Source organism: Sphingomonas sp. GV3 (assembly GCF_031082075.1).
Lineage (GTDB): Bacteria > Pseudomonadota > Alphaproteobacteria > Sphingomonadales > Sphingomonadaceae > Sphingomonas > Sphingomonas beigongshangi.
On the sequence record NZ_JARWLE010000001.1, the window covers coordinates 2,091,906 to 2,149,442 of the forward strand.

At 69.1% G+C, this 57,537-nt stretch carries 48 protein-coding genes and 1 tRNA gene (2 of these 49 running past the window's edge); 24 read left to right on the top strand and 25 right to left on the bottom strand.

Features of this window, described 5'->3' with window-relative positions:
- Both RF701_RS09905 and RF701_RS09910 read left to right on the top strand, forming a co-directional pair.
- On the top strand, window positions 1–189 hold the 3' end of the coding sequence (locus RF701_RS09905; RefSeq protein ID WP_308814845.1) for an ATP-binding cassette domain-containing protein. 564 nt of this gene lie to the left of the window's left edge; only the last 189 of its 753 coding nucleotides appear in the window; its start codon lies beyond the left edge, outside the window; its stop codon occupies window positions 187–189.
- Window positions 186–1,721, top strand: coding sequence for an ABC transporter permease/substrate-binding protein (locus tag RF701_RS09910; RefSeq protein WP_308814847.1), 1,536 nt, complete (start codon window positions 186–188; stop codon window positions 1,719–1,721). The genes RF701_RS09905 and RF701_RS09910 overlap by 4 nt, the downstream gene beginning before the upstream one ends.
- A gap of 25 nt (window positions 1,722–1,746) precedes the next feature.
- Here RF701_RS09910 and RF701_RS09915 read toward each other — a convergent pair whose 3' ends face one another.
- Window positions 1,747–4,497, bottom strand: a complete 2,751-nt coding sequence (locus RF701_RS09915; RefSeq protein WP_308814849.1) for a TonB-dependent receptor — start codon at window positions 4,495–4,497, stop codon at window positions 1,747–1,749.
- An 81-nt stretch (window positions 4,498–4,578) separates the two neighbouring features.
- Window positions 4,579–5,034 (bottom strand): MarR family winged helix-turn-helix transcriptional regulator, encoded by a 456-nt coding sequence (locus tag RF701_RS09920; RefSeq protein WP_210357900.1) that lies wholly within the window; start codon window positions 5,032–5,034, stop codon window positions 4,579–4,581.
- A 95-nt stretch (window positions 5,035–5,129) separates the two neighbouring features.
- Between RF701_RS09920 and hppD the strand changes: the two genes are divergently transcribed.
- The 5 genes from hppD (at window position 5,130) to RF701_RS09945 (ending at window position 9,673) form a co-directional block, all read left to right on the top strand.
- The gene (hppD, locus tag RF701_RS09925) at window positions 5,130–6,194 is read left to right on the top strand and encodes a 4-hydroxyphenylpyruvate dioxygenase (protein ID WP_203311425.1); all 1,065 of its coding nucleotides are present in this window, start codon (window positions 5,130–5,132) and stop codon (window positions 6,192–6,194) included.
- Window positions 6,195–6,355: 161 nt separating this feature from the next.
- The gene (gene hmgA, locus RF701_RS09930; RefSeq protein ID WP_308815648.1) at window positions 6,356–7,648 is read left to right on the top strand and encodes a homogentisate 1,2-dioxygenase; all 1,293 of its coding nucleotides are present in this window, start codon (window positions 6,356–6,358) and stop codon (window positions 7,646–7,648) included.
- Entirely contained in the window at window positions 7,645–8,283 is a 639-nt protein-coding gene (maiA, locus tag RF701_RS09935) for a maleylacetoacetate isomerase (protein ID WP_287979319.1), read from the top strand. Before hmgA ends, maiA begins: the two co-directional genes overlap by 4 nt.
- Window positions 8,280–8,642: a Rieske (2Fe-2S) protein gene (locus RF701_RS09940; protein ID WP_210357715.1), complete on the top strand. Its 363-nt coding sequence runs from the start codon at window positions 8,280–8,282 to the stop codon at window positions 8,640–8,642. The genes maiA and RF701_RS09940 overlap by 4 nt, the downstream gene beginning before the upstream one ends.
- Window positions 8,643–8,704: 62 nt before the next feature.
- Complete coding sequence (locus RF701_RS09945) at window positions 8,705–9,673, top strand: alpha/beta hydrolase (RefSeq protein ID WP_308814851.1); 969 nt, start codon at window positions 8,705–8,707, stop codon at window positions 9,671–9,673.
- Here the strand turns inward: RF701_RS09945 and RF701_RS09950 are convergent.
- Complete coding sequence (locus RF701_RS09950) at window positions 9,670–10,200, bottom strand: gamma carbonic anhydrase family protein (RefSeq protein ID WP_308814853.1); 531 nt, start codon at window positions 10,198–10,200, stop codon at window positions 9,670–9,672. The genes RF701_RS09945 and RF701_RS09950 overlap by 4 nt on opposite strands.
- A 199-nt stretch (window positions 10,201–10,399) precedes the next feature.
- Between RF701_RS09950 and RF701_RS09955 the strand changes: the two genes are divergently transcribed.
- The 11 genes from RF701_RS09955 to RF701_RS10005 all read left to right on the top strand — a co-directional run bounded on the left by RF701_RS09955 (window position 10,400) and on the right by RF701_RS10005 (window position 19,885).
- Window positions 10,400–11,824 (top strand): methyl-accepting chemotaxis protein, encoded by a 1,425-nt coding sequence (locus tag RF701_RS09955; RefSeq protein ID WP_308814855.1) that lies wholly within the window; start codon window positions 10,400–10,402, stop codon window positions 11,822–11,824.
- A gap of 323 nt (window positions 11,825–12,147) precedes the next feature.
- Window positions 12,148–12,420, top strand: coding sequence for an STAS domain-containing protein (locus RF701_RS09960; RefSeq protein WP_203309327.1), 273 nt, complete (start codon window positions 12,148–12,150; stop codon window positions 12,418–12,420).
- Between the two features lie 16 nt (window positions 12,421–12,436).
- A complete protein-coding gene (locus RF701_RS09965) occupies window positions 12,437–14,644 on the top strand; it encodes a chemotaxis protein CheA (protein WP_210357710.1) in 2,208 nt (735 codons plus the stop codon).
- The gene (locus RF701_RS09970; protein WP_308814858.1) at window positions 14,641–15,531 is read left to right on the top strand and encodes a protein-glutamate O-methyltransferase; all 891 of its coding nucleotides are present in this window, start codon (window positions 14,641–14,643) and stop codon (window positions 15,529–15,531) included. The genes RF701_RS09965 and RF701_RS09970 overlap by 4 nt, the downstream gene beginning before the upstream one ends.
- Entirely contained in the window at window positions 15,528–16,556 is a 1,029-nt protein-coding gene (locus tag RF701_RS09975) for a chemotaxis response regulator protein-glutamate methylesterase (RefSeq protein WP_203309324.1), read from the top strand. Before RF701_RS09970 ends, RF701_RS09975 begins: the two co-directional genes overlap by 4 nt.
- Window positions 16,553–17,116, top strand: coding sequence for a chemotaxis protein CheD (locus RF701_RS09980; protein WP_203309323.1), 564 nt, complete (start codon window positions 16,553–16,555; stop codon window positions 17,114–17,116). Before RF701_RS09975 ends, RF701_RS09980 begins: the two co-directional genes overlap by 4 nt.
- A 32-nt stretch (window positions 17,117–17,148) precedes the next feature.
- Window positions 17,149–17,514: a response regulator gene (locus tag RF701_RS09985; RefSeq protein WP_210357706.1), complete on the top strand. Its 366-nt coding sequence runs from the start codon at window positions 17,149–17,151 to the stop codon at window positions 17,512–17,514.
- A 27-nt stretch (window positions 17,515–17,541) separates the two neighbouring features.
- A complete protein-coding gene (locus RF701_RS09990) occupies window positions 17,542–17,985 on the top strand; it encodes a chemotaxis protein CheW (RefSeq protein ID WP_203309321.1) in 444 nt (147 codons plus the stop codon).
- A gap of 39 nt (window positions 17,986–18,024) precedes the next feature.
- Window positions 18,025–19,035: a chemotaxis protein CheB gene (locus RF701_RS09995; protein ID WP_308814861.1), complete on the top strand. Its 1,011-nt coding sequence runs from the start codon at window positions 18,025–18,027 to the stop codon at window positions 19,033–19,035.
- An 8-nt stretch (window positions 19,036–19,043) separates the two neighbouring features.
- Window positions 19,044–19,382 carry a hypothetical protein gene (locus RF701_RS10000; RefSeq protein ID WP_203309320.1) on the top strand — a complete coding sequence of 113 codons (339 nt, stop codon included), beginning with the start codon at window positions 19,044–19,046 and terminating at the stop codon, window positions 19,380–19,382.
- 71 nt (window positions 19,383–19,453) lie between these two features.
- Window positions 19,454–19,885: a hypothetical protein gene (locus RF701_RS10005; RefSeq protein ID WP_203309319.1), complete on the top strand. Its 432-nt coding sequence runs from the start codon at window positions 19,454–19,456 to the stop codon at window positions 19,883–19,885.
- Window positions 19,886–19,974: 89 nt separating this feature from the next.
- Here RF701_RS10005 and RF701_RS10010 read toward each other — a convergent pair whose 3' ends face one another.
- Entirely contained in the window at window positions 19,975–20,202 is a 228-nt protein-coding gene (locus RF701_RS10010; protein WP_308814863.1) for a hypothetical protein, read from the bottom strand.
- Window positions 20,203–20,319: 117 nt separating this feature from the next.
- Here RF701_RS10010 and rarD point away from each other — a divergent pair, with 117 nt between their 5' ends.
- Window positions 20,320–21,225, top strand: coding sequence for an EamA family transporter RarD (gene rarD, locus RF701_RS10015; RefSeq protein ID WP_308814865.1), 906 nt, complete (start codon window positions 20,320–20,322; stop codon window positions 21,223–21,225).
- A 103-nt stretch (window positions 21,226–21,328) separates the two neighbouring features.
- Here rarD and RF701_RS10020 read toward each other — a convergent pair whose 3' ends face one another.
- The 8 genes from RF701_RS10020 to RF701_RS10055 form a co-directional block, all read right to left on the bottom strand.
- Window positions 21,329–22,012 carry a response regulator transcription factor gene (locus RF701_RS10020; protein ID WP_203309316.1) on the bottom strand — a complete coding sequence of 228 codons (684 nt, stop codon included), beginning with the start codon at window positions 22,010–22,012 and terminating at the stop codon, window positions 21,329–21,331.
- A 2-nt stretch (window positions 22,013–22,014) separates the two neighbouring features.
- Window positions 22,015–24,696, bottom strand: coding sequence for a sensor histidine kinase KdpD (locus RF701_RS10025; RefSeq protein ID WP_308814867.1), 2,682 nt, complete (start codon window positions 24,694–24,696; stop codon window positions 22,015–22,017).
- Window positions 24,697–24,712: 16 nt separating this feature from the next.
- Entirely contained in the window at window positions 24,713–25,285 is a 573-nt protein-coding gene (kdpC, locus tag RF701_RS10030; RefSeq protein WP_210357699.1) for a potassium-transporting ATPase subunit KdpC, read from the bottom strand.
- 126 nt (window positions 25,286–25,411) lie between these two features.
- Window positions 25,412–27,448 carry a potassium-transporting ATPase subunit KdpB gene (kdpB, locus tag RF701_RS10035; protein ID WP_210357698.1) on the bottom strand — a complete coding sequence of 679 codons (2,037 nt, stop codon included), beginning with the start codon at window positions 27,446–27,448 and terminating at the stop codon, window positions 25,412–25,414.
- A 16-nt stretch (window positions 27,449–27,464) separates the two neighbouring features.
- The gene (gene kdpA / locus RF701_RS10040; protein ID WP_308814868.1) at window positions 27,465–29,168 is read right to left on the bottom strand and encodes a potassium-transporting ATPase subunit KdpA; all 1,704 of its coding nucleotides are present in this window, start codon (window positions 29,166–29,168) and stop codon (window positions 27,465–27,467) included.
- 13 nt (window positions 29,169–29,181) lie between these two features.
- Window positions 29,182–29,271: a K(+)-transporting ATPase subunit F gene (gene kdpF / locus RF701_RS10045; protein WP_203309311.1), complete on the bottom strand. Its 90-nt coding sequence runs from the start codon at window positions 29,269–29,271 to the stop codon at window positions 29,182–29,184.
- 112 nt (window positions 29,272–29,383) lie between these two features.
- The gene (locus RF701_RS10050; protein WP_210357696.1) at window positions 29,384–30,232 is read right to left on the bottom strand and encodes a TorF family putative porin; all 849 of its coding nucleotides are present in this window, start codon (window positions 30,230–30,232) and stop codon (window positions 29,384–29,386) included.
- Window positions 30,233–30,364: 132 nt separating this feature from the next.
- Window positions 30,365–30,850, bottom strand: coding sequence for an Lrp/AsnC ligand binding domain-containing protein (locus RF701_RS10055; protein WP_308814871.1), 486 nt, complete (start codon window positions 30,848–30,850; stop codon window positions 30,365–30,367).
- 105 nt (window positions 30,851–30,955) lie between these two features.
- Here RF701_RS10055 and putA point away from each other — a divergent pair, with 105 nt between their 5' ends.
- The gene (gene putA / locus RF701_RS10060; protein WP_308814872.1) at window positions 30,956–34,573 is read left to right on the top strand and encodes a trifunctional transcriptional regulator/proline dehydrogenase/L-glutamate gamma-semialdehyde dehydrogenase; all 3,618 of its coding nucleotides are present in this window, start codon (window positions 30,956–30,958) and stop codon (window positions 34,571–34,573) included.
- A gap of 4 nt (window positions 34,574–34,577) precedes the next feature.
- Here the strand turns inward: putA and RF701_RS10065 are convergent, their stop codons facing one another.
- On the bottom strand, window positions 34,578–35,210 hold the full coding sequence (locus RF701_RS10065; RefSeq protein ID WP_308814874.1) for a hypothetical protein: 633 nt from the start codon (window positions 35,208–35,210) through the stop codon (window positions 34,578–34,580).
- Window positions 35,207–39,238 (bottom strand): Pls/PosA family non-ribosomal peptide synthetase, encoded by a 4,032-nt coding sequence (locus RF701_RS10070; RefSeq protein WP_308814876.1) that lies wholly within the window; start codon window positions 39,236–39,238, stop codon window positions 35,207–35,209. The genes RF701_RS10065 and RF701_RS10070 overlap by 4 nt, the downstream gene beginning before the upstream one ends.
- Window positions 39,239–39,496: 258 nt before the next feature.
- Between RF701_RS10070 and RF701_RS10075 the strand changes: the two genes are divergently transcribed.
- Window positions 39,497–41,113, top strand: coding sequence for a carboxylesterase family protein (locus RF701_RS10075; protein WP_308814878.1), 1,617 nt, complete (start codon window positions 39,497–39,499; stop codon window positions 41,111–41,113).
- A 4-nt stretch (window positions 41,114–41,117) separates the two neighbouring features.
- Here the strand turns inward: RF701_RS10075 and RF701_RS10080 are convergent, their stop codons facing one another.
- The 3 genes from RF701_RS10080 to RF701_RS10090 all read right to left on the bottom strand — a co-directional run bounded on the left by RF701_RS10080 (window position 41,118) and on the right by RF701_RS10090 (window position 43,996).
- Window positions 41,118–42,890 carry an aspartyl protease family protein gene (locus RF701_RS10080; RefSeq protein WP_308814880.1) on the bottom strand — a complete coding sequence of 591 codons (1,773 nt, stop codon included), beginning with the start codon at window positions 42,888–42,890 and terminating at the stop codon, window positions 41,118–41,120.
- Window positions 42,891–42,973: 83 nt separating this feature from the next.
- Window positions 42,974–43,540: a GNAT family N-acetyltransferase gene (locus RF701_RS10085; RefSeq protein WP_308814881.1), complete on the bottom strand. Its 567-nt coding sequence runs from the start codon at window positions 43,538–43,540 to the stop codon at window positions 42,974–42,976.
- 183 nt (window positions 43,541–43,723) lie between these two features.
- A complete protein-coding gene (locus tag RF701_RS10090) occupies window positions 43,724–43,996 on the bottom strand; it encodes a CsbD family protein (protein WP_203309304.1) in 273 nt (90 codons plus the stop codon).
- 494 nt (window positions 43,997–44,490) lie between these two features.
- Here RF701_RS10090 and RF701_RS10095 point away from each other — a divergent pair, with 494 nt between their 5' ends.
- On the top strand, window positions 44,491–45,717 hold the full coding sequence (locus tag RF701_RS10095) for a cation:dicarboxylate symporter family transporter (RefSeq protein ID WP_308814882.1): 1,227 nt from the start codon (window positions 44,491–44,493) through the stop codon (window positions 45,715–45,717).
- Window positions 45,718–45,921: 204 nt separating this feature from the next.
- On the opposite strand, the gene RF701_RS10100 is transcribed toward RF701_RS10095, so the two are convergent.
- A tRNA-Ser gene (locus tag RF701_RS10100) sits at window positions 45,922–46,011 on the bottom strand.
- Between the two features lie 166 nt (window positions 46,012–46,177).
- On the opposite strand from RF701_RS10100, the gene RF701_RS10105 reads away from it, so the two are divergent.
- Window positions 46,178–46,951, top strand: coding sequence for a DUF1134 domain-containing protein (locus RF701_RS10105; RefSeq protein ID WP_210357689.1), 774 nt, complete (start codon window positions 46,178–46,180; stop codon window positions 46,949–46,951).
- 140 nt (window positions 46,952–47,091) lie between these two features.
- On the opposite strand, the gene pyrC is transcribed toward RF701_RS10105, so the two are convergent.
- Entirely contained in the window at window positions 47,092–48,129 is a 1,038-nt protein-coding gene (gene pyrC / locus RF701_RS10110) for a dihydroorotase (protein WP_308814884.1), read from the bottom strand.
- A gap of 144 nt (window positions 48,130–48,273) precedes the next feature.
- On the opposite strand from pyrC, the gene RF701_RS10115 reads away from it, so the two are divergent.
- Window positions 48,274–48,993, top strand: coding sequence for a folate-binding protein (locus RF701_RS10115; RefSeq protein WP_308814885.1), 720 nt, complete (start codon window positions 48,274–48,276; stop codon window positions 48,991–48,993).
- A gap of 198 nt (window positions 48,994–49,191) precedes the next feature.
- Here RF701_RS10115 and RF701_RS10120 read toward each other — a convergent pair whose 3' ends face one another.
- The 6 genes from RF701_RS10120 to RF701_RS10145 form a co-directional block, all read right to left on the bottom strand.
- Window positions 49,192–50,505: a UDP-glucose/GDP-mannose dehydrogenase family protein gene (locus RF701_RS10120; protein ID WP_288937621.1), complete on the bottom strand. Its 1,314-nt coding sequence runs from the start codon at window positions 50,503–50,505 to the stop codon at window positions 49,192–49,194.
- Between the two features lie 216 nt (window positions 50,506–50,721).
- A complete protein-coding gene (locus tag RF701_RS10125; RefSeq protein ID WP_203309298.1) occupies window positions 50,722–51,843 on the bottom strand; it encodes an OmpA family protein in 1,122 nt (373 codons plus the stop codon).
- Between the two features lie 110 nt (window positions 51,844–51,953).
- A complete protein-coding gene (locus RF701_RS10130; protein ID WP_308814887.1) occupies window positions 51,954–52,457 on the bottom strand; it encodes a DUF2793 domain-containing protein in 504 nt (167 codons plus the stop codon).
- Complete coding sequence (locus RF701_RS10135) at window positions 52,454–54,610, bottom strand: phage tail protein (RefSeq protein WP_308814889.1); 2,157 nt, start codon at window positions 54,608–54,610, stop codon at window positions 52,454–52,456. The genes RF701_RS10130 and RF701_RS10135 overlap by 4 nt, the downstream gene beginning before the upstream one ends.
- 398 nt (window positions 54,611–55,008) lie before the next feature.
- Window positions 55,009–55,809: a DUF2163 domain-containing protein gene (locus RF701_RS10140; RefSeq protein WP_308814890.1), complete on the bottom strand. Its 801-nt coding sequence runs from the start codon at window positions 55,807–55,809 to the stop codon at window positions 55,009–55,011.
- Window positions 55,806–57,537, bottom strand: partial view of a DUF2460 domain-containing protein gene (locus tag RF701_RS10145; RefSeq protein ID WP_308814892.1) — the 3' portion only. It continues 548 nt past the right edge of the window; only the last 1,732 of its 2,280 coding nucleotides appear in the window; the start codon falls outside the window, past its right edge; it ends in the stop codon at window positions 55,806–55,808. The genes RF701_RS10140 and RF701_RS10145 overlap by 4 nt, the downstream gene beginning before the upstream one ends.

Genomic DNA, 57,537 nt, shown 5'->3' on the forward strand with positions numbered 1-57,537 from the left:
ATCCTGGTCACGCACGACATGGCGGAGGCGCTGCTGCTCGCGACGCGGGTGCTGGTGATGCGGGCCGGGCGCATCGTCGCGGACGAGACGCCTGCCGCGCTGCTCGCCGGCGAGGGTGGCGAAGCGGCGCAGGCGCTGGTCGCCGTGCCGCGCGATCAGGCGCGCCGCCTCGCAGAGATGCGCGCATGAGCGCATTCGCAGACGCGCTGGCCGAAGTGCCGCCGCTGCTCGCCAGCCATGTCCGGCTCGCCGCCGCTGCGCTCTTCGCGGGGCTCGCCATCAGCCTGCCGCTCGCGGTACTGGCGCACCGCCGACCATCGGTCGGGCGGATCGTACTCGGCTTCGCCAGCCTGGTGCAGACGATCCCGGGCCTTGCCCTGCTCGCACTCTTCTACCCGCTATTGCTGTGGCTATCCGCTGCCGCGGGTGGCGGGATACCCGCTTTGGGCTTCCTCCCCTCGCTGCTCGCGCTGACGCTCTATGCGCTGCTGCCGATCATCCGCAACGGCGTCGCCGGCCTTGCTGGCATCGATCCCGCGGTGATCCAGGCGGCGGACGCCGTCGGCATGACGCCGATGCAGAAACTGCGTCTGGTCGAGGCGCCGCTCGCGTTGCCGGTGCTGGTCGCGGGCATCCGCACCGCCGCGGTATGGACGATCGGCGCGGCGACGCTGTCGACGACGGTCGGCTGCCCGAGCCTGGGCGACATGATCTTCGCCGGCCTCCAGACCCAGAACTGGGCGCTGGTGCTCGCGGGCTGCATCGCCGCCGCAGCGCTGGCGATGGTCGTCGACGCGCTGATCGGTCTGGTCGAGCGCGGCATCATACGGCGCCGGCGCGGAACCTGGATCGCCGCTCTCGCCGTCCTCGCGGCGGGCGTGGTTGCCGCTGCGGCGCCGCTGGTGCAGCGGGGCGGCGAGCGGGTGGTCACGATCGGTGCCAAGAACTTTTCGGAGCAATATATCCTCGCGCGGCTGATCGGCGACCGGCTGCGCGATGCCGGCTACACCGTGCGCTATCGCGACGGACTGGGGTCGGCGGTGATCTATCGCGCGCTAGCGGGCGGCGATGTCGATGTCTACGTGGACTATGCGGGCACGCTGTGGAACGGCGCGATGCATCGCAGCGACGTGCCGCCGCGCGCCGCCATGGTCGGCGCGATCGGCGCGTGGACCCGCCGCACCGACGGCGTGCGCCTGCTCGGCCCGCTTGGGTTCGAGAATGCCTATGCCTTCGCGATGCGGGGGCAGGAGGCGCGGCGGAAGGATATCGCCGACCTCGACGCGCTTGCCCGCGCGGCGCCCTCCCTTCGGCTCGGCAGCGACCTGGAATTCCTGTCGCGGCCCGAATGGGCGGCGGTACGCCGTGCCTATGGCTTTCAATTCGCCACGGCGACGCCGTACAGCCCGACCTTCATGTATCGCGCGCTGTCCAGCGGTCAGGTCGACGTCATCTCCGCCTTTTCCTCCGACGGTCGGATCGCGGCGGACGGGCTGACGGTGCTGGCCGATCCGCGCCATGCCATCCCGAGCTATGACGCGCTGCTGCTGATCGCGCCGCGCCATGCGGACGATCCACGCCTCCTCGGCGCGCTTCGGCCGCTGGTGGGGCGTATCCCGGTCACCGCGATGCGCGAGGCGAACTATCGCGTCGACCGGGATGCCGACAAGCAGAGCCCGGACGCTGCGGCCAGGTGGCTGGCGCAGCGCCTGGGCCTTTGACGCCGGGCATCCCGGCGGTGCCCGCTCAGGATGACTGACGCGACTGGAAGTTCGGCAGGGGACTGAACAGCTTGCGGATGCTCAGGCGGATTGTCCGGCCGAGCGGATTGAGATAGTCCGGCTGGTAGCTGATCGGCGTTAAGCCATTGGCGTCGCGCACGCGCTGGCGGCTGTCGAACAGATTGTCGACGCCCAGCGTCATGCGGAGCCCGCGCACCCAGGGATGCGCCTTCAGCAGCGGCAGTTGCTGGCCGAGATCGGCGAAGACGCGCAGGTTGGCAGTGGCGAGGCCGGAAAAGGTCAGCGGCTGCGGTTGCGCGGCGGTTCCGCCGTTGACGCGCGTTCCGGTCTGATAGTCGCCCGACAGACGCACGCCGATGCCGTTGTTCGAATAGCCCGTCTGCAGTTCGAACTCGTGCCGGGGCTGGCCGCCGTTCTGACCAATCGCATCGCCGTTCAGCAGGTCGAGGCTCGGCCCGCCCGGCGCGACCAGTACGCGATCGGTCAGGTGCCAGGTGTGGTAGAAGGCGAACTGGATACGGCCGCCGCCCTGCCCGCCCCGGCCGCCACCGAACCCGCCGCCGCCGAAGCCGCTGCGTCCGCCATAGCCGCCGGGTCCCCGGCCGCCGCCGCCCGCCGCAGCCTGATCGCCGCCCGGAGGAGGTGGTGGCGCATCGCCCGCCGGCGGCGGGGGTGGCGCTCCGTCGGCCGCCTCACCGCGCCCGCCGCGTGCACCGCCGCCGGGGAAACCGGGCAGGCGCATGCCGGCGAACGGATTGGGTCCGGTGCCGGCGCGGAACGCCTCGATCTCCTTCTGGATGCGCGACTTGATCGGCTTGCTGAAATTGATCCCCCAGCGCAGCGACGAATTCTCCGTCCGCGCATAGTTGATCGGGCGCGTATCGAGCCGGATCAGCTCGCCGTCGGCATCGCGCGTGAAGCGATCGGGAAAGGCCGCCTCGATCGCCGCGGTCGGCGTCGGAAAGCTCGCGATCGGATTGTTGACGCGGGTGTTGGTATAGCCCGCGATCAGCGTCAGGTCCTTGTCGTCCCAGGGCTTCAGGTTGAGGCCGAGGCGGGTGACGCGGCGATTGTCCTCGGTCAGCGCGGGATTGCCGCCGCTCACCGTCGTCACCGTCGTCGTCGCGCCGCGCACATAATCGAACACGCGCACGTTGGGCGTGACGATCAGCGGGTTGCCCAGCTGCGCCGCGCTCGGCGCCTCGTCCTGGTGGCTGACGGAGCCGATCAGGCGGACGCCGTTCAGCGGCGACCAGTTGACGCCATAGCCATAGGTATAGAGCGTACCGAAATCCGACAGATGGTCGACGGCGGCATTGGCGTTGAGCGACAGGCTGCCGATCGCGCTGAGCACGTCCTTGACGCGGCTGGCGATCGGCACGTCGATGTTGAGTCGTCCGTTGACGATATCCCGGGAAACCTGGCCCGCACTGGTAATGCCGACCCCGTTCAGCCCCTGCCGATAGGAACTGCTGTCGAGGCTGCTCGCCTGCGCACCGACGCGCAGGGTCGTGGAGATCGGACCGGCCGGAAGATCGACGAGGGGGCCGTTGACGAGCGCCTGCAACTGGCCGCTGTTCGACAGCGACCGGCCGCGGTTGGCGATGCCCGCGCCGATGTCCGCCGCCGTCAGCGCCGCATTGGGATTGGCGGTGGGATCGCCGGCATTGAGGCGCGCCTGAAACGCGCTGGTGTCGACCCCCGTCTCGGTGAAGGTACGCGTATCGGCGCGGTCGTAGGTCCCCGTGACCGTCCACAGCCACTTGGCGCTCAGCCGCCCGTTGAGCGACGTGCCGAGATGCGCGGTGATCCCCTGGCTGCGCTGTGCCAAGGGCAGGAAATCCCCGCCCGACAGCACGTTGGTGACCGTCGTCGCGCCGCCCGACGCGAACGGGTTGCCCGCCGGCACGGCAAAGGTCGCGGTCGGCAGCCCATATTGACCGATGCTGTCGCTGGTCGCGATCTCGCCGTTGATCGATGCCGAAACCCCGCCGATCGGACGGGCGTAGACCATGTTGGTCGACACGTTGCGGGTGAACGGCTGCAGCGTGCGGTACGGCCGCTGGTCGAAGCTGGTCGTCGCGCCTTCGGTGGGGGCGGCGGCGATGTCGCGCTGCGACTCGAGCAGGGCGGCGCTTTCCTGGTAATTGGTGTTGATGTTGAGCCGGGCGCCGTTGCGGATCGACAATATGCCGAGCTGCGCCTGGGGCGCGTTACCGCCGCCTTCGGTCGACGTCTTGTCGGCAAGCTCCACCGTCGTCGCGCGAAAGCGGCGGCGCAGGACGATGTTCACGACCTTCTGATCGGCGGTGTAGCCGTATTTGAGCGCGACCTCCTCCGGCAGGATGTCGACGCGGGCGATCGCTTCGGTGGGGATGTCGCGGATTTCCTGGAAACCGGCGATCCTCTTGCCATCGAGCAACACCACCGGCGGTCCGCCGACCCCGCTCGTCGTCTGCGGCCCCAGTTCGGTGAGCAGGTCCGAGACGGAGCTGACGCCATAGGCGCGGATGTCCGCCGGGCCGAGCTGCTGCTCGGGCGGTATGTCGCCGATCACCGAACCCGGCAGGTTTCGCGTGCCGCGAACGATGATGTCGGGTTCGTCGCTGACCTCTTCCTGCTGGGCCGGCGCGGCGGCCTTGGGCGCGGGCTGCTGCGCGGATGCGGCCGGCGCCTGCGCCTGCTGCGCCTGCTGCGCCGCCGCCATCGCCGGCCAGCTCACCGCCGCCATCGTCATCGCCAGCCCAATGCGCATCCGCCACTCCGTACCCGAACCGTTCCGGCCCAAACGCCGGACCGTGCGCCTAGGGGGCAATTGTCGCGAGAGTGTGTCGGCTCAGCCGTTTTTCTCCTGATCCAGCGCAAAGGCTTCGATCCGATGCAACATGTCGCTGAATGCCGCGACCTCGTCGCGCGGAAACCGCGAGAAGATCCGCGCCTCGAGATCCAGCGCCTTCGGCGCCACCGCCGCGTAAAGCGCACGGCCGGCTTCGGTCAGGTCGAGCAGGTGGCTGCGCCTGTCGTCGGGATTGTCCTGCCGCGCAAGAAGCCCACGCTCGACCAGCGCGATCGCCGCGCGGCTGACGGTCACCTTGTCCATCCGCGTCCGCGCGCCGATCGCCTGCTGCGTGATCCCGCCGCTTTCCGCGATCACGGTGATCAGCCGCCATTCGGGAATCGAGAGGCCGAACAGCGACTGGTAGGCGCGCGCGATCAATCCGCTGACCAGATTCGAGGTGACCGACAGCCGGAACGGCAGGAATTCGTCGAGAACGAGGCGCGGTTCACCCATCCGCCAATTGGTATCAGTTGACACCTTTTTGGCAATGGCGCAGGAATTTGGTATCAAGCGATACCAGTTTTGAACTCGCGACAGGAGCGAAAGCCATGGATCATATCGACGTCAATCCGATGGGCCTCGACGGGTTCGAGTTCTGCGAATTCACCTCTCCCGATCCGGATGCACTCGCCGCGCAGTTCGAGGCGATGGGCTTTGTCGCGGCGTCGACGCATCCCTCGCGGGCGGTCACCCGCTACAAGCAGGGGCGCATCAACCTGCTGATCAATCGCGAGGACAGCGGCCATGCGGCCGAGTTCCGCGCCGCGCACGGCCCTTCGGCGAGCGCGATGGCGTTTCGCGTGCAGAACGCGCGCGAAGCCTATGACGCGGCGATCGCCCGCGGCGCCAAGCCGGCGCCGGCCGGCCAGGCCCTGGACGACATTCCCGCGCTGGAGGGGATCGGCGGATCACTGCTGTATCTGGTCGACCGTCACGGCGCCGCGGGTTCGATCTACGACAGCTGGGATCAGGTGCCCGGCGCGGCGGAAGCGGAGGCCGAGAACAACGTCGGCCTGGATCTGCTCGACCACCTCACCCACAACGTCCGGCGCGGGCAGATGCGCGTCTGGTCGCAATTCTACGGCCAGATCTTCGGCTTCGAGGAGCAGAAGTACTTCGACATCAAGGGCAAGGCGACCGGCCTGTTCAGCCAGGCGATGATCGCCCCCGACCGCGCGATCCGCATCCCGCTGAACGAGAGCCAGGACGACAAGAGCCAGATCGAGGAATTCATCCGCGACTATAACGGCGAGGGCATCCAGCATCTCGCGCTCACCACCGACGATATCTACGAGACGGTGGAAAAGCTGCGCGCGCGCGGCGTGAAGCTGCAGGACACGATCGAGACCTATTACGAACTCGTCGACAAGCGTGTGCCGAACCACGGCGAGGACTTGGAACGGCTGCGCCGGAACCGCATCCTGATCGACGGCAACGTCGGCGAGGAGGGCCTGCTGCTGCAAATCTTCACCGAGACGATGGTGGGGCCGATCTTCTTCGAGATCATCCAGCGCAAGGGCAACGAAGGGTTCGGCAACGGCAACTTCCAAGCGCTGTACGAGTCGATCGAGCTGGATCAGATCCGTCGCGGCGTCATCACGGTCGACGCATAAGCGTCGGCCGGATGCCCGCGCGAAAGCGCTGGGCCGTGACCCGCCGTCATGGCCAGCCTGGATATCCGCCTCCGCGGGCATGACGGAGCTGGAGCGGCGGCGTTAGACGACGGGGTGGTGGAGGCAGGAGAGGAAGCTAGACAATGACGGACCGCCACCCCATGACCGACTATATCCCCGGCTTTGGCAACCATGTCTCGACCGAGGCGGTGCCCGGCGCGCTTCCCATCGGACGCAATTCGCCGCAGCGGCCCGCTTTCGGCCTGTATGCCGAACAGCTCTCCGGTACCGCCTTCACGGCGCCGCGGCATGAAAACCGGCGCTCGTGGCTATACCGCATGCGGCCGACGGCGGAGCATCCGCCCTACCGCCGCTATGAGGGGGCCGCCCTGTTCGCGCCGGGGACCGACGACGCGCCGCTCGCGCCCAACCGGCTGCGCTGGGATCCGACGCCGCTGCCGACCGCGCCCACCGACTTCGTCGACGGACTGGTCACGATGATGGCGAACCGCGATCCGGCCGAGCTGGAGGGCGTCGCGCTGCACGTCTATGCCGCCAATCGCGACATGACCGCGCGCGTCTTCATGGACGCCGACGGCGAACTGCTGTTCATCCCGGAACACGGCCGTATCGCGCTGTACACCGAACTCGGGCGGATCGACGTCGCGCCAGGGCAGATCGCACTGGTGCCGCGCGGCGTGCGCTTCCGCGTGCGCCTGCCGGACGGGAATGCGCGCGGCTATCTGGCGGAGAATCACGGCGCCCTGTTCCGCCTTCCCGATCTGGGCCCGATCGGCGCCAACGGTCTCGCCAATCCGCGCGACTTCGAGACGCCCGTCGCCTGGTTCGAGGACAGCGACGAACCGACCGAGGTGATCCAGAAGTTCATGGGATCGCTGTGGACCACCACGCTCGACCACAGCCCGCTCGACGTCGTCGCCTGGCACGGCAATCTCGCGCCCTGGCGCTACGACCTGTCGCGCTTCAACACGATCAACACGGTCAGCTTCGACCATCCCGATCCGTCGATCTTCACCGTCCTGACCTCGCCGTCCGACGTGCCCGGCCGCGCCAACGCCGACTTCGTCATCTTCCCGCCGCGGTGGATGGTCGCGGAGAATACCTTCCGACCGCCGTGGTTCCACCGCAACGTGATGTCCGAGGCGATGGGGCTGATCACCGGCGCCTATGACGCCAAGGCGGAAGGCTTCCAGCCCGGCGGCATCAGCCTGCACAACATGATGGCCGGCCACGGGCCCGACCTCGCGAGCTGGCAGGGCGCCTCCGCCGCCGATCTGAAGCCGCACAAGATCGACGGCACGATGGCCTTCATGCTCGAAAGCTGCTGGCCCTATGCGCCGACCACGCACGCGCTGGGTCATGCGCAGCTCGACTACGACGCGGTGTGGAAGGATTTCCCGAAGGCGCGGCTGCCCGCGGACCCTTCGGCATGATCCTCCACGGCTATTGGCGATCCGGCGCGGCCTATCGCGTCCGCATCGCCCTCGCGCTCAAGGGCGTCGCATATGAACAGGTCAATCACGACCTGCGCACCGGCGCGCAGGCCGCGGCCGGCTATGCCGCGCTCAATCCGCTGAAACTCGTCCCCGCGCTGGAGATCGACGGGCGCGTGCTGACGCAGTCGAGCGCGATCATCGAATGGCTGGAGGAGACGCATGTCGATCCGCCCCTGCTACCCGCCGATCCGTTCGGCCGGGCAAGCGTGCGGGCGCTGGTCGCGACGATCGCGGGCGACACCCACCCGCTGCACAATCTGCGCGTCCACAAGGCGCTGCGGGAACGATTCGGAGCGGACGAGGCGGCGGTCGCCGACTGGAACCGCCACTGGATCGCCACGGGCCTTGCCGCGGTCGAGGCAGCGGTTCGGCGCGACGGGCGCGGCTTCGCCTATGGCGACACGCCGACGATGGCGGATTGCTACACGGTGCCCGCACTCTATTCCGCCAACCGTTTCGGTGTGGACGTGGCGTCCTTCCCGGCCCTGGCGGCGGCGGTCGAGCGCGCGGCAGCCCTGCCCGCGATCCAGTCCGCCCATCCGTCGGTCCAGCCCGATGCGGACCCGGCATGAGTGACACCGCCCGGCTGACGGCCACGCCCGCCGGCGTCCGACTGGCGCCGCTCGAGGCGATCGTCGACGGTCGTGCGCGCAACTTCGTGCTGCAGATGAAGGCCGGTCGTTTCCACGGCTTCGTGGTCAGACGGGGACGGGATGTCGCCGGCTATGTCGACCGCTGCCCGCACGCGGGGGTACCGCTCGCCCAGAAGCTCGACGACTATCTCACGCCCTCGGGCGATCTGATCGCGTGCAGCTGGCATGGCGCGCTGTTCCGCATCGACGACGGAACCTGCGTCGGCGGACCCTGCGTCGGCCAGGCATTGACGACCTGGCCCGTCCGGGTGATCGAAGGCTTCGTCACCACCGCCTGACGCTTTCGCATCTGCAGCATCGCGGCTATCCTTCGACCCCGAACCTCGTGGGAGTGCATGCCATGGCATCCGAAGACCGTTTGACGATGAGCGCGCTGTTCGGCGGCCTCGTCGCCGCCTCCGGCTTCGGCCTTGCGGGCTATTCCGAATGGATCGCACGCGAGGCGGAACGCATGGTGCCGCCCGACGGCGCCTTTCGCGAAGTGGACGGCGCGCGGCTGCACTACGTCGCGCTGGGCGATGCCGGCAAACCCGCGATCGTCATGATCCACGGGCTTGCCGGGCAGCTGCGCAACTTTTCCTATGCGATGGCCGACGCGCTGGCGGATGGGTACCGGGTCATCCTCGTCGACCGGCCGGGGTCGGGCTATTCGGTCGCGCACGGCGCCGTGCAGCCGAACCTTGCCGGCCAGGCGGCGATGATCGGGCAATTGATCGCCTTCCTCGGACTGGAGCAGCCGCTCGTCGTCGGCCATTCGCTGGGCGGGGCGGTCGCGCTGGCACTGGCCGTCGCGCACCCCGAGCACGTCGGCGGCCTGGCGCTGATCGCGCCGCTGACACAGGATCAGGAGCAGGTCCCCGCCGCCTTTCGCGCGTTGGCGGCGATGCCGGCGGGCTTCCGCCGCCTGATGGCCCAGACGATCGGCACACCGCTCAGCCGGCTCAACGCCGAGCGGACGCTCGCCGAGGTCTTCGCGCCGGAGCCGGCGCCCTCTGATTTCGCGACCCGCGGTGGCGGCGCGCTGGCGCAGCGCCCCGGTAATATCGCCGCGGCGGCGGCGGATCTGTCGGCGGCAAGCACCGACATGCCGGCGCTCGTCGCGCGCTACCGGACGCTGGCGATGCCCGTATCGATCCTGTTCGGCCGCGACGACGCCATCCTCGCGCCCGACCTGCACGGCGAGGTGACCGCCGGTCAGATCCCGGGCGCGACACTCCAGATGGTCGCCGGGGGCCACATGCTACCGGTGACCCAGCCCGAGGTCACCGCCGCCTTCGTCGCCACGGCGGCCCAGCGCGTCGTGCGTTAGGCTGGGTCGCCAACGCCGAGATCCTCGGCATAGCGGCGCGCGTTCGCGACATAGGTCGCCGCCGAGAGGCGTAGGCCGGCGACCTCCGCATCGGTCAGCATGCGAGCGACGCGCGCCGGTGATCCGACGATGAGCGCACGCGGCGGGAACGTCTTTCCCTCCGTCACCAAGGCCCCGGCACCGACCAGCGATTCCTCGCCGATCACGGCGCGGTTGAGGATGATCGCGCCCATGCCGACCAGCGTGTGATCGCCGATGGTCGCGCCATGGATGATCGCCCGATGACCGATCGTCACGCCGCATCCGATCGTCGCTGGCGCCCCCGGATCCGCGTGGACCACGGCACCGTCCTGCACGTTGCTTTCCGCGCCGATCACGATCGGATCGTTATCGCCGCGCAGGACCGCATTGAACCACACCGATGCGCCGGGACCGATTTCGACCTGGCCTATGACATGCGCGCCCGGCGCCACATAGGCGTCGCGAGCGATCTTCGGTGCACGCTCCCCCAATTTGTGTAACGGCATGATTCTCTTCCAAACTCGTTTTATCGCGTACGGTACCGGCCCGAAATATGCCCCAGATTTACAATCAAAATGGTTTTACTTAACTTCATTTTCACGATTTCAGTCCATATCGGCCCAAGTGACGCCAGAGACTGATGCCCTGGGGAGGGACGGATATCAGCCAACGGCTTCGTTTCACGGTTCCGAAAGGACACTAAGATTGTTTGCCTGGTTCGAAAAGACCGCCCCGATCCGCACCAAGTTCAAGGTGCTCCTCGTCGTCCACGGCACGTTCGCGGCCTGCGCCGTCCTCACCACCTATCTCGCCGCAAAGGCGCCGCCGGGTGCATGGGTCACCTACGTCGCGCTGGCGGGGACGCTGTTTGCGCTGACCGTCGCGACCGTCCTGGCCAGCGGCCGCATGATCTGCACGCCCTATGTCAACACGGTGATACGGATGGAAGGTCTTGCCGCCGGAAATCTGGACGGGCCGATCGCCTATACCGATTACCAGGATTGTGTCGGCCGCATGACGCGCGCGATGCAGGTGTTCCGCGACAACGCCGAAAAGGTCCGGGCCAGCGCCTCGGCTCAGGCGATCATCGTGTCCTCGCTGGGCGAGGGCCTTGATCAACTGGCAGCCAACAACCTGACCCACCGCATCGTCACGCCCTTCCCTGCCGACTATGAGCAGCTTCGCAGCGACTATAATCGTGCGATGGAGGGCGTATCGGCCGCGATGACCGCCGTCGCCGCCGCAACGAACGGCATCAACAACGGCGCGAGCGACGTCCGCCAGGCGTCGGACGACCTGTCGCAGCGTACCGAGCAGCAGGCCGCCAGCCTGGAAGAGACCGCCGCCGCGATGGACGAGATCACCGCGACCGTGCGCCAAACCGCCGCGGGGGCGGTCAAGGCGAACGCGACGGTCGAGGAGGCCCGTGTCGAGGCCCAGCAATCGGGCGGCATCGTCGGTCGCGCCGTCGAGGCGATGGGCGGCATCGAGCGCGCGTCGAATGAAATCTCCGAGATCATCAGCGTGATCGACGGCATCGCCTTCCAGACCAACCTGCTCGCGCTCAACGCGGGGGTCGAGGCGGCGCGTGCCGGCGACGCGGGCAAGGGCTTCGCGGTCGTCGCCTCGGAGGTGCGCGCACTCGCCCAGCGCTCCGCCGACGCCGCCAAGGACGTCAAGACCAAGATCACCGCATCGACCGAGCAGGTCGAGGCCGGCGTCCAGCTGGTCAGCGAGACGGGCGCGGCACTCAACCGCATCATCGGGCGGATCGGTGAGATCAGCGCGCTGGTCGGCGAGATCGCCAAGGCGGCGGAAAGCCAGGCGACGGGCCTGCAGCAGGTCAACACCGCCGTCGGCGAGATGGACGGCGTGACCCAGCAGAATGCCGCGATGGTGGAGGAAGCCACCGCCGCCGCCCGCTCGCTATCGGCCGAGGCCGACGAGCTCGGCCGGCAGGTCGCACGGTTCAGGGTCGGATCGGAACGGCCGGCACCAGCGTCGACCAATACGGTGCACGACCTGCAACGCCATGCCGCGGAAGCGGGGCGCCGGATCGCCCGCGCCGTACCGCCGCGGGGTCGCGGCAGCGTGGCCGTCGCGGCGAGCGATGACTGGAGCGAATTCTGAAATGGCCGCTCCGGTTTAATTACGCCTTAACCAGTGGCGGGTAATCAGGTCCGATACAGACATACGAGAGGGGGGCTTCTCACATGATCGGCACGGCAAGAAAGGTTCGCCATCGAACGTCGAAGACCGGCGCGGTGCGAAGCTCTGCGGCGCGTGCGCTCACGTGGCCGGCGACTCGCCCGATCCTCCCGCTGTGTGCGTGGCCGGCCCGTCAGATCCGCCCGGTGGCGAACACCGGGCGGATCACCCCGCCGCGGGATTTGTCCGAAGCCGTCGATCGATCGGCTTCCTGATTCTCTCGAGATCGAAAAGCGAAACCAGACATGCCCGTGCATCCGCTTCCCGCCTCGCTCGATACGTCCGCAGCCTCGCCGCTGCGCCATGACCTGATCGCCACCCTCGACCGTGGCGAGGCGATCCATCTCGATGGAAGCGGGGTCGCCCGGGTCGGCCAGGCCTGTCTGCAGGTGCTCGCGGCGGCGCAGGCCTGCGCGGTCGCGCGCGGCGTCGGTTTCCGGCTCGACGATCCCAGTGACGCCCTACGCCACATGATCGCGCTCGCGCGGCTCGAGTCGGCGCTGGCCCCGAACGGCTGAAGGACAGGATCACGCCATGAACTTCGACGAGATCCAGCAGATCTTCTTCCAGGAATGCGAGGAAGGCCTCGCGACGATGGAGGGCAATTTCGCCGCCGTCCGTCAGGGCGCGTATGACACCGAGACGATCAACACGATCTTCCGTTCGGTGCATTCGATCAAGGGTGGCGCCGGTGCCTTCGGTCACGAACGGCTCCAGGCATTCACGCACGAATACGAGACGCTGCTCGACCTCGTCCGCAACGGCACCCTGGTCCTGACGCCGGCCTTGCTCGGCACCATCGTATCCGCCTTCGACATGCTGTCGGATCACGTCGCCGCGGCGCGCGACGGCGGAACGCCGCCGGCCGACGGCGCCATGCTCGCGCGGCTGATCGAGGCGGCGCACGCGCCCGAGCCGCAGGCGGCGCAGGACACGGTGACCGAGGCCGCCACCGTCTCGACCGGCGCCGTTGGCGACGATTTCGACGACCTCTTCGAGATCTGCGCACCCGCGCCTTCCACCGGCGACGGCGATGGTGGGGACGACGGGTTCGACGATCTGTTCGCCCTGTGCGAGACCCCGGCGACCGACGAGACGGGTGACGGCTGGCACATCACGCTCGTGCCCGGACCGACCGCGCTCGATCACGGCGGCGAACCGCTGCTGCTGCTGCGCGAACTCGCCGCGCTCGGCGCGGAGGTCACGTCGTGCGACCTCGGCAATTTGCCTACGTTGTCCGATCTTCATCCGGAGCGCGCCTATCTGGGCTGGACCCTGACCGCACCATCCTCGGTCGCGGAAGACGATATCCGCGCCGTCTTCGAATTCATGGGCGACGTCGACCTTCGCATCGTTCGCGGCGCGAATGCCGAGGACGAGGCGCCCGAAGCGCTTCCGATCGCGAACGCACCCGAGGCTGCGTCGGCCCCGATGACCGACACGCTCCCTCCCTCCAGCGCGCCGCAACCCGTCAAGGCCGCCGCGTCGCCCGAGCCGGCGGCGACGGTGCTGCCGCCCGAGGCTGCGGCGCCACGGACGGCAGCCGCCGCGGTGCAGACGATTCGGGTCGACCTCGACAAGCTCGACCGTCTGGTCAACCTGGTCGGCGAGCTCGTCATCACCCAGGCGATGCTGGCGCAGCGCCTGTCGGAGCATCAGCTCGGCGGGATATCCGAACTCACCGACCTCGACCACCTGACGCGCGAGCTGCAGGAATCGACGATGGCGATCCGCGCGCAGCCGATGAAGACGGTGTTCAGCCGCGTACCCCGCATCATCCGCGAGCTCGAGGTCGAGACCGGCAAGCGCGTCCGCCTGGATATCGAGGGCGAAATGACGGAGGTCGACAAGACCGTCGTCGAGCGCATCGGCGAGCCGCTGACGCACCTTATCCGCAACGCGGTGGACCACGGCCTGGAGACGCCGGCGGAGCGGCTCGCTGCCGGCAAGCCGGAGGAAGGCGTCGTCACGCTGTCCGCCGCGCACCATTCGGGTCGGATCGTCATCACCGTCGCCGACGACGGCCGGGGCATCGATCGCAAGCGCGTCCGCGCCAAGGCGGTCGAGCGCGGCATCATCGCGGCCGACGCGATCCTGACCGAAGAGGAAATCGACAATCTGATCTTCGCGCCGGGTTTCTCGACCGCGTCGACCGTGTCGAACATCTCCGGGCGCGGCGTCGGCATGGACGTGGTGCGCAAGAACGTCCAAGCACTGGGCGGTCGCATCGGCATCAGTTCCCAGCTCGGCCACGGATCCAGCTTCGCGCTGTCGTTGCCGCTGACGCTCGCGGTGCTCGACGGGATGATCGTGACCGTGGGCGAACAGACGTTCGTCATCCCGCTCGGCCATATCGTCGAGAGTCTGCGGCCCGACGACGACGCCGTGAAGTCGCTCGGCGCGACCGCGTCGCTGCTGGACGTGCGCGGTTCCTACGTCCCCGTCCATCGGATCGCCGAGCAGCTCGGCATCGCGGGCGCCATCGCGGATCCGACCCAGGCGGTCCTGATCGTCGTCGAGTCGGATCATGGCCAGGCGGTGCTGATGGTCGATTCGATCCAGGACCAGCGACAAGTCGTCGTGAAGAGCCTCGAGGCCAATTACGAGGCGATCCACGGCCTCGCCGGCGCGACCATTCTGGGTGACGGCCGCGTCGCGCTTATCCTCGACGTCGATGCACTGATCTCGCGCTGGCGCCGCGATCCGCGCCACGGCGCGCCGCAGCTGGAGCTTGCGGCATGAGCGCGGCGCCCCGCCCGAGAGCCGTGTCGCCGACGCCTTTGCCCGCGGCATCGCGTCCTACCGAATTCGGCTTCGGGCCTGACGATCACCGGCACATCGCGGACTTCGTCTATGCCGAAGCCGGCATCCTGATGCCGCCGGGCAAGGCGCAGCTGGTCTACGGCCGCCTCGCCCCGCGCGTACGCGCGTGCGGCCTGACCAACTTCACCGACTATATCGCACGGATCGAGGCCGATCCCGTCGAACGCCAGAATGCGATCGACGCGCTGACCACCAATCACACCAGCTTCTTTCGCGAAGCGCATCATTTCGACCATTTTCTCGAACATGCCTGGCCCGCGCTGTCCGACCGCCTGGCGGATCGCGGGCGTGTCCGCATCTGGTCCGCGGCCTGTTCGAGCGGCGAAGAGCCCTATTCGCTGCTGATGGCGATATGTGGCACCGAACGTGGCGTGGCCCAGCGTCTCGCCCGCTCCGACCTGCGCATCCTCGCGACCGACCTGTCGACGGAGATCCTGGCCGCCGCCGCCCGCGGGCGGTATTCGCAGGACACGGCGAAGGGCGTTCCCGCCGAGCTGCGACGCCTGTGGATGCACCCCGTCGATCGCGAGCTCGAGGTCGACCCCCTGCTGCGGGAGCGGGTCGCCTATCGCAAGCTCAACCTCCTCGAGGACTGGCCGATGCGCGGCATGTTCGACGCGATCTTCTGCCGCAACGTCATGATCTATTTCGACGAAGCGACCAAGGAGCGGCTTCAGTCGCGCCTCGCGGATCGGGTCGCGCCCGGCGGCTTCCTCTACATCGGCCATTCCGAGCGGTTGAGCGCCAGCGTCGCGCCCCGCTTCGCCTGCGTCGGCCGCACCACGTTCCAGAAGGTCAGCGCATGAATCGTGCTCCCGTCCGTACACTCATCGTCGACGATTCGGCGACCATGCGTGCGATGATCGCGCACAGCCTGTCGCAGGACGACGAGATCGAGGTCATCGGCGCCGCCGATGGGCCCGCGACGGCGCGCGAGATGATCAAGCAGCTCAATCCGGACGTCATCACGCTCGATGTCGAGATGCCCGGGATGAACGGGCTCGATTTCCTCGACAAGATCATGCGCCTGCGCCCGATGCCGGTGGTGATGCTGTCCACGCTGACCGGCCGCGGGGCGGAAGCGACGATCCGTGCGCTCGAACTGGGTGCCTTCGACTGCTACCAGAAGCCGAACCGATCGAATGGCGGCGATCTCGGCGACGGTCTGACCCAGCTGGTGAAGGCTGCCGCACGCAGCCGGCGGCGCGCACGGGCGATCGAGCCGGCGCACCCGAGCGCACCCGCGGACTATGCCCCGCGTCCGGGGACGTTGATCGCAATCGGCTCTTCCACCGGCGGGGTCGAGACGCTGATCGAATTGCTGAGCGGTTTTCCGGAGCAATGCCCGCCGACCGTCATCGTGCAGCACATGCCGGAGCCGTATGTTCCGACCTTCGCCGCGCGGCTCGACAGACTGTCCGCACCCAAGGTGTCCGTCGCCCGGTCGGGCGCTCCGCTGGCGGCAGGGCATGTCTATATCGCGCCGGGTGGCGCCCGGCACATGGAGATCACCGGCGGCACGATGCCGCGGTGCCGGCTGGTGGAAGGCGACAAGGTGAGCGGCCATCGCCCCTCCGTCGACCGGTTGTTCCACTCGATCGCGCGTGTCGCGAGCCGCGATACGGTCGGCGTCATCCTCACCGGCATGGGCGCGGATGGCGCGGAAGGGTTGAAGGCGATGCGCGCCGCCGGCGCGCGCACCTTCGGCCAAGACCAGGAAAGCAGCGTCGTCTACGGCATGCCGCAGGTGGCCTGGCAGATCGGCGCGGTGGAAACGCAGCTGCCGCTGTCCCGCATCGCGTCGCGCGTCCTGTTGGAGTGCCGCGCATGAGCCCGCTGCCGCGCGCCGCCGACGGCCTCTTCCGGATCAACGTGCTCCAGGGCGAGACGCGGGTCTCCGACGATCCGGGCGCCGTGCTGACGACGGTGCTGGGCAGCTGCATCGCCGCCTGCCTCTATGATCCGATCGCCAAGGTCGGCGGCCTCAATCATTTCCTGCTCGCCGAACCGGGTGGCGTGGATACGGATCCGCAATCCATGCAACGCTACGGCGTCTACGCGATGGAGGTCCTGATCAACGCGATGCTGGCGATGGGCGCCTTGCGCTCCAACCTGAAGGCGCGCCTGTACGGCGGCGCCAACATGCGCGACGGCTTTCGCGACATCGGATCCGCCAATGCGCAATTCGCCCGCCGATTCCTGCGCGACGAGCGGATCGCCCTGGTCGGAGAAGACGTCGGCGGCCATGGCGCGCGCCGCGTCGAGTTCCGTCCGACGCTGGGCCTCGCCCGCTGCCGCATCGCCAGCGAGCGTCCCGTCGAACCTGCTCCCATCCTCGTGCCCAAGCCTGCCGCGCCACGCGCCAGCACCGGCGACGTGGAATTCTTCTGATGACGACCGCATTTGCCAGCAAAGGACCCGCTGTGACCAGCACCATCATGACCGTGGACGATTCGCCGAGCATGCGGATGCTGCTGCGCGCCGCGCTCACCGATCTTGGCTATCAGGTTCTGGAGGCCGAGGATGGCGTACACGCATTGGAACGCCTGGACGGCGTCCAGCCCGACCTGCTCATCACCGATATCAACATGCCGCGCCTCGACGGCTTTGGCCTGATCGAGCGCGTGCGCGAACAGGACCGCCATCGCAACCTTCCGATCCTCGTGCTGACCACCGAAAGTTCCGACGAGAAGAAGCAGCGCGCGCGCAACGCCGGGGCGACCGGCTGGATCGTCAAGCCCTTCCATCCCGAAAAGCTGGCCGCGGCGATCCGCCGCGTCCTGCACTGATCCGAACCTCGCAGCAAGGAGCCAATCATGCCCCGTCAGCTCATCACCTTTCAGATCGGCGACCAGGTCCTCGGCGTCGACATCATGGCGATCCGCGAAATCCGCGCATGGTCGCCCGCCACGCCGCTGCCCAACGTCCCGCCGCACGTGCGCGGCGTGGTCAACCTGCGCGGCGTGGTCCTTCCCGTGCTCGACCTTTCGCATCGGCTGGGCTGGGGCATGACCGATCCGTCGGCTCGCCACGTCATCATCGTCGTGCGGATCGGCGAGCAGTTGCAAGGGCTGATCGTCGATGCGGTTAACGACATCGTCACGGTTCCCGACGATGGTATGCAGCCGTTGCCGGACATCGGCGACACGCCCGCCGCCAGTTTCCTGGAAGGGTTGGCGACGATCGATCAGCGGCTGATCCTCATCCTCGCGCTCGAGCGCCTGGCCGAGGGCACCGCGGGTCTCGCCGAAGCCGCATAACGCTTTTCTCGTCTATCGTTTTCGCAAGGATTTGAAGTCATGGCCGCCGCCACCAAGGTTCTCGTCGTCGATGACTCGCTGACGATGCGCGCCCTTCTTTCCGGCGCGCTGGAGCGTATTCCCAATGTCGTCGTCGTCGGCTCCGCCGACGGTGCGGACGAGGCGCGGTCCATGGTCGAAAGCCTGCATCCCGACGTGATGACGCTGGACGTCGAGATGCCGGGCATGAGCGGCCTCGAATATCTGGCGGAGATCATGGAGAAGCGGCCAATGCCCGTGATCATGTTCTCCACCCGCACAGAGGCCGGGGCGGAGGCGTCGATCGAGGCCTTGCGCCTCGGCGCGATAGACTGTTTCCCGAAGCCCAAGGTCGCCGTCGCGGCGGAGTTCGACAAGATCCTCGCCAAGCTTGGCAAGCGGATCAAGGCGGCAAAGGGTGCCAACGTCCGCGGGGCTAGCAAGAAGAAAGCGCAGGCAGCAGCGCCGCTCGACTGGAACGGCCGCCTGCTGGCGATCGGGGGCGAAGCGGCAAGCACCAACGCCATGTTCGACCTCTTCTCGACCTTCCCGGCCAATTGTCCGCCGACCGTCGTCGTCCAGCATCTGGGCGGTGGTCTCGCCGCAACGCTGATCGACAAGATGTCGGCGGAAATCGCACCGCGGATCGTGCTGGCCGAGGATGGCATGACCGTCGAGCAGGGCGTGATCTATCTCGCCGCACCGGGCGATGCGCATGTCGTCGTCGACGGCTGGCCCAACGGCCGCCTGCGCATGCTGCCGCGCGATCCGGTCGCCGGCGAGCGACCGTCGATCTCGATCCTGTTCGCCTCGGTCGCCAAGGCCTGCGGAACGGAAGCGATCGGCCTGCTGCTCGGCGCCGACGGCGAGGATGGCGATGCCGGCGTCCGCGCCTTGCAGGCCGGCGGCAGCTACAGCGTCATCCCGATGGAGAACCATGCGCTCGGCTTCACGTTGCAGCGCAAGCTGGCGACACAACCGGTGCCGATGGACCAATTGTCCGCCACCATTCTCAAGCTCTGTTCCCGGTGATCGCAAGCATGGCCCAGCGACTTCGCAGCGGCACGGGGGTTGAGCCAGCGCTCGCGCACGCGCTCGCCGACGGGATGGTGGAGCTGACCGGCCTGCTGTCGGATCTGGCGTACGACCTGGCGTCAGATCCGGACACGCTACGGCGCCATATGCACAGTCTGCAGGCCATCGATCGCATCACCCAGGCACAGCTTGCGATGGCGGATGTGCTGCGCTCCGACGCCAGCAGCGAAGCGCGGCTTGCCGCGATCACGCTGGAGGGACTGTCGCGCGACCTCGCCGCAAAACTCGACGTCTATCGCCTCCCCCCGCCCGCTGAGTGTGCCCAAGTACCCGACAGCGCTTGATTTCATCGTTTCCTTGCCTAATGCCATGCACGAGGGAGGACATGGACATGGGTATGAGCGAGCCTGGCCTGATGGGCGGATCGAGCAAGAATGCCATCGACAACGCAGCCGTACTCATGGCCGGCGCCGCGGACGGTGAGGATGCCCCGCTGATCGCCTTGGCGCGCAGCATCGTCGCGTCACGCCGCAAGCTGGGTGAACGTTTCGATCCGACGCTGTTCGCCAACCCCGGAATGGACATCCTGCTGTTCCTGTTCGCAGAGGGCGTGAACGGCGCGACCGTGACCACCAATGCGTGCTGCAGCGCCGCCGGCGTTCCGCGCACCACCGCGCTGCGCTGGATCAAGCTGTTGCAGGACCGCGGCCTGGTCGAAGGTAGCGATGACGCGACCGACCGCCGGGTCACCATGCTGGGCCTGACGCACCACGGACGAACCACGCTGCGGGAATGGCTCGTCGATATCATCTCCCTGCCGCTCGCCCGCAGCCAGACGCTCGACTGACATCGGGGCTTGGCGTGGGCGGCATCGCCCTCGCCACCCGCGACCGGCTGAAAGCGACCGGCCCTTTGCTTGCGGAGGGGCGGACGGTATCAGTTGCGAACGATCGGATGACGTGCGCGCAGCATGTCCGCGATGCGCTCCACTTCCCCCGTCGCCGCCGCCGTCCCGTTCGGCGTGACGGTCCAGTTGCAATGGGGGTGGGTTTCCACGGGGTAGAGCTTCACATCCCCGACCACGAGGCGCCAATGGCGCCGCGTACCGCCCGCCTCGCGCACGAGGGTGGACAGGAACAGGTCGTGAAGCTCGCCGCTGGTCATAGCCGCGCGACATAGGCGTTGCCGCCAGGATGTCACCCCGCCACGTGCCAAGCTGTTGACATCGGCTCGGCACGGCGGGTTGTGCGACGCCGCGTGAAGCGTCATCGCAGCGCGGTCATGATCGAAATCACGCATCGTCCATCCACCCGGGCCGGGTTGCTGCTCGGCATTGGTGCCTATGCTGCCTGGGGGCTGCTGCCGCTCTATTTCCACCTGCTGGACAACGTGCCGCCGATCCAGATGCTGTCACACCGGGTCGTCTGGTCGCTGATCCTGCTCGTCGCGATCGTCGGTCTGCTCGGCCGCGCGCGTCAGATACTGGGGGTGGCGCGCGGCCGAACGCTGCTCGCGCTGGCGGCCAGCGCCGCGCTGATCGCGGTGAACTGGTTCGTCTACATCTGGGCGGTCGACAATGCGCATCTGGTCGAGGCAAGCCTTGGCTATTTCGTCAATCCGCTCGTCAACGTCGCGCTCGGGATGCTGGTTCTCGGCGAGCGTCTGGGCCGGTTGCAGGCGATGGCGATAGCCCTGGCGTCTGCGGGCGTCCTGATCCTCGCGTTCAGCGGGGGCGGTGCTATCTGGATCAGCCTCGTCCTGGCGCTGAGCTTCGGCTTCTATGGCCTCATCCGCAAGGTCGTGGCGATCGATGCGCTCGGCGGCCTGACGGTGGAGACCGCATTGCTCGCACCGCTCGCGCTCGCCGTTCTGCTCACGGCAGGGCATCATGGCAGCGGCGCCTTCGGCCATGGCGGTGCGACCGACTGGCTGCTGATCCTCGCGGGGCCGATCACCGCCGCGCCGCTGCTGATGTTCGCGGCAGGTGCGCGCCGGTTGCGCTATACGACGATGGGCCTTCTGCAATATATCGCCCCGACGCTGCAGTTCCTCGAGGCGGTACTGCTGTTCGACGAGCCTGTCCGGCCTGCGCAACTCGCGACGTTCGCACTGATCTGGAGTGCCTGCGCGCTGTACGCGTGGAGCAGCGTCGCCGCCGCGCGGACGGCACGAGCCCGGTCCGCCTGAGAGCCTGATCCGCCGGTCTCGAAGCGGCGCCCGCCCCCGCCCGCTGAAGCGCGCAGACGCGAGGGGCGTCGCCGCCGGTGATCCAGCGTTGCCCGATCAGCCTTTATTCGGCGCGAAGCCGATAGCCGACGCCCAGTTCGTTCGCGATCACGCTGCCGACGGGTTGCGGCGCCTCCAGCTTCTGGCGCAGGTTGCGCACGACGATGCGCAGATATTCGATGCGCGGATCCTCGTCCCCACCCCAGGCGGCGGCGATGATCCGGTCATGCGTCACGACGCGGCCGACATGCCGCGCGAGCACGGCAAGGACATCATATTCCTTGCGCGTCAGATGCAGCTCCTCGCCGTCGCGCGTGACCAGGCGCCGGTCGAGATCGATCGTCAGCGCACCGGCACGTATCGTCTGCGGCGTCTGGCCCATGCCGCCCCGATGCCGTAGCGCGACACGCAGACGCGCAAGCAGCTCGTCGGTGTCGAACGGCTTGGTGACGTAATCCTCGGCGCCAAGGTCGAGCGCGGCGACCTTTTCCTCCGTTGCGTCGCGCGCGGAGACGACGAGCACGACGCGCCCGTCCTTTCCCCGCAGCAGCGGTACCAGCCCCAATCCGTCGCGATCGGGAAGACCGAGGTCGAGCAACACGGCATCGGGATGTTCGGCTGCCGCCAGCGCCAGCGCGTCCCGCCCGTCGCGCGCCTCGACGACCCGATACCCCGCCTGCGCCAGCGTGTTGTGGAGCAGCCGGCGGATCGCGACCTCGTCGTCGACGATCAGGACGGTGGCGGCCATGTCTACAATCCCTCCGGGGTCACGTCGCTGACGATCAGCGGATGCGGGAAGACCAGCGCGAATGCGGCTCCGGTTCCGTCATTGCGATTGCCCGCCTCGACGTCCATCCCCATCGCCTCCGCGAAGGCCTTGACGATGGCGAGGCCGAGGCCGGTACCGCCAACCGCGCGATCGGATCCTTCCAGCCGCCGGAAGGTCTCGAACACCTCCGATTCGCGTCCGGGTGGCAGGCCCGGGCCGTGGTCGAGCACCGCCAGGCGCAGCACGCCATAACGATGCCGCCCCTCGATGACGATCGCCGTCCCCGGGTCGGCATAACGGCCCGCATTGTCGAGCAGGTTGAGCAGGCAATGGTGGAGCAGCTGCGGATCGGCACGGACCAGCGGCAGGTCGGGCGGCACGTCGAGCCGCACCTCGTGCCCCTCCAGCGCACGGCGCGCGTCGTGGGCGGCACCCGTCACCGCATCCCCCAGGTCGACCGGCTCGACACGCAGCTTGAGGGCCCCCGCCTCGACGCGGGCCATGTCGAGCAGATTGGCGACGAAGCGGTTCAGCCGCGCCGCTTCGCCTTCGATCGTCGCGACGAGTTCGGCGCTTTCTTCGCGCGCGACGCCCTGGCGCAACTGCGCTGCGGCGGCCATGACCGCGGTCAGTGGCGTGCGCAGGTCGTGGCTGACCGACGACAGGAGCGCCGCCCGAAGACGGTCACGCGTGCGCACCGCATCGACGTCGCGGATCTCCACCTCCAGCCGCAGCCGCTCGAGCACCAGCGCGGCCTGGTCGATCAGACCGGTGAGCAGCGGCAGGCGGTCCGCGCGTACCGGCTCGCCGCCGCTGTCGCTCGCAAGGCCGATCACCGCCAGAGTCCGTTCCCCCGCCTTGAGCGGCTGGAACAGCCATTCGGATGCGGCAAGGGTGGCGGAGCCCTTTCCCGCCGGAGCGCCGGTGTCGAAGGCCCAGTTCGCTGCGGCCATGTCCATCGTCTCTAGGCTGTAATCGGCATTGGTTGCCGCCGCGACGGCGAGACCGCCGCCCGACGCCGAAGTCAGCAGGACCACCTGCACGTCGAACAGCCGCCGGATGTCGTCACAGATCACGCGTCCCGCTTCCGCCGGATCGTTGATCCCGCCCAGGCGGTGCAGGAATCCGGCGAGCGTCGCATTGGCGCGCGCGCTCGCCGCGGCGAGGTCGGCCTGCCCGCGGACGCGCGAGGTGAGCTGACTGGTGGCGATCGCCACGCCGAGCAGCACGAAGATCGAGACGACGTTTTCGGGATTGCTGACGCTGAGCGTGCCGACCGGGGGAAGGAAGAAGAAATTGTACGCGAGGCTGGAGGCGAGCCCGGCGAACAGGCCGGTGCGCAGTCCGTAAAGGCTCGCCGCCGCCATGACCGGCAGAAGATAGAGCAAGGCGACATTGCCGAGATTGAGCACGTGGAACAGCGCGCTCGCCAGCAACGTCACGAGCGCCACGCCGCCCAAGGTCACCGCATAGCCGACGGGCGAGCCCCATGCGCCGCCCGTCCGCGCCGCCCGTTCGCGCCGCGGCGGCTCTCCCTCGACGGGCAGGACGTGGACGGTGACGCCCGGCGTCTCGCGCACGAGCTGATCGACGACGGACCCGTGCCGCAGTTCGAACCACCGCGACCGCTTCGATTTGCCGACGACGAGCTGCGTGGCGCGCGCGTCCGCCAGGAAGTCGCGGATCCCCTCCACGACGGTCGGGGCCGGCACCGTCGCAACCGCCGCGCCGAGCTGGGTGGCCAGCGTCATCGTCGCCGCCAGACGGCGATGCTGCGCCTCGCCGAACTGCGCGGTACGCGGCGTGTCGATGAACAGCGCGGTCCATGGCGCGTGCAGGGCGTCGGCGGCGCGCTTGGCCGCGCGGACCAGCTCGTCGGCACCCGGCAGTTCGCTGACCGCGACGACCAGCCGCTCGCCCCCCGCCCAGGTGCCGCCCACGCCGAGCGAGCGGACATGATCGAGCATCTGCGCGTCCACCGCCTGCGCCGCACGGCGCAGCGCGAGTTCGCGGAGGGCGGACAGATTGGATTTCGAGAAGAAATGCGCCAGCGCGCGGGTCGCCTCCTGCGGCAGGTAGACCTTGCCCGCCTTCAGGCGCTCGATCAGTTCGTCGGGCGGGATGTCGACGACCTCGATCTCCGCCGCTTCGAGAATGCGGTCGGGGACCGTCTCGCGCACGCGGACCCGCGTGAAGCTGGCGACGACGTCGTTGAGGCTTTCGACGTGCTGGATGTTGACGGTCGTGTAGACGTCGATGCCCGCCGCGAGCAGTTCCTCGACATCCTGGTAGCGCTTGGGATGCCGGCTGCCCGGCGCGTTGGTGTGCGCGAGTTCGTCGACCAGGGCGAGGCGCGGTCCACGCGCGAGAACCGCATCAATATCCATCTCGTACAGCGTGCGCCCCTCGTAAGGGACGGCGCGGCGCGGCACGACCTCCTGCCCGCGCACCAGCGCCTCGGTCTCGACACGGCCGTGCGTCTCGACCACCGCCACGACGACGTCGACGCCGTCGCGCCGACGGGCGGCGCCTTCCGACAGCATCTCGAACGTCTTGCCGACGCCGGGCGCGGCGCCGAGAAATATCTTCAGGCGCCCGCGCCCTTCCTGCGCGGCCGCGCGCAGCAGGGCATCGGGATCGGGACGCGGATCGTCCCCCGCCATCAGCGCGCCGCCATCATCATTGCGTCATCCGATCGAGCGCGCGGTTGAGCGCGAGCACGTTGACATGCGGGTCGCCGACGATCGAATCGCGCGTGTTCGTCGCGATCAGGGCGGCGACCTTCGCGACCGGCAGCCCGCGCACGCGCGCGATCCGCGGCACCTGCGCCTCGGCGGCGGCAGGCGAGAGATCCGGATCCAGTCCGGAGCCGCTCGCGGTGACGAGGTCGGCCGGCATCGCGCCCACCACGCCCTCGCCACGACGCTTGGCGACATCCGCCTTGACGCGGTCGGCGAGCGCCTGGCTCGTCGGACCGTAGTTGGAACCCGAGGAGGCGAGCCCGTCATATCCCTTGCCCGCAGCGGATGGGCGCGTCTGGAAATACCGGTCGGTGACGAACGCCTGCCCGGCGACCGTCGAGCCGATCACCCGGCCTCCGGCATCGCGGACGAGGCTGCCATTGGCCTGGTCGGGAAAGATCGTCTGGCCGATGCCGGTCATGGCGAACGGATAGACCAGCCCGAGCAGGATCGCGAACAGGATCGTCATCGCGATCGCGGGCCGAAAGGCGGAAACGAGGTCTTGGTTCATAATTCTTCTCCTTCAGGCCCCTCCCTTTCGGGTGGGAGGGGTTGGGGTGGGGAGACAAGGTCGCCGGTTGTTGCGACGCTCGCCCCACCCCCATTCCCCTCCCTGGAGGGGAGGGGCTTCCGACGGTCAGGCTAGCCCCAGTCCGGTCACGGCGACGTCGATGATCTTGATGCCGACGAACGGCGCGACGAGACCGCCCAGGCCATAAATCGCGAGATTGCGCGCGAGCAGCGGCCCCGCCCCCATCGGCTTGTACGCCACCCCCTTCAGCGCCAGCGGCACCAGCAGCGGAATGATCAGCGCGTTGAAGATGATCGCGCTGAGGATCGCCGATTGCGGCGTCGCCAGTCCCATCACGTTGAGCACGCCGAGTCCCGGATAGAGCGCCACGAACATCGCCGGGATAATCGCGAAATATTTCGCCACGTCGTTCGCGACCGAGAAGGTGGTGAGCGCGCCTCGGGTCATCAGCAACTGCTTGCCCAAGCCGACCACCTCGATCAGCTTGGTCGGATCGCTGTCGAGATCGACCATGTTGCCCGCCTCGCGCGCCGCCTGCGTGCCGGTGTTCATCGCCACGCCGACATCGGCCTGCGCCAGCGCGGGCGCGTCGTTGGTACCGTCGCCGCACATCGCGACGAGCTTGCCGCCCTGCTGCTCCTCGCGGATCAGTGCGAGCTTGTCCTCCGGCGTCGCCTGCGCGAGGAAGTCGTCGACGCCCGCCTCTGCCGCGATCGCGGCGGCAGTCAGCGGGTTGTCGCCGGTGATCATCACCGTGCGGATGCCCATGCGACGCAATTCACCGAATCGCTCGCGGATGCCGGCTTTGACGACGTCCTTGAGGAAGATCGCGCCGAGCAGCCGTCCGTCCTGCGCCACCGCCAGCGGCGTGCCGCCGGCGCGGGCGATCTCGTCGGTGATGCGCCGCAACTCGGTCGCCGCCGCCGTCTCGCCGAGGCCGGCATTGGCGCGCAGGATCGAATCGACCGCGCCCTTCTGGATCAGCGAACCGCCGATGCGCACGCCGGAAATGCGCGTCTGTGCCGTGAACGGAATGATCTCCGCCTCCGCCGGCAGTTGCGCGGTCGTCACCCGGAACCTGTCGCGGGCGAGCAATACGATCGAGCGTCCCTCCGGCGTCTCATCGGCGAGGCTGGCGAGCAGCGCGGCCTCGGCCAGCTCGGCCTCGCCGGTGCCGCCGACGCAGCGGAACTCGCTCGCCTGCCGGTCGCCGATCGTGATGGTGCCCGTCTTGTCGAGCAGCAGCACGTCGACGTCGCCCGCCGCCTCCACCGCGCGGCCCGACTTGGCGAGCACGTTGAACCGCACCAGCCGATCCATGCCGGCGATGCCGATCGCCGACAGCAGGGCCGCGATCGTCGTCGGGATCAGCGTGATCAGCAGCGCCGCGAGGATCGCGACCGGGATGCTGCCGCCGGCGTATTTGGCGAAGGCGGGGATCGTGCCGACGGCGATCAGGAAGATGATCGTCAGGCCGACGAGCAGGATGGTCAGCGCGATCTCGTTGGGCGTCTTCTGCCGCTCGGCACCTTCGACCAGCGCGATCATGCGGTCGAGGAAGCCCTGTCCGGGATTGACCGTGACGCGCACGCGGATCTCGTCGGAGATGACGCGCGTACCGGCGGTCACGGCCGAGCGGTCGCCGCCCGCCTCGCGGATCACCGGCGCGCTTTCGCCGGTGATCGCCGCCTCGTTGACGCTGGCCACGCCCGCCACGACCTCGCCGTCGGACGGGATCAGGTCCCCGGTCTCGACGAGCACGACGTCGCCGATCCTCAACGCGCTCGCCGGTACGTCCTCGTGCTGGCGGCCGTCGCCCTTGAGCCGCTTGGCGGTCAGCTCCGCCTTGGTCGCGCGCAGCGACGCCGCCTGCGCCTTGCCGCGCCCTTCCGCGAGCGCCTCCGCGAAGGTGCCGAACAGCACCGTCAGCCACAGCCAGACGATCAGTTGCAGCTTGAACCCGATGCCCAGGCCGTCGTGCCCGACGACGAGCAATACGGTCAGCAGCGTCGCGACGGCAGCGGTGACGAACATCACCGGATTGCGGATCAGTTCGCGGGGGGAGAGCTTCAGGAAACTCGCCTTGATCGCCGGGACCATCAGGTCGGCGGTGAACAGGCTCTTTGCTTGGGACTGTGCCACGTATCGGCGCTCCCGATCAGAAGAGTTGACCGCGGATCATCGCGAGATGATCGGCGATGGGACCGAGCGCGAGGCTCGGCAGGAAGGTGAGCCCGCCCAGCACCAGCACGATGCCGACGAGCAGGCCGACCCACAGGCCGCCGGTGGTCGGGAACGAGCCCGCCGAGGCCGGCGTGTGCTTCTTGGCGGCGAGGCTGCCGGCGATCGCGAGCATCGGCACGATGATGAAGAACCGGCCGACCCACATCGCGACGCCGAGCAGGCCGTCGTACCAGGGGGTGCTCGCGGTAAGGCCGGCGAAGGCGGAGCCGTTGTTCGCTACCGCGCTGGTGAACGCATAGAGGATCTCGCCGAAGCCGTGCGGCCCCTTGTTGAGCGGACCCGCCAGCCCCTGCGCGGTGACCGCCGACAGGGCCGTCATTCCCAGGATGAACAGCGGCAGCACCGCGATGGCGAGCACCGCGAGCTTGACCTCGCGCGCCTCGATCTTCTTGCCGACATATTCCGGCGTGCGCCCGACCATGAGGCCGGCGACGAACACGGCGAGGATGGCGAACAACAGGAAGCCGTAGATGCCTGCGCCGACGCCGCCGATGACGACTTCGCCGAGCTGCATGTTGAACAGCGGGATCAGGCCACCCAGCGCGGTGAAGCTGTCATGCATCGCATTGACCGCGCCGCACGAGGCCGCCGTGGTGACCGCCGCGAAGAGCGCGCTGGCCGCGACGCCGAAGCGCACTTCCTTGCCCTCCATGTTGGCGCCCGGCACACCCAGATGGTGCAGCACGGGGTTGCCCGCCGCTTCCGCCCAATAGGCGACGCTGGCGCCCATCAGGAACAGGATCACCATCGCGGCCAGGATCGCCCAGCCCTGGCGGGTGTTGCCGACCGCCTTGCCGAAGCACCAGGTCAGGCCGAAGCCAATCAGGAAAATCGACAGCATCTGGACGAAATCGACGAGCGCGGTCGGATTCTCGAACGGATGCGCACTGTTGGCGTTGAAGAAGCCGCCACCGTTGGTGCCGAGCATCTTGATCGCTTCCTGGCTGGCGACGGGCCCGAGCAGCAGCGACTGCTTGGCGCCTTCCAGCGTCTGCACGTCGACGACGCCGCCCATCGTCTGCGGCACGCCGCTCGCGATCAGGAACACGGCATAGACGACCGACAGCGGCAGCAGCAGGTAGAGCGTGACCCGCGTCACATCCGCCCAGAAGTTGCCCAGGCTCCTGCTTTCCCGCCGTGCGAAGCCGCGGAAGAAGGCGAAGGCCAGCGCGATGCCCGTCGCCGCCGACAGGAAGTTGTGGATCGTCAGGCCGAACATCTGGCTGAGGTTCGACATGGTCGATTCGCCGGCATAGCTCTGCCAGTTGGTGTTGGTGGTGAAGCTGATCGCCGTGTTGAACGCCAGGTGCGGCGACAGGCCCGCCAGCCCCTGCGGATTACCGGGCAGCACGCCCTGCAGCCGCAGCACCGCATAGGTCAGCGCCATCAGCATGGCGTTGAACAGGAGCATGTGCAGCGCGTAACGGCGCCAGCCCTGCTGCTCGTCCGGATCGATACCGGCCAATTTGTAGAAGCCGGTCTCGACCGGCCCCAGGATCACATGGAGCGGGGTGCGCCGCCCCTCGTAAAGCGCGAATAGCCACGCGCCGACCGGCTTGGTCAACGCGATCAGGATCGCGACGAAGCCCAGGATCAGGGCCCATCCCTGGAAGGTCATTCTCCCCTCCCCGTCAGAAACGTTCGGGGCGGATCAGCACCGCCACCAGATAGATGATGAGGCCGAGTGCGGTCAGCGCCGCCAGCCACAGGTCGATGGTCATGGCTATCGCCTCCTCAGGCCGCATCGCACAGCCGGGCGTAGGCGAGCGTCGCCGCCACCAGCCCGACCATGACGAGAATCCAGATCAGATCGTCCATGTCGCGATGCTCCGGTCAGAAGGCCGCGGTCAGCGACACGAGCAGGCGGCTGCCGGCGATCGAGCCGGTTCCGTCCTGCCCCTTGCTGAAGCTCGGCTGGAGGTAGGCGCTGCGATTGCGCGAAATGTCGGTGTCGACCCACGCGAGGCCCAGCGTCAGGTTGCGGTAGGTCGTGTCCGCACCCAGCGACCAGTCCCAATAGCTGCCGGTCGGCGTGACGGCGGTCGCGTTCGGACCCAGGCCGCTCTGCCCCCAGCTATGGCCGACATGCGCCTTGGCGGTGAAGGGCGTGCCGTGGATCGCATAGGCGCCGTCGCCCCACAGATAGAGATTGTCACCCTTCGCGCCGGGATGGTCGTACACGCCGGCCGCCGCGCTGGCGCCGTTATCGTACCATTTGCCGATCGCCTGCTGCTTGGGCGCATAGGCGACGCCGGCCAGCAGGGTCGCCGGACCGACGCTGCCCGACAGCTTGGCATAGGGCTCGGCATAATCGGTCTTGTTGGCGCCGCCGGGGTAGACGTACCAGGTCAGGCCGACGTCGAGCGTGCCCGTCGGCGAGACCTTGGTCTTGAAGCCGCCGATCAGATCGAGTTCCATGTTGGCGCCGCCGAACGTGCCCCAGCCCGCGAGGTTCGACGCCCAGGTTCCGACATAGAGACCGCTTTCGTGCGCGACGGTGATGCCGGCTTGCACCGCCGGATGGTCGTCCGATTGCGACACGCCGCGGAACCGGTAATCCGAGACGATGGCCGCCGATCCGCTTACGGTAATCGGCGGCGGCGGCGGCGTGTCCGTCTGTGCCCGTGCCGCGACCGGCGCAGCGACGGAGAGGATGCAGGCGACGGATAGGATAGCTTTCATTCTTGCCCCACGGGACGGCGCACGCCGACCATCGGGGGCGCCTTTCAGGGCAGGCGATTAGGCACGCAGCGCATAGCAATTCGAGGCCGAAACCGCGGTATCGCATAGTGCCGGCATATAGTCGGCATGCGGCTATACCGCGGCGTCGCGGATCGTCTCCATCGCCACGAAGGTCGACGTGTTCGCGACATGCGGCAGCGCGGATATGCGTTCGCCCAGCACCTCGCGATATCGCCGGATGTCTGCGGTGCGTACCTTCAGCAGATAGTCGAAGCTGCTCGCGATCATGTGGCATTCCTCGACCTCCGGAATGCGCAGCACCGCGCGTCGGAACTCGCCGAGTGCCGCCTCGCGCGTGTCGGAGAGCTTGACCTCCGTGAAGGCGATATGATCGAGGCCGAGCCGCGCCGGATCGACCACCGCGCGAAAGCCGAGGATATAGCCGCGGGCGATCAGCCGCCGCATCCTGACCTGGCATGGCGTCTTCGACAGCCCGACGCGCTGCGCGAGTTCGGTGACGGAGATGCGGCCATCGTCACGCAAGACATCGATGATACGCCGATCGAACGAGTCCAAAGGACCATCCGAGGCCGATTCCCACTCCTTTTTGCCTGCCATGGCCCCTCACAACGTTGCATCCGGATCGTCATGGTGCAGATAACGGTCTGATCGCCGCCGCGGAAGAGATTATGGGCGGATCATCTGAGAGGATCGATTCCCGCCATGACGACCCAGCCCTTCGCCGCTTTCGCGCCCGCCATCCGTCCGTCGACGCCGCTGCGCGACGCGATCACCGCGGCCTATCGCCGGCCGGAACCGGAATGCCTTGCGCCGCTGCTCGACGCCGCGACGCTGCCCGACGCGATCCGGCACGCCGCGACGGCGACCGCCACCGGCCTCGTCACCGCGCTGCGTGCCAAGCACAAGGGCACGGGCGTCGAGGGACTGGTTCAGGAATATGCCCTGTCCAGCCAGGAGGGCGTGGCGCTGATGTGCCTTGCCGAAGCCCTGCTGCGCATCCCGGACACCGCGACGCGCGACGCACTGATCCGCGACAAGATCGCGGGCGGCGACTGGCGAAGCCATGTCGGCGACGGTCGATCGCTGTTCGTCAATGCGGCGACCTGGGGGCTGGTCGTCACCGGCAAGCTGACCGGCAGCGTCAACGACAGCGGCCTTGGCGCGGCACTGACCCGCCTGATCGCCCGCGCCGGCGAGCCGGTGATCCGCCGCGGCGTCGACATGGCGATGCGGATGATGGGCGAGCAGTTCGTCACCGGCGAGACGATCGCCGAGGCGCTGAAGCGGGCCCGTCCGCTCGAGGCGCGGGGTTTCCGCTACAGCTACGACATGCTCGGCGAAGCGGCCACCACCGCGGCGGACGCGAAGCGCTATTATGCCGACTACGAGAATGCGGTGCGGGCGATCGGCGAGGCTGCGGCGGGTCGGGGCATCTATGCCGGCCCGGGCATCTCGATCAAATTGTCCGCTCTCCATCCGCGCTACGTCCGCGCGCAGGCGGATCGCGTCATGGGCGAGCTGCTGCCGCGGGTGAAGGCGCTGGCCGTGCTGGCGAAGGGCTACGACATCGGCTTCAACATCGACGCGGAGGAAGCGGATCGGCTCGAACTGTCGCTCGACCTGCTGGAGAGCCTCGCGACCGATCCCGATCTGGCGGACTGGCACGGGCTCGGCTTCGTGGTCCAGGCCTATGGCAAGCGTTGTCCGTTCGTCATCGACTGGATCGTCGACCTGGCGCGGCGTTCCGGCCGTCGCATCATGGTCCGCCTGGTCAAGGGCGCCTATTGGGACGCGGAGATCAAGCGGGCGCAGGTCGACGGCCTTGCCGACTTCCCGGTCTACACCCGCAAGATCCACACCGATGTCGCCTATGTCGCCTGCGCTCGCAAGTTGCTGGCGGCGAAGGACGCGGTCTTCCCGCAATTCGCGACCCACAATGCGCAGACGCTGGCCACCATCTACCACCTGGCGGGTGACGACTTCACCGTCGGCGATTACGAATTCCAGTGCCTGCACGGCATGGGTGAACCGCTCTATGACGAGGTGGTCGGCGCGGAGAAGCTGAACCGCCCGTGCCGCATCTATGCGCCGGTGGGCACGCACGAGACCTTGCTCGCCTATCTCGTCCGCCGCCTGCTCGAGAACGGCGCCAATTCCTCGTTCGTCAACCGCATCGCGGATCCCGAGGTTCCGATCGCCGACCTCGTCGCCGATCCGGTCGAAAGCGTGCGCGCGATGGCGGTGCCGGGCCAGAAGAACCCGCATATCGCGCTGCCCCGCGATCTCTACGGCACACGCGTCAATTCCGCAGGGCTCGATCTCAGCGACGAGCGCACGCTGGCGATGTTGGCGGAGACGATGGCCGCCGCCGGCCCCTGGGAAGCGGGAGTCGACGGCGCACCGCGCGACGTCCTCAACCCCGCCGATCATCGCGACCGCGTCGGACTGGTCCGCGAACTGTCGCCCGAGCAGGCGCGCGCCGCCGCGCACGTCGCGGCAGCGGCCGCGCCGGGCTGGGCGGCGACGACACCGACGGCGCGTGCCGCAATCCTCGACCGCGCGGCAGACGCGATGCAGGCGCGCATGCCCGAACTGCTGGCGCTGCTCGTGCGCGAGGCGGGCAAGTCGCTGCCCAACGCGATCGCGGAAGTGCGCGAGGCGATCGACTTCCTGCGCTATTATGCCGAACAGGCGCGGACCACATTGGGTGCGGGCCACATGCCGCTCGGTGTAGTCACCTGCATCAGCCCGTGGAACTTCCCGCTCGCGATCTTCATCGGCCAGGTCGCCGCGGCGCTGGTCGCCGGCAACGCCGTGCTCGCCAAGCCGGCGGAGGAGACGCCGCTGATCGCCGCGCAGGGCATCGACCTGCTGCATCAGGCGGGGGTGCCGATCGACGTACTGCAGTTCGTGCCCGGCGATGGCTCGATCGGCGCGGCGCTGGTCGCGGCGCCCGAGACCATGGCGGTGATGTTCACCGGCTCCACCGAGGTGGCGCGCCTGATCCAGAAGGAGCTTGCCAGACGCCTGTCGCCCGCCGGCACGCCGATCCCGCTGATCGCGGAGACCGGCGGCCAGAATGCGATGATCGTCGATTCCTCCGCGCTTGCCGAACAAGTGGTGGCGGACGTCATCGCTTCCGCCTTCGACAGCGCCGGCCAGCGCTGCTCGGCGTTGCGCGTGCTGTGCCTCCAGGAAGAAGTCGCCGACCGGACGCTGGCCATGGTCAAGGGCGCTCTGCACGAGCTGTCGATCGGCCGCACCGACGCGCTTAGGACCGACATCGGCCCCGTCATTACCGCCGAGGCGCGGACGAACATCGAGGCGCATATCGCGGCGATGCGCGCATCCGGCCACCACGTCGAGCAGCTCGCGCTCGCCGGCGACACCGCGCACGGCACGTTCGTCGCGCCGACGATCATAGAACTTGGCGACATCGGCGAATTGAAGCGCGAGGTCTTCGGGCCGGTGCTCCACGTTGTTCGCTTTCGCCGTGCCGAGCTCGACCGGCTGATCGATCGGATCAACGCGACGGGCTACGGCCTCACCTTTGGCCTGCACACGCGCCTCGACGAAACGATCGCGCACGTCACCAGCCGGGTGAAGGCAGGCAATCTCTACATCAACCGCAACGTCATCGGCGCGGTGGTCGGCGTACAGCCGTTCGGCGGACGCGGATTGTCCGGCACGGGACCGAAGGCGGGTGGACCACTTTACCTCGGCCGCCTGGTCGCGGGAGCGCCGCTGCCGCCGCCCATCGCGAGCGACCATGCCGATCCCGCCGCGCGCGACTTCGCCGTGTGGCTGGAGGAGCGCGGCGATGTAGCGGGCGCGCGGCAGGTCCGTGACGCAATCGCTGCGTCGCTGCTTGGGGCCGAGACCGAGTTGGAAGGACCCGTGGGCGAGACCAACGTCTATGCGCTGCATCCGCGCGGCCGGGTGCTGCTGATGCCCCAGACCCGCGCGGGTCTGGTCGAGCAGCTCGGCGCGGCCCTGGCGGGCGGCAACGACCCGGTGGTCGTCGCCGACGACGACCTGCGCTCGGCGCTGCAGCCGTTGCCCGACAGCGTGGCCCACCGGCTGCGTTGGTCGCGCGACTGGCGGCGCGAAAGTGCCTATGCCGGCGCGCTGATCGAGGGCGACCCCGCCACCGTCGCCGAGGCGCTGGCTGCACTGGCGGAACTTCCCGGGCCGATCGTGCTGCCACAGGCGTCCGGGGCGGGCTATCGCCTCGACTGGCTGGTCGAGGAGGTGTCGACGTCGATCAACACCACCGCGGCGGGCGGCAACGCCAGCCTGATGGTCCTGCCGACCAGCTGATCGTTCAGGCCGGTATCGCGGCGGCCGCGATCGCGCCGCCGCGAACGGTACACCAGGCCAGGCTGCCGCCTTCCGCCGAGGCGACCGAAAAGGCCAAGCCGCCGAGCGCGCGTGTCTCGATCGCCTCCGCGGCGATGCGCGACGCGATGCCGAGGCGCTTGGCGTGCGCCTCCTTCGTCACCCAGCGGGCAAGCGCCTGGTCTTCGTGCATCGTCGCCCGTTCGGCGATGGTGAAGGCTTCGGGCGGCGGGGGCGGCGCATCCAGCGGTTCGACGTCGACGCCGATCCTGATCCGCGCGACCCCGATCAGCGCGAGCGGCCAGCGGCCGGCGACGCTGACATGCCAGCCGTCGGGCGCGATGACGATCGGCGCGCCCGCCTCGTTCCGCGCGATACGCACCAGATCCGGGTGTACCCCGGCCATTCGTGCGATCAGCGCCTTGGCAAGCCGCCGCCGGAGCGCACGCATCGCCGCCTGCGGCCGGTCGGCCAGGTCGGCGAGATCGTGCGCCGACACCGCCGCGCGCCTCGCGTCCGCCGCCGTTTGCGCGTCGTCCAGCCGCAGCAGCCACGCCACCGGCCCGTGCCCCGCCGGGATCGCCGCGAGCGGCCCGGTCGCCCAGGCGGGCTCCGTCATCCGTTGCGGACGAGTCGTGCGGGCGAACCCTCCCACGACGTGCCCGGCGGCAACGTCTCTCCCTTCATCACCACCGACAGATCGCCGAGCTGCGCGTCCTCGCCGATCTCGGCATCGTAGAGGACGATCGCATAGGATCCGATCGTCGCCCGGTCGCGCACGCTGACCCCGCTCACCTTCATCACGCGATCCTCGAACAGGTGCGTCTGCAACCCGGCGAAATCGTTGAGCGCGACATCGTCGCCGATATCGACCAGATCGTGTTCGGTGACGTCGGTGGTATCCATGTAGCAGCGCTTGCCGATCCGGCATCCCAGCAGTCGCAGATAGGCGGGCAGCCACGGTGTGCCGCGCAACGGCTCCAGCAGGTTCGGCACGGCAAGATTCTCGTAGGTCGCGGTGACCAGCTCCGTCCGCCAGACGAAGGTGCTCCACAGGGGCGCGGTCGTCTGGCGATAGCGGCCGACCACCAGCCACTTGAGCAGCACCACGGACAGGCCGCACGCCAGCGCGAAGCCGATGTAGAGGAACGGAAAGGTCAGCGGCACCAGCCAGGCGCCGTTGCCCAGGTCGTCGATCGTCCCGACCGCCGAGAGCAACAGGCTGAAGAAGGCGAGGAACAGCGTCAGCGACAGGGTGACGCGGACATATTCGATGCCGAGGCGCGTCGCGACCAGCCGGCGGCCCGGATTGAAGCGCGCGCCTTCGTCGAACAGCCCGACAGTCTGCCGGACCGGCAGCGAGATCGGCGGCGAGCCGAACCAGGTGCCGTCCGGCTTTTCGGCGCCGCCGTCCGCGGGTGGCTTGGAGAGCACGCCGATCAGCACGCCGTCGCCGACACTCGCCCCCGTCGGCAGCAACGCGGAATTGCCGATGAAGCTGCGTCGTCCGATGCGGGTATGAGCGAGCCGGATCGCGCCGGGCTCGACGCGCGCCGCCCCGAACAGCACCGCATCCGCGATGAAGCTCTCCGCGCCGATGTCGACGAGATCCGGGACGATCGCCGCCGCGGTCGATATCTCGGCGCGCTTGCCGACCTTCACGCCCAGCGCGCGATACCAGGGCACGACATAGAGCGTCGCATAGATCGGATGCAGCAGGCGCAGCGCCAGGTCGTTGACCTGCTGCACGAACCAGAAGCGCACGTAGAACCAGCTGTGGATGGGGTAGCGGCCCGGCCGCACCCGTCCGAGGAACAGCCGTTTCGCCGCCACCGTCAGCACGCACATCAGGATGACGTAGGTGATGGCAAGCGCGGGCGCGAGGAGCAGATAGGTGTAGCTCTCGCTGCGCCAGTCGAGCTCGATCAGCGTGACGAGGCCCGGCGCGATCGGCAGGATCGCGACCAGCGGCAGCAGCAAGGCGCCCAGCGCGAGCGCAAGGCCGACGGCAAGGCGGCGCGTACCGCTGGCCGGCGGCGCCGCCTGCGCGGCGACCATCCCGTGCGAGGTCGCGGGCGAACCGCTCCAGCACTCGCCCGCCGGCACCTGCGTCCCCACCGGCAGCGCGGACAGATCCTCCAGTTGGGCTCCCGCACCGATCGCGCAGTCGCGTCCGACCACGGCCATCGATCCGACGAACGCGCGATCGCCGATGCGCGCGGTGCCGAGGCGGAGCAGGCCCCGCTCGACGGAGGTCGTGGCGAGCATCGCATAGTCGCTGACGATCGCGCCCTCGCCGATCGTCACCAGATCGGCCGCGTCAATGTTGCCGCGGCCGATGAACGCGTCCTTGCCCACCTTCGCGCCCAGCAGCCGGTAATAGGCGCGGATCATCGGCGTACCGGCGAGATAGGGCGTCGCGATCACCTCCGAGAAGCGGCGCACGAACCACCAGCGCAGGTAATAGCTGCCCCACAGCGGATAGTCGCCGGCGCGGAAGCGGCCGATCACCAGCCATTTGATCAGGATGGAGGCGAGCATCGCCAGCGGGGGGATGAAGACGAAGCTGAAGCCGCTGAGCAGCAGCGCCGGCACGCGGTCGACCTGATCGGCGAGGCGCGTATAGGCGATATAGGGGAAGAACCACTGCAATCCGGCCACCGCATAAATGGGCAGCAGCAGCAGCGTCTGCGCGGCATAGCAGAGCCACCGCTTCGCATCGGCGATGCGGTGGAACGGTTCCTCCACGGCGGCGGCGGCCAGGCCGTTATCGTCCAGCCGCGCGGCGAGCGCGCGGATCGTCGGGGCCGCGTACAGGTCCTGGATGGACACGCCGGCAAGTCCGGGTGCCTTGCGAATCGCGGAGACGAGCCGCGCTGCCTTGAGCGAATGGCCGCCCAGATCCTCGAACAGATCGTCGGTCACGCCGACTTTCTGCGGCGCGAAGGCCTCCGCCCAGATCGCCTGGAGCGTCTCCTCCAGCGGCGTCGCGGGCGCGACGGCCTCGCGCGTCTCGTCGGCGACGACGACCGGGCGCACCAGCGCCTTGCGATCCACCTTGCCCGAGGCGGGCAGCGTCGGCAGCGCATCGAGGCGCTGATAGGCAGCGGGGCGCATGTAGACGGGCAGCCGGTCGCGCACGCGGGCGCGTACCGCGTCCATGTCGATCGTCGCGTCGCCACGCGCGACGAGGAAGGCGGCCAGGAATTCCGCGCCGTCCTCGTCCTTGAACAGATGCACGACCGCCTGCGCCACGGCCGGATCGTCGGCGATCACCGCCTCGATCTCGCCCAGCTCGACGCGGAACCCGCGGATCTTCACCTGCGTGTCGATGCGGCCGATGAAGTCGATGTCGCCGACGGCATCCAACCGCACGAGGTCGCCCGAACGATAGACCAGCGCGGACTTGCCGTCGGGTCCGGCGAAGGGCGTCGTCACGAACTTGTCGGCGGTGAGGTCGGGCCGGTTGACGTAGCCCGCGCCGACGCCCGGGCCGCCGATGACCAGTTCGCCCTCCGTCCCCGCGTCGACCGGCCACAGCTTTTCGTCGACGATCCACGCGGTATAGCCGGGAAGCGGCCGGCCGATGGTGACGCGGCGCCCCGGTTGCACCTCGGTCCAGGTCGCCGTCACCGTCGTTTCGGTCGGCCCATAGGTGTTGAGCATCCGCAGGCCCGGCCGCGACCAGCGATCGACGAGGTCGGGCGGACAGGCCTCGCCCCCGAGGTTGAGCAGGCGCAGCGAGGGCATCGGCGTCTCGACCAGCGTCAGCAGCGACGGCACGACGTGCCAGATCGTCACGCCCTCGCGCGCCAGCACCTCCGCCATGTCGGGCCCCGCCTTGGCGAGCGCCTCGTCCGCGACGAGCAGTTCGGCACCGACGAAGAAGGCGCTCCACATCGTCTCCACCGACATGTCGAACGCCAGGCTGAAGCCGCCGAACACCTTGTCGCTTTCCTCCAGCGCCAGGATCGCACTTTCGGACCGTACCAGGTGGCAGGCATTGGCCTGGGTGATCATCACGCCCTTCGGCCGGCCCGTCGTGCCGGAGGTGTAGATGATATAGGCGAGGTCGCCGGGCTCCGCGCCGGTGTCGGCGCGCGTCAGCGGCGTCGCGTCGAGCGCGGCGAGATCGCCCAGCGTCTCGTCGACGACGAGCGTTCGCCGCGGCATCGCGCCTGCCCGGTCGCTGTCCGTGACGATGAGCGCGGCGTCGCTGTCCTCGGCGATGAAATCGATGCGATCCTGCGGATAGGTCCAGTCGACGGGAACGTAACAGGCGCCCGCCCATAGCGTACCCAGGATCGCCATATACTGGTCGAGTCCACGCGGCAGGCAGATGACCACGCGGTCGCCACGGCCGACGCCGAGGGCGCGCAGCTGTCGTGCGAAGCGCACCGCCCGGTCGCGCAACTCGACATAGCTGAGCGCCGTCCGCCGCTCGCTCTCGGGATCGTCGACGAGCATCCGCGTCGCGCAATTGCGTGCGAACCGCCGGACGGCCGCCTCGAAAAGCTCCTGCAGAAGCTCGTCGCGCGCGTAAGGCTCCTCCTCGCGCAGCGCGGCGAGCGGCGCGATCGGCGCGAACACGGTCGGATGATCGGTGTTGATCACGGGCGCCGGCGCATCCTCGAACCTGTCACTCATCGATACGCCTCGTCCATCACCGGCTGCCCTTGGCGGCAGCCCTTCACTCGATCCTCCTACAGGAACAAACGACGCCTGGATCAAGCTCCGATCCGACGCGAATGTCCGAAATCGGTCGCCTCGCGGCTTGCGCGCGCGACACCGGATCGCCGCCGTCCTCTCTGGCTGGCCCCCGATCGGACCCGCCATTTGCCGCGTTGACACCTGGGCCACCCGCGCAAATAGCTGGTGTCAAAGCGAAACGACGGGAATTTCGGGATGAGGATGATGCAATGGGCGGCCGGCCTGGCGCTGGCGACGGCGGCCCCGGCGCTGGCGCAGCAGGGGCCGGTGGTGCGCGTCGACAGCGGTCGGTTGCAGGGGCTCCGCGAGGCCGGCCAGACCGGCGACGGCGCGGGAGACATCGCGATTTTCCGCGGCGTGCCCTTCGCCGCCGCGCCGGTGGGCGCACGACGCTGGCAGCCACCCGCGCCCGTGCCGCACTGGTCCGGCATCCGCCAGGCGACGCAGTTCGGCGCCCGCTGCATGCAGCAACCGCTGTTTGCCGACATGATGTTCCGGTCGCCCGGCGTCAGCGAGGATTGCCTCTTCCTCAACGTCTGGACACCCGCGCCGCTCGGCCGGCAGCCGGCGGCCAAGCTTCCGGTGCTCGTCTATATCTATGGCGGCGGCTTCATGGCGGGCGACGGTTCCGAGAAGCGCTACGACGGCGCTGCGCTGGCACGGCGGGGCATCGTCGTCGTCACGCTGAACTACCGGCTCGGTGTATTCGGATGGCTTGCCCATCCGGCGCTGACCGCCGAATCGCCGCGGCATGCCTCGGGCAATTACGGCCTGCTCGATCAGGCGGCGGCGCTCTCCTGGGTACGTCGCAACGTCGCCGCCTTCGGCGGCGATCCGGATCGTATCACGATCGGCGGCGAATCGGCGGGGTCGATGTCGGTCAGCGCGCTGATGGTTTCGCCCTTGTCGCGCGGATCGATCGCAGGCGCGATCGGCGAGAGCGGCGCCGTGATGCACCGCCTGAGCCCCGTTCCCCTGGCGCAGGCGGAAGCGCAGGGCACGGCGTTCGGCGTGGCCGCGGGTATTCCGCAGTCGAACGCTCCGGCGACCGCGGCGGCGATGCGGGCGCTGCCCGCCGACCGTCTGCTAGCCGCGCAGGGCGCCGCCCGTGACCTGATGCTGCGCCCCGTCATCGACGGCTATGCCCTGACCGAGGCGCCGGAGGCGACCTTTACCGCGGGGCGCGCGGCGCGCGTGCCGCTGCTGGTCGGGACCAACTCGCAGGAGGCAGGGGCCGCCGCGCTGCTCGGCGCCGCCGCGCCATCGGTGTCGACCTATCGCACGGCGCTTGCGGCGCGGTTCGGCTCACAGGCGGATGCGGTCTTCGCCCTCTATCCCGCCGCGTCGGACGCAGATGTCGTCTCTGCCGCCACCGCGCTGGCGAGCGACGCCTTTCTCGCGCTACCTACGTGGATGTGGTTCGATTTGAGCCGTCGCACCGGCGCGCCGACCTATCTCTATCACTATACCCATGTCCGGCCGCGTGCGCTCGCCGATACGTCCGGCGCGCCGCCGGCCTGGGGCGCGGTGCACAGCGCGGAAATCGAATATGCCCTCGGCAATCTCGACGCGAACCCGCTCTACGCCTGGACCGACGCCGACCGGCGGGTGTCGGCGACGATGAGCGGCTATTTCGCCGATTTCATCAAGACGGGCGATCCCAACGGTCCCGGCCTGCCGCATTGGCCCGCCGCCACCGCCGATGCGGCCACCATCACGCGCCAGGTGATCGACGTCGACACACGCAGCCTGCCGTTCGTCGAGCAGCGCCGCTACGTCGCCGCGACGCCGCTCCTGCTCGGGATGAAATGACGCCTCAGCTCAGGCCATAGCGCTTCGCCCGGTCCGCCAGGCGCCGGTCGAGTGCGAGCGCGGCGTCGCGATCGCGATCGGCGTCCGCCGTCCGGCCCTGCCGCCGCTCGGCCAGGGAGCGGATGTACAGCGACCAGGCGAGTTTGGGATTGAGCGCCAGTGCAGCGGTGAGGTCGGCGATCGCCGCCGCGTCGTCGCCGCGTCGGAACGCGACGAGCCCGCGGGAGTCGAGATAGCTCGCATTGCCCTTCACTGCGCGCACGGCCGCGTCGCAGTCGCCCCGCGCCTTGTCGAGATCCTTGTTGGCCAGCGCGCGCGCCCAGCACCGTCCATTCTGCGCGACGCTGCGCTGGCTGTCGTCGTGGTGCGTCGCCAGCCATATGTCATATTGGCCAATGGCGGCGTCGAACGCGTCCGCGCCGGAATAGAGCTGCGCGACGTGCAGCCGTTCCATATCCTCGCGCGGCATCGCGGCGCTCAGCGCGTCGAGATCGGTGATCGCGCCTTCCGGGTTGCCGGCACGCAGCCGCACTTCCGCGCGCAGCAGTCGCGCGCGCCGATCCGCCGGGTCGAGCGTCAGCACGGTGTTGAGGTCGTCCATCGCGAGGACCGGACGCCGCGCCGCCAGATAGGCCAGCGCCCGCTGCAACGGGAAGCGCGGATCCTTCGGCGCAAGCGCGATGGCATGCGAATAGGCCTCGATCGCGCCGGGCAGGTCGCGTTGCGTCTGCGCCATCGCGCCGCGGCGGCTATACCCCTCGGCATCGGCCGGTTCGGCCCCCTCGGTCGCGCCACCCTGCACCGCGATGTTCGTCGTCGCGTCGACACGCGTTCCCGTGCTGAACAACCTGCCGCCGGTATAGGTGAAGTACATCCGGTGCTGCGCGTTGGAGACATAGATACGGTGCGACACGAAATAGTCGGCGCCGAGCAGCATGTCGGTGTCGAGCGGTCCGAGGTCCGCCATGCGCAGCCGCACGTTGTGCAATTCCTCGTCGCCGATCTTGAGCAGCTTGAAATGTCCGATCCAGCCCTGGACGACACGGCTGCCAAGCCCCGATTCCCAGCCCGCCTTCTCGACGCCCGGATCACCCGGATGGACCCCGGCTCGCGCAGCCGCGCGCAGGGTCAACACCGTCTGCGGCGCCCCGGTATCGAACGTCGCCCGCAGCTTCGCGCCATCCAGTTCGATGGCGCCGACGGTGTGGTTGCGCGCTTCCTCCTTGCTCTCGATCGGCAGCATGAAGAACGGTTTGCCCGCCGACCAATAGGCCAACGCCGTCTTGCTGCAGCCCTGCGGCCGGAAAAGGCGCACCGCGCCGCCGGGCAGGTCATATTCGACGTCGGCCAGACCCAGCACATTCTGTCCGATCAGCCCGGTCTGACCGATGTCGCTGCCGCTGACGACGAATTCGACGTTCGGGATGTCCACGCCGGCCAGCCCGAAGTGTCGGACGGTCGCGACGCTCGCCTCGCTGCTGCCGCCGATGCCGTTGACGCGCAGGCCGGGATAGGCGCGCTGAGGCAGGCTCAGGCTCTTCGCGACGGGCGGCGAGATGTTGCTGAAGAAGGCGCCGCTGTCGACGATGAAGGGGGCGGGCTTTCCGTTGATCGTCGTCTGGACGACCGGTCGCAGGCCCTGCATCGTCACGGCCAGTTCGGCGATCTTCCCGATCTTGCAGTTTTCCGCCGCAGCGGGATGTGCGGCGATCGTCGCCACGATGCTGGCGACCGCCGCCGCCACCCTCGCCCGCGCGTCGCCCGTTCGTTTCGCCACCGCTCGTCCCCCATGATGGCCCTTGCCGGGCTGGCCGCGGTTCGCGGCGGCGGCGACGATAGCCCCGGAAGCTGACAATGCGCTTACGACGCGCGGGAATTTCCTCCGAGCGCGGCCTCCGCCCGCGCATGCGCGTCATCGAGCGCCGCGCGCAGCCTGTCGACATCGGTCGCGGCGAGGTCGAAGCGCAACTCGTGCATCTCCATGCCCGACCGATACCCTTGCGGCCAGATCGCCGTTCGCTCGAATCCGCAAGCAAGGAAAAAGGGCGCCACCATCGGCGAGGTATCGACGGTGACATAGCGCGTCGGCGGTTCGGCATGCTCCGCGACGTGCAGCAGCCGCGCGAGCAGCAGCAACCGGCCGAGGCCGGCGCCATGATAGCGCCGGTCCGCCATGCCCCAATATAGCAGCGCCTTGTTGTAATGATCCCAGATCTCGTAACCACCGAAGGCCGCGACCTGCGCCCCCACGGTGACGACGAACGCCGGACCATCGGGCTCGTCCAGCGTCTCGGCAAGCCAGCCGCGATCGCCCTCGCCGAAATAGTCCGCCGCGTTGCCGTCGAAGATTGCCAGCACTGCCGCGCGATCGTCCGGCCGGTAGGGCCGCACCGCCACACGCATCCTTGTGCCCTTTTCCAAGCTCATCCCGTCACCTTGCCGGGGACCTTGCGTCCCGGGTCGCGCGTGTCACCCGCCGGCCGCGCCTTCGCGGCGGCGCACCGCACAACCGACGAAAAGGGCAGGACGTGACCGCCCTGCCCCTTCGCCGTCCGGCGCGCCCGTGCGTTTCGACTGTGCGCCCGGTGCACGGAACGGGTGTTCGCCGGCTTACTTGCCGCGCAGCGTGTTGATCAGCGCGATCCCGAGCACGCCGCCCAGAGCCGCCGCGGCGAACGGACGCTCGCGGGCGAACTGGCGGACGTAATCGATCGCGGGACGCACCGCGTCCTTCGCCTCGCCATAGGCCTTCTGTGCCGTACCGCTCAGCTGGTCGGCCTTGCCCTCGGCGCGCAGGCCCTGATCGCCCGTCGCCTCGCCGAGGCCATCCTTGATCTTGCCGCCCAGGTTGGTCGCGGCGCCGGTCAGCGTATCCGTGTTCATCGCTCGTCTCCCTTGTTGCGATCCGAGGCAACGACGGCCGTCCCGCCGTTGCCGAGAGCCTCCGGGATGCAACGAGGCATCGCGCGGGGGGTCGGGGGCTGGAAACGCACCGGAAGCCTTGTGGTTGCCGCGCCTCGCCCCCCATGCGCGGCCGCATGCCGCGACGCGCGCGTCATGGCGATCGATGTCGTGCATCACGCCGCGGCCGCCCGATATCGAAGGACGCATCGGTGCGGCGATAGCCTGCGGCACGATCCGGGAAGCGCTTTTTGGCAGCGCGCGCCCGGCGTGCCGCCGGACGGCAGGAACCGGGGGAAAGCCGCGACTACCCACACCCTTGGGGACAAGCCGGCGCTTTCGCGGTCCAGCATGGACAAGCTAAGCTTGTCAGCACGCTAGGCCATGCTGCTTGGCGGCACCGCGCCTCCGCTGGCACCTGCCGGGGCATGATCAACGTCCTACCCTCCGCCCGGTCCGCGTCACGGCGCTTCCCGGTGCCGCGACTGCCGGTTGCCGCCCGCATCCTCATCGGCCTCGTCGCCGGCCTCGCCGCCGGCTATTTCGCTGGACCGGAAAACGCCGCCCTTCCGGCTTTCGGGACGATCGGCGGCCTGTGGCTCGATGCCTTGCGCATGCCCATCATCCCGCTGGTCTTCGCGCTGGTCCTCACCGGCCTCGGCGGCGGAACCGACGTTGACGGATCGACGCGCTCGGCCCGTCGCGCGATCGTCGCCTTTGCGGGTTTCCTGCTCGCGTCCGCCGTCTTCGGCGTCTCGTTCGGGGCGGCGATGTTCAGCGACTGGCAGGTCGCGGGCCTCAACGCCGTGCGTGGCGGCACCGAAAAGCTGCCGCCCCTGCCCCCGCTGGGCGACACGTTGCGCGCGCTCGTGCCGGTCAACCCGATCGGGTCGGCCGCGAGCGGTGCAATCGTACCCGTGGTGCTCTTCGCGCTGATATTCGCCGTCGCGCTACGCCACATCGATCGCCCGCGCGCCGCGGCGATCACCGAGCTGTTCAGGGGCGTCGCGGACACGCTGCTCGTGATCATCGGGTGGGTATTGTTGCTTGCGCCGATCGGCGTCTTCGCCCTCGCCTTCGACGTCGCGGCGCGGAGCGGGCTGGCGGTCGGCGCCTTGCTGGCCTGGTACGTGCTGGCGCGGATCATCGGCGGCATCGCGCTGGCCGCCGCCTTCGTCGCGCTGGTGGGGGTGTTCGGGCGGACGCCGCTGCGCGCGTTCCTGCGCGCCGCGCTCCCCGCGCAATCGGTCGCCTTCAGCACCCAATCGTCGCTGGCATCTCTGCCGGCGATGTTGCAAGCGTCGCGCACGCTCGGCCTGCCGGAGCGACAGGTCGGCACCGTGCTCCCGCTTGCGGTCGCGCTGTTCCGCATCAGCGCGCCGACCGCCATCAGCCTCGCCGTGCTGGCACTCGCGCATCTGAACGGCATCGATCTCGGTCTTCCCCAGATCATGCTCGTGGCGATACTGGCCGTGCTCAACAATCTGGTGATCGCTGGCCTGCCGAACCAGATCAGCTTCTTTGCGGCCTATGCGCCGGTCGCACTGGCGGTCGGCGTCCCTATCGACCTCCTGCCGCTGTTTCTGGCTGTCGACACGATCCCCGACATGTTCGCGACGAGCGCGAACGTCACCGCCGATCTCGCGCTCGCGACGTTGCTGACCGAGCGCAGCGCCGCCGCAGACGAGGACCTGGCGCCGTAGCGCGACGGCGTGCGCGGGCGCGGGCGGCGCAACCTTCGCGCGGCAGGCCGTCCGACACGCGTTTCGCCGGGTCGCCGGGCGGAAAGGGGATCACTCAGCTTGCAGGGGCCGTGGCATATCAAAATCCACGGCCACCGCGCGACGGAAAAAGAAGCTGGGAACGCAACCGCATTGCCGCCAGCGGAGCCTGTCAGGGCGGATATATGGCGGAGACGGAGGGATTCGAACCCTCGGTACGGTTTCCCGTACGACGCTTTAGCAAAGCGTTGGTTTCAGCCACTCACCCACGTCTCCGGCTGCGGCAGGATCGCGGCTATAGCGGCGGTCCGCCGGGGGATCAACCGGGCTCGTTGCGGCAACAGGACGCAAATTCGCCCCTAGCCGAGGCTTCGTTCATTGCCCCGCAAGCGCGCCGGTGGTTTACCGTGCGCGTGACGGGGTCTGACGAGGGGCAAATGACATGAAGCGCGTGATCGGCTTTTCTGCGCTGGCGGCGCTTCTTGCGAGCGGTGCCTCGGCCCAGGTGGCGACCATCGACCCCAATCGTGCGATCGACGGCGATCTCGCGACCAGCGCGCCGCCCGCCCGCCAGTCGGCCCGCCCGGTCCGCCCCTCCCCTGCGCCGGATACGGCGACTTCCGCGCAGCCGCAGCCCGGTTTCGACGATTCGGCGCCCGCCGCCCCCCCGCCGCCCGTCGATGCCGCGACCGCCCAGCAACAGGCGCGCGCCGAGGCGACACAGCGTGCGGATACGACATACGAACGCGAAGACCTGCTGGCGGCCGGCGAGGGCGTGTTCGGCAAGGGCGCCGCGGGCCTGGCCGGCATCCTCGAGAAGGTCCTCAAGGAACAGGGGCGACCCAACGCCTATATCGCGGGGCGCGAGGCGGCCGGGGCCTTCGTCGTCGGCCTTCGCTACGGCTCGGGGATCATGTCGCATAAGGTGGAAGGGCAGATGCCCGTCTACTGGACGGGGCCGTCCGTCGGGTTCGACGTCGGCGGCGACGCCAACAAGGTCTTCGTGCTCGTCTACAACCTTTACGACAGCGAGGAGCTGTTCCACCGCTTTCCCGCCGCGGAAGGTCGACTGTATCTCGTCGGCGGATTCGCCGCGACCTATCTGCGGCGCGGCAACGTTGTGCTCATCCCGATCCGGCTGGGGGTCGGCTATCGCGCCGGCGTCAACGTCGGCTACATGAAATTCACGCACAAGGCGAAATGGCTGCCCTTTTAGGGGCAATCACGTGAGCGGAGGCGGCGCCGGCCCGATTGAGCCTCGCTGGATCGGCCCCTAGAATCTGATCCACACGCCCGGAAGCGGCACCGCCTCGATCCAGCCTTGCTGGATCGCCCACTAAGCGGCAGCCGAAAGGGTCATGCCTCCAACCGCCAGGCCAAAGTGCGCCCCGCCAGGAACGGCACGACCGCCGTCTCGCCCGCGCCGGTCATCGCCGGAACCTCGACGGGCGTGCGGATCAGCGTCACGCTGCCCTCGTTGAGCGGCAGGCCGTAGAAGCGGGCGCCATGCTCCGCGGCGAACCCTTCGAACCGGTCCAGCGCCCCTTCCTCGTCGAACACCTGCAGATAGGCCTCGAGCGCGAAGGGCGCATTGTAGATGCCCGCGCAGCCGCACCCCGATTCCTTCGCGCTGACGACGTGCGGTGCGCTGTCGGTCCCCAGAAAAAACCGCGGACTGCCCGACACCGCCGCCTTGCGCACCGCCAGCCGATGCGCCTCGCGCTTGGCGACCGGCAGGCAATAGGCATGCGGACGCAGACCGCCTTCGAAGATCGCGTTGCGGTTGATGATCAGATGCTGGGGCGTGATCGTCGCGGCGATCGGGTGATCCGCCTGCGCGACGAACGCGGCCGCCTCCGCCGTGGTGATATGCTCCATCACGATCTTCAGCGCGGGATAGGCGCGGATCAGCGGCGTCAGCACGCGCTCCAGGAACACCGCCTCCCGGTCGAAGATGTCAATCGCCGGGTCCGTGACCTCGCCATGGATGAGCAGCGGCATGCCGATGCGCTGCATCGTTTCGAGCACCGGCCCAAGCGCCAGCACGTTGGTCACGCCATGTGCGGAGTTGGTGGTGGCGTGCGCGGGATAGAGCTTGCACGCGGCGAAGACACCCGTCTCATAGCCGCGGCGGATCTCCGCCGGATCGCTGTGATCGGTCAGATAACAGGTCATCAGCGGCACGAACCCGCTGTCGGGCCCGACGGCCTCCAGGATCCGCGCGCGATAGGCTTCCGCCGCGGCGACGTCGGTCACCGGTGGGGTCAGATTGGGCATGACGATGGCACGGCCGAACTGGCGCGCGGTCGCACCGGCCACGGCCTTCAGCATCGCGCCATCGCGCAGGTGGACGTGCCAGTCGTCGGGGCGGCGGATGGTCAGGCGGTCGGTCATGCCGGCGTCCTAATCCCGCCGGGCAAAATGCGCCAGCCGAACGCCGCGGCGCCCGGTGTGGCATGATCCGATGACGTGGGAGGGTCCCCGCGCTCCGGCACCACGCGGCTTTCAGGCGGCCCCCTCCCTCCCTATGTGATGCGGATGAACGCCACGATGCTCGCCGACCGTTCGCTGCTGCGCCTCTCGGGCGACGGCGTGCGCGACTTCCTGCAGGGACTCGTCACCAACGACCTAAACCTGTTGGCGCCCGAGGCGCCGCTCTGGGCAGGGCTGCTGACGCCGCAGGGCAAGGCCTTGTTCGACTTCATCCTCTGGGACGACGGTGACGCGGTCCTCGTCGACGTAGAGGCGGAACAGCGTGATCCGCTGGCGCGTCGCCTTGCCATGTATCGCCTGCGTCGCGCCATCGCGATCGAGGCCGTCGAGGACCGGCGCGTCCATTGGTCTCCGTCCGATGGCCCCGGCCCGGCCGATCCGCGCCTGCCAGCGCTCGGCCGCCGCTGGATCGCGCCGGCGTCGGCGGTCGCCGACGGCTGGCATACCCATCGCCTGTCGCTCGGCGTCACCGAGGGCGTTGCCGAACTCGGCAGCGGGGAAACCTTGTGGCTGGAATGCAATGCGGGCGAACTGCATGGCGTCAGCTTCACCAAGGGGTGCTACGTCGGGCAGGAAAACACCGCGCGCATGCATCACCGGAGCAAGGTCAACCGCCGGCTCGTCGTGGCGCCGCTCGGCGAACCCGGCGAGCGCACGCGCACGACCTATCCCGATCGCGGCGTGATGGTCGAACATCGCCGGGTCGACGCCCTCGGCGACGCACTCGTCCCGTCCTGGCTGGAAGGCGCGCTGCGCGAGGCTTAGTATGTGATCCAGCAAGGCTGGATTGGCGCGGTACCGGCCCTCGCCCCCACCCGTCCACCTACTTAGCGTATCCTGGATGGGCAGCCGGGTGGCGGATAGGGCCGGCACCGCTTCCACGCACGTGGATCAGACTGTAGCAGAGCGACGCGGTCGTATAGAGCCGGAACGGCCGTATCAATCCTGGACGAGGAACCGAGCTCAGCGCCCGACGGCGGAATAGGTGAAGCCGAGGGCTTCGACGTCGTCGCGGCGATAGATGTTGCGCAGGTCGACGAGGACGGGGGCGGCCATGGTCTGCTTGAGGCGGGCAAGGTCGAGCGCGCGGAAGGCGTCCCATTCGGTGACGATGACCACCGCGTCGGCGCCCTGCGCGGCTTCATAGGCGTCGCTGCAATAGGCAAGGTCGGGCATCATCCGCTTCGCCGCGTCCATGCCCTCGGGATCATAGGCGCGCACCGTCACCCCGGCATCGCCGAGCGCCTGCGCGATCGCGATCGCGGGAGCATCGCGCATGTCGTCGGTATTGGGCTTGAAGGTCAGGCCGAGCAGCGCCACCGTCTTGCCCTTGGCCTCGCCATGGCCCCGCTCGCCGAGCGCGGCGAGCACCTTGCGGCCCATCGCGCGCTTGCGGCTGTCGTTCACCTTGACCACCGCCTCGACGATATGGACCGGGCTCTCGAAATCCTCGGCGGTCTTGAGCAGCGCCAGCGTGTCCTTGGGGAAGCACGAGCCGCCATAGCCCGGCCCGGCGTGCAGGAACTTCTTGCCGATGCGGTTGTCCAGCCCGATGCCGCGGCTGACGTCCTGCACGTTCGCCCCCACCGCCTCGCACAGGTCGGCGATCTCGTTGATGAAGGTGATCTTGGTCGCCAGAAAGGCGTTGGCGGCATATTTGATCAGCTCGCTCGTGCGCCGGCCGGTGAACAGGATCGGGCTCTCGTTGAGGTACAGCGGGCGGTAGACGCCCTGCATCACCTTGCGCGCGCCCTCGTCGTCGGTGCCGATGACGATGCGGTCGGGCCGCTTGAAGTCGCCGATCGCGGCGCCCTCGCGCAGGAACTCGGGGTTGGAGACGACCTGGACGGCGACGTCCGGGCGCTTCTCGCGCAGGATCGCCTCGACCTTGTCGCCCGTGCCGACCGGCACCGTCGACTTGGTCACCACCACCGTCGGCCCCGTCACCGCCGCGGCGATCTCCTCCGTCGCCCCGAAGACATAGGACAGATCGGCATGCCCGTCGCCACGCCGCGACGGCGTGCCCACCGCGATGAAGATCGCATCCGCCCCCGCAACCGATGCCGACAGGTCCGTCGTGAAGCTCAGACGACCCGCCGCCACGTTCTTCGCGACCAGCGCCTCCAGACCCGGCTCGTAGATCGGCATCCGACCCGCCTTCAGCGCCGCGATCTTCCCCTCGTCCTTGTCGACGCAGGTCACCTCATGCCCGAAATCCGAAAAACACGCCCCCGATACCAGACCCACATAGCCCGAACCGATCATCGTAATGCGCATGTGTCATCCATCGCTGGAGAGGCAGGGCCGCAGGCCGGCCGCAGAGGATCCGTCGGCCTCTAGGGGGCAAAGTCCGGTGCGGCAATGCCACGCGACTTGTGCGCGGTCAGCCGCCCAGCCCGGCGCCGGCGTGTGTTGGCGAAAGCACAAAGAAAAAGGGAGGCCGGCGATGCCGACCTCCCCAATTCTTCGATACCGTACGGTTCGGTACGAGGCTTATTGCCCCGCGCCCGGACCGTAGGTGATCTCGACGCGACGGTTCTGGACCTCGCGGACGCCGTCCGCGGTCTGAACGCGCAGGCGGGTTTCGCCGTACGCCTGGGTCGACACGACACCGTCCGGGATCGCATGCGACGTCAGGTACGCCTTTACCGCGTCGGCACGGCGCTGCGACAGACCGACGTTGTACTGGGCCGAGCCCGAGGTGTCGGTGAAGCCGGCGACCATGACCTGCGCATTGCCGCAGCTCTGATACTGCGTCACGGCGTTGTCGAGGATCGACGCTGCTTCCGGCGTGATGTCCGACTTGTCCCACTCGAAGAACACGATGAACGGTCCCGGCGAGCAGACCGCAGGCTCCGCGACCGGCGGCGGCGGCGGGGGAGGCGGGGGAGGCGGCGGCGGCGGCGGCGGCGGCGGCGGCGGCGGGGTCGGCGAGCCGAAGTTGTAGGTCACGCCGCCCAGGATGCTGTGCGAACGATAGCGACCGTCGAACGTACGGTTCGAAACGTCGACCAGCTTGACGTTGTCGGCGTTGAAGAAGCGATACTTCAGCGTCGCGTCGATGTGGTCGGTCAGCGGCGCACGGATGCCGGCGAGGCCCTGCCACGCGAACACGGTGTCCGAGTCGTCGAGGAAGTTGCCGCGGGTGTTCAGGCCGTACTTGGCCTTGACGCGCGCGACACCGACACCGCCGCCGACGAAGCCCTGGATGCCGTCGTCGGCACCGAAGTCGAGCAGGCCGTTCAGCATGAAGCTGAGCGCCGAGGTCGAACCACCGGCATAGTCGTACTGGCCGGCGGCCGAGTTGCCCAGGCCAGCCGCGGTGTAGGTCGGCGTGGTCAGGGTCGAGCGGTAGCTGTCGACGGTGGCACGGCGATAGCCGACCTCGGTCTCGACGCGGAAGCCGCCGAAGTCATAGCCGACGACGCCATCGACGTCATAGCCATAGTTGTGGTTGACGGTACCCGCCTTGGCAGTCGCACCGATGTCATAGTCGATATCTTCGACAATCATCGCGCCGCCTTCGATGCCGACGTACCACGACTTGTCGCGGGCGAGGGCAGGAGAGGCGAGAGCGGTGGATGCCAATGCCAGAACGGCAGCAAGCTTCCGCATAGAAGTCCCCTTTCTTGAGTGTCACTACGGACAGCGCAAACTCACTATCTGGAGCTTGGTTTCCGCGCAAGCGCACAAAAGGATCGGGCTGTTGCCGAAAAGCCACATGGTCATGCCGCGATCAGGCCATGGCGGCGCAACGCGGCGAGTATCCCGGCGATCGCGCCCCGGGCCTCGGCATCCGCGATCGCGCCGCCCGCGGGGTCCGCGATGGCCGCGCCACGGGGACCGACCACGGGCAGGCCCTCGATCATCAGCCGCGCGCCCGAAACGTCACCATCATGCCACATACCCCCATGGTAAGTAATTGTTCTAGAGGCGAAACTATTCCAGACGGCCATGCCCTCCCGGGGCTCTACGAAGCGCCAGCCCGCGGTCGTCCATCCTGCGATCGCGCCCGCCCTGCCAAGCCAGGCGCCGGTCGGCGCCGGGCCCACGATCCAGCAATCGCCCGGCCGGGGATCGGCGGGCGGCGCGTCGACGCCCAGGCCGATCACCGCCGCGCCGAGCGCCAAATCAATCGTGACCAACGCTTCGTTATGCGTGATTTCTTTGCCCGCCTGACCGGCCGCGAGCAGCGGCAGCGCGAATCGGTCCGTTGTGAAGTCATTCATTCGACGTGCCTTTCCATCTCAAGGCGGGCCGGCGCCGAGGTCGCCAGCGTTCCGCATTGCACCACGCTGACGCGCCCCCCGGGCCCGGGCAGCGCATCCGCGTCGATCCGCAGCCGCGGTTCGGCGGTCGCGATCGTGCGATCGGCACCGTCGCCGCGCAGCGGATCGGACAGCGTGACGCGATAGGCCTCCCGTTCCTCGCCAAGCGGCGCATCCAGATCGTCGGCCCAGGTCCATCCCGAGCGGCTCCGCCGCGTCCAGCGCAGCGTCGCGCCATCGGCATCGCGCTCCAGCGCGAGGTGGACGGGCGGCGGCGGCGCCACCGACCGGCCGTCCAGCCGCACCGCGGCGGTCGCCGGCGCGTCGCCGTCGCCGACGCCGCTCGCCATCACCCGGACCGTCCGGCCGACCGCGTCCGCCGGCAGCGCCAGCACCGTCGTTGCCGCCGCCTCGATCAGGACGAAGGCGGCGCCCTCCCCCTGCGTTCCGATCGCCGCCTCCGTGCCGCGCAGCCCGCGCCGGAGCAGCTCCAGCCGCCAACGGCCGGGCGCGATCCGTGTCGCGGTGCCGAACTGCAGCAGCTCGTCGCCGACCAGCGCCAGGTTGGCGCCGCGCGCCCAACCGGCCACGTCCGCATCGGCCAGCGCCGCGCGATCGTCCGGGAACCGGACCTCCATCCGGCTGGCGCGGTCGATCAGGCCCGGCGCCGCGCAAACCGGCGGTTGGGCGACGACGCCGAGCAGCGCGGGCGCCGCCGTCGCGCCGATCGCGATCCAGCTCGCGCCATCATCGAGGCTGTAGAACAGGCTCGCCTGCCGCCACCCCGGCCCGGTGCCCGCCGCGAAGATCGACACGCGCGGCGCGGGCGCCGGCACGTCGTCGAGCCCGGGAAGCTCAACCACCGACAGCATCGTCCGGCCGATCGTCAGGTCGGGTGCCGCCAGCACCCTGCCGCTGCTCGCCGCAGCGGGGTGCGGCAGGTCGGCGGGGGGCTCCAGCGTGAGTGTCGGCGCCATCGCCTCGATGCGCACCCGCACGACGCGCCACGGCACCGAGTCGAGCGTGACGCATTGCCCCGGTACGACGCCGATCGCGTCGAGCCCGGCGGCGATGTCCCGTCGCGTCCGCGCCGCCTCCGCGCGCGCCAGCATCGCCGCGGCGATACCCTTGGCACCGGGCGCGTCGATCACTGCCGGCAGATCGATCCGGTCGCCGCGCGCACCCGGTCCGCCGCGACGGACGCGCTGCACGCCGATCTGATAGTCCCGCGCCGGATCGTGGTGCGCGACCGCGATCTCGCGCGGCACGCCGTCGGCGGCGGCGACGCTGCGTCGCCCGGTGCCGACGGGCCGTCCCGCCGCGAAACCCGCGTCGGTCAGCACGGATGCGTCCACCCGCTCGCCGCGGACCAGCCGCCCGCCATCGGTCCGCCACCAGCCGCCGTCGATCGCGGTCAGCGTCTCCAGCGTGCCCCGCACGCTGCCGCTTGCGGCGAAACCGCCCAGCATCACGCCGCCGTCAGCCGCCACCTGCGGGCACAGCGCCGCAGCGATCGCGCCACTGGCCATCGGTCCGTCATCCGCCTCCACCTCGAAGGTCAGCGAGGGAATGCGATTGCCGAACCGCTCCAGCGGCAGCCGCTCGAACACCGCATAGGCGATCCCGCGATAGGCGGGCGTCGCGTCTTCCGCCGAGGCAATCAGCGGATCGACCGGCTGGTCCTCCCCGCCGCGATGGAGGCGAAAGCCGGTCGTCAGCTTCCAGTCGCCCGCCGCGCCGCGGATCAATTGCCCCTCGGCCCAGATCCGCCCCACCGACCGGATCGGCCGTCCCGACAGCGCGACCGCGAACGAGGCCGCGTAGCTGTAGCGGTTCGTCCCGCCGCCGCCCTTGCCGCCCCCCGCGCGTTCACTGGTCTCGATCAGGTCGGTCGCCCAGATCACCGTGCCCGCGACCCGGATGCGCCCGAACAGCTTCGGGATCGTCGTGCCATAGCTCGACGTCTGGACAGCCAGTTCGGAAAGGCGGGGGCCGTCGCGCGCGGGTGCGCGGAACAGCCTCTGGTCCACGCCCTGGCCCAGCAGCGAGCCGATCGCGCCGCCGACCGGCCCGCCCAGTGCCGTCCCCACCGCGGTCAGTATCAAGGTCGCCATCGTCACCCTCCCCGCGCCGTCGTGCCGGCACCCGCCATGCCCCCAGCATCGGCCAGTCCGCCGCGCCCCGCCGCTCGACGACCCGCCCCAATCCGGCGTCCGCATGGACGATGCCGCCCGCCGTCCGCACGGCGAAATGCAATTGCCCCGGCCCGGCCACGAAGAGCAGTATGTCGCCGGGGCCCGCGACCGCCGTACGTTCCAGCACCGCGTCGAGCCGGGCCACCACGGTCGCCGCGACGCCGCCGCGCAGCGCATATCCCGTCGGCACGCCGCCATCCCATCCGTCCGCGCGCAGCGCGGCGACCGCCACGCCCAGGCAGTCCGCGCCGGCACCATCGCGTCCGTGGAGGCGGAAGCGCGTGCCGATCAGCGCCCGCGCGGCGGCCGCCCCCGCCTCACCCACCGGGGTAACGCGTCAGCAGGTCGATACCCGGCAGATGCGGCTCGCCCCGGAAGTTCGCCGCATTGCCGAACCGGCCTGCGCAGGTGGCGAGGCTCTTGTCGCATCCCTCGGCCAGTTCGACGAGCGCACCGGGCGCGACGGCAAAGGCGGGCGGCTGCGCCAGTGCGACCGTCCGCCCGTCCGACGCGGCGATCGCCTGGTCGAGCCCGGCATTGGCACCGCCGAACCAGCGCAGCCGCCCATCGGCATAGGCGCCGCCCGACGGTTCGTCGGCATCGACCGTGATCATCCGCCCGGCCGCCGCGACGACACGAACGAACCGCCGCCGGCCCGCCATCGCGACGCGGCAGCGCGCATCGCCCAGCTCGGCACGGCATTCCGGCGACGTCTCCTCTGCCACCGGCCGCGCCAGCGCCGCCGTCACCCCCGCCAGTTCCGCCGTGAACCCGCCCTGCGCCAGCTCGACCGCGCCGATCGTCCCCTCGCCCAGCTCCGCGACGACCGTACCGTCCGACCAGTCGACCGCGAACACCCGCACCCGCGCCCCGTCCCAGCGTCCCGCGATCAGGTCCGTCTCTCCGATCGCACCGCTCGTCAGCGCGCCCGCGACGTCCATCGTGTCCGGCTCGAGTCCGGCCGCCCGCACGACCGCGGACGGCGTCATCCCGGGCGAGGCCCGGTGGATCAGACCGTCGATGGTCAGGTCGCGGTCGTGCGCGGTCAGGCCGATCGCCACCCCGTCGCGTCGCTCGACCCGCCAGCACAGGGCGATCGTGCGCAGATCCCCGCTCATGGCCGCACCTCGATCAGCGGCACCGACGGCGCCTCGCCGGCCAGGAAGGTCGCGCGATTGACGGTCAGCCGGTCCTCCGCGAACCGCACCACCACGTCGAAGGTGAAGCTCGCCGTCACCGCCGCGCCCGCCGCCGGCGCGGCGTCCAGCGTCACCACGCCGTCGCCGTCCACCGAAAAGCCTTGCGTGGGCTGGCCGGCGACCGCGATGCTGACGCTGCCCGCGACCGGGCGCACGATGCGCCGCGTCGCCTCGCCATAATGCCGCACCAGCGGGAAGCGTCGCGTCACGCCGTCGCCGGTGCCGATCGCCTCGTCGACGCCGCGACTGTCGAAGGGGTCGCGCAGGCGGAACGCCCGCGCCGGCCCCATCCGGGCGCGAAAGAAGGCGAGCAGGATCGCGACATCCGCCTCGGCGCGGAGGCCGGGGCCGATATCGTAATGCGTCCGCGCCTCCGCCCAGCGGGCATTGCGCTGTTCCGCACCGCCGGCCGCCGTCAGGATATCCGTCGAGAAGGTCGGCGAGACCTGTGCCTCGCGGCCCAGCGCGATCGGGAACAGCACGTCGTCATAGGCCTGCATCGCATCCTCCCCGCCGCCATCCGCATCGTCGAAGCGTATGAAGCCGTCGCGCACCACCTGCGGCAGTGCCCACAGCACCACCGAGGCGACGCCACGCGCCCTTGCCGCCGCGGCCGCCGCCTCGATCATTGTCCATTGATCGGCTTTCGCGGCATCGAGCACGAACCCGGACAGGTAATGCTGCCGCGTGGGCGGATAGCGCAGCCGTGCCTCCGCCGCCGCGACGCCGCGCGCCGTGGCGACGCTGTCGCCCGCCGTGACCCAGTCGTAATCCTCCAGCTGCAGCACGTCGAACGCCGGATAGGCCCAGCCGACCGGCATGTTGGCCCGTTTCGCCTCCGGCGCCGCGGTGTCGAGCACCGTCGGCAGGAACGTGAGGAGGTGCGTGACGCAGCCCGGCGCGACCGCTCTGGCCGCGGCGCACAGGGCCGCGGTCGATGCGGCCAGGCATGCCCCCGCACGATCCAGCGTCGCGCGCTGGTCCGTGCTCAACGGTGCGCGCAGCGTGGGGATCGCCGCCGGTGCGAACGCCGCCGCCGCCGCCGCATCGTAAAGGCATGGCCGCCCGTCGGCCATCGTCCACCACCACGGCTCGCCGACCTGGAATTTCGCCGCCAGGCCGGCTGCGACCGCCAGTCCCATGAATGCCGCCGCGACCTGTCGCAGATAGGCCATCGCACCCGCATGGGCGGGGCTGAGCAACGTCGACGGCGGCGTCCAGCCGGTCAGCGCCGGACTGCCGTCGGCGGCGCGCTGCTTCCAGTCGTTCCAGCAATGCGCGTCGAACAGCTCGTAGCTCATCGACCAGATGATGTCATAGCCCAGCGCCTGCGCGCGTGCCGCGAAATCGCGATGCCAGGCGGCGCAGGCGGTGTTGAGCGCACCGCCGGACAGGCTGACGTAATAGCCGCCGTACAGCGCCTCGAGCCGGAAATAGTGGCTCATCCCGACATAATGCGTGATCGCGCCGCGATAGCCGAGATGCAGCGCGTTGCGGAGCAGCCGCGCCGGCGTCAGATTGTAGCAGTCGTCATAGCCGCTGGCGATCTGGAAGGCCTGTTCCGGCAACACCGCGTCGCCGATCGCCAGCACCGATCCCGGCCCCTCGCACCCGATGTCGGTCAGCTCGACCCAGGCCTCCTGCGCC

What these genes read in the sequence shown, in the direction of transcription:
- RF701_RS09910 (WP_308814847.1), top strand. Translation starts at nt 186, where the DNA reads ATGAGCGCATTCGCAGACGCGCTGGCCGAAGTGCCGCCGCTGCTCGCC.
- RF701_RS09915 (WP_308814849.1), bottom strand. Translation starts at nt 4,497, where the DNA reads ATGCGCATTGGGCTGGCGATGACGATGGCGGCGGTGAGCTGGCCGGCG.
- RF701_RS09920 (WP_210357900.1), bottom strand. Translation starts at nt 5,034, where the DNA reads ATGGGTGAACCGCGCCTCGTTCTCGACGAATTCCTGCCGTTCCGGCTG.
- hppD (WP_203311425.1), top strand. Translation starts at nt 5,130, where the DNA reads ATGGATCATATCGACGTCAATCCGATGGGCCTCGACGGGTTCGAGTTC.
- hmgA (WP_308815648.1), top strand. Translation starts at nt 6,356, where the DNA reads ATGACCGACTATATCCCCGGCTTTGGCAACCATGTCTCGACCGAGGCG.
- maiA (WP_287979319.1), top strand. Translation starts at nt 7,645, where the DNA reads ATGATCCTCCACGGCTATTGGCGATCCGGCGCGGCCTATCGCGTCCGC.
- RF701_RS09940 (WP_210357715.1), top strand. Translation starts at nt 8,280, where the DNA reads ATGAGTGACACCGCCCGGCTGACGGCCACGCCCGCCGGCGTCCGACTG.
- RF701_RS09945 (WP_308814851.1), top strand. Translation starts at nt 8,705, where the DNA reads ATGGCATCCGAAGACCGTTTGACGATGAGCGCGCTGTTCGGCGGCCTC.
- RF701_RS09950 (WP_308814853.1), bottom strand. Translation starts at nt 10,200, where the DNA reads ATGCCGTTACACAAATTGGGGGAGCGTGCACCGAAGATCGCTCGCGAC.
- RF701_RS09960 (WP_203309327.1), top strand. Translation starts at nt 12,148, where the DNA reads ATGCCCGTGCATCCGCTTCCCGCCTCGCTCGATACGTCCGCAGCCTCG.
- RF701_RS09965 (WP_210357710.1), top strand. Translation starts at nt 12,437, where the DNA reads ATGAACTTCGACGAGATCCAGCAGATCTTCTTCCAGGAATGCGAGGAA.
- RF701_RS09970 (WP_308814858.1), top strand. Translation starts at nt 14,641, where the DNA reads ATGAGCGCGGCGCCCCGCCCGAGAGCCGTGTCGCCGACGCCTTTGCCC.
- RF701_RS09975 (WP_203309324.1), top strand. Translation starts at nt 15,528, where the DNA reads ATGAATCGTGCTCCCGTCCGTACACTCATCGTCGACGATTCGGCGACC.
- RF701_RS09980 (WP_203309323.1), top strand. Translation starts at nt 16,553, where the DNA reads ATGAGCCCGCTGCCGCGCGCCGCCGACGGCCTCTTCCGGATCAACGTG.
- RF701_RS09990 (WP_203309321.1), top strand. Translation starts at nt 17,542, where the DNA reads ATGCCCCGTCAGCTCATCACCTTTCAGATCGGCGACCAGGTCCTCGGC.
- RF701_RS09995 (WP_308814861.1), top strand. Translation starts at nt 18,025, where the DNA reads ATGGCCGCCGCCACCAAGGTTCTCGTCGTCGATGACTCGCTGACGATG.
- RF701_RS10000 (WP_203309320.1), top strand. Translation starts at nt 19,044, where the DNA reads ATGGCCCAGCGACTTCGCAGCGGCACGGGGGTTGAGCCAGCGCTCGCG.
- RF701_RS10005 (WP_203309319.1), top strand. Translation starts at nt 19,454, where the DNA reads ATGGGCGGATCGAGCAAGAATGCCATCGACAACGCAGCCGTACTCATG.
- RF701_RS10010 (WP_308814863.1), bottom strand. Translation starts at nt 20,202, where the DNA reads ATGACCAGCGGCGAGCTTCACGACCTGTTCCTGTCCACCCTCGTGCGC.
- rarD (WP_308814865.1), top strand. Translation starts at nt 20,320, where the DNA reads ATGATCGAAATCACGCATCGTCCATCCACCCGGGCCGGGTTGCTGCTC.
- RF701_RS10020 (WP_203309316.1), bottom strand. Translation starts at nt 22,012, where the DNA reads ATGGCCGCCACCGTCCTGATCGTCGACGACGAGGTCGCGATCCGCCGG.
- RF701_RS10025 (WP_308814867.1), bottom strand. Translation starts at nt 24,696, where the DNA reads ATGGCGGGGGACGATCCGCGTCCCGATCCCGATGCCCTGCTGCGCGCG.
- kdpC (WP_210357699.1), bottom strand. Translation starts at nt 25,285, where the DNA reads ATGAACCAAGACCTCGTTTCCGCCTTTCGGCCCGCGATCGCGATGACG.
- kdpA (WP_308814868.1), bottom strand. Translation starts at nt 29,168, where the DNA reads ATGACCTTCCAGGGATGGGCCCTGATCCTGGGCTTCGTCGCGATCCTG.
- kdpF (WP_203309311.1), bottom strand. Translation starts at nt 29,271, where the DNA reads ATGACCATCGACCTGTGGCTGGCGGCGCTGACCGCACTCGGCCTCATC.
- RF701_RS10050 (WP_210357696.1), bottom strand. Translation starts at nt 30,232, where the DNA reads ATGAAAGCTATCCTATCCGTCGCCTGCATCCTCTCCGTCGCTGCGCCG.
- RF701_RS10055 (WP_308814871.1), bottom strand. Translation starts at nt 30,850, where the DNA reads ATGGCAGGCAAAAAGGAGTGGGAATCGGCCTCGGATGGTCCTTTGGAC.
- putA (WP_308814872.1), top strand. Translation starts at nt 30,956, where the DNA reads ATGACGACCCAGCCCTTCGCCGCTTTCGCGCCCGCCATCCGTCCGTCG.
- RF701_RS10065 (WP_308814874.1), bottom strand. Translation starts at nt 35,210, where the DNA reads ATGACGGAGCCCGCCTGGGCGACCGGGCCGCTCGCGGCGATCCCGGCG.
- RF701_RS10070 (WP_308814876.1), bottom strand. Translation starts at nt 39,238, where the DNA reads ATGAGTGACAGGTTCGAGGATGCGCCGGCGCCCGTGATCAACACCGAT.
- RF701_RS10075 (WP_308814878.1), top strand. Translation starts at nt 39,497, where the DNA reads ATGAGGATGATGCAATGGGCGGCCGGCCTGGCGCTGGCGACGGCGGCC.
- RF701_RS10085 (WP_308814881.1), bottom strand. Translation starts at nt 43,540, where the DNA reads ATGAGCTTGGAAAAGGGCACAAGGATGCGTGTGGCGGTGCGGCCCTAC.
- RF701_RS10090 (WP_203309304.1), bottom strand. Translation starts at nt 43,996, where the DNA reads ATGAACACGGATACGCTGACCGGCGCCGCGACCAACCTGGGCGGCAAG.
- RF701_RS10105 (WP_210357689.1), top strand. Translation starts at nt 46,178, where the DNA reads ATGAAGCGCGTGATCGGCTTTTCTGCGCTGGCGGCGCTTCTTGCGAGC.
- pyrC (WP_308814884.1), bottom strand. Translation starts at nt 48,129, where the DNA reads ATGACCGACCGCCTGACCATCCGCCGCCCCGACGACTGGCACGTCCAC.
- RF701_RS10115 (WP_308814885.1), top strand. Translation starts at nt 48,274, where the DNA reads ATGAACGCCACGATGCTCGCCGACCGTTCGCTGCTGCGCCTCTCGGGC.
- RF701_RS10120 (WP_288937621.1), bottom strand. Translation starts at nt 50,505, where the DNA reads ATGCGCATTACGATGATCGGTTCGGGCTATGTGGGTCTGGTATCGGGG.
- RF701_RS10125 (WP_203309298.1), bottom strand. Translation starts at nt 51,843, where the DNA reads ATGCGGAAGCTTGCTGCCGTTCTGGCATTGGCATCCACCGCTCTCGCC.
- RF701_RS10130 (WP_308814887.1), bottom strand. Translation starts at nt 52,457, where the DNA reads ATGAATGACTTCACAACGGACCGATTCGCGCTGCCGCTGCTCGCGGCC.
- RF701_RS10135 (WP_308814889.1), bottom strand. Translation starts at nt 54,610, where the DNA reads ATGGCGACCTTGATACTGACCGCGGTGGGGACGGCACTGGGCGGGCCG.
- RF701_RS10140 (WP_308814890.1), bottom strand. Translation starts at nt 55,809, where the DNA reads ATGAGCGGGGATCTGCGCACGATCGCCCTGTGCTGGCGGGTCGAGCGA.